This window comes from Curtobacterium sp. AC273 (genome assembly GCF_979253735.1).
Genome location: NZ_CEEDDU010000013.1, coordinates 55,469 through 112,003, shown reverse-complemented (window position 1 = coordinate 112,003; position 56,535 = coordinate 55,469). Strand labels below are relative to the sequence as shown.

Here is a 56,535-nt window from a genome sequence, read left to right as displayed (position 1 = left end):
AACCATCGTCCACCCCGCAGCATGGTGAGGGGACCACGTGCTCAGCTCCACCGATTCCCAGCCCTCCACGACGTCGACGACGTCGACGCCTTCCCGCTCCGAGGGCGTCATCCCGGACAGCTCGCTCCTCGACGCGCTGGCCGCGGTCGCCGAACGGGCTCTCCGACTCCCTCGCGGTCGTCGACGAGCACGCCTCGATGTCCCACCGCGAGCTGCACCGGGTCGCCTCGGCCCTCGGCGCGGTCCTCGACGCGCGGCTCACGCCGGACGACCACAGCGGTCGCGGCGTCGGGGTCCAACCCGGTGGGGCGTCCGTCCCGGTCGGGGTGATGGTCTCGCACAGCGCGGAGTCCGTCGTCGCGATCCTCGGGATCGTCCACGCCGGCCGCACCGTGGTCGCGCTCGACCCGTTCCTCCCCGAGGCCCGGCTCCACCACGTGGTGTCCCTCGCCGGCATCGTCGACGTCCTCGTCGACGATGAGCACGCCGAGCAGGCCGCCGCGCTCGTCGCCGACCCGAGCTCGATCGTCCCGCTCGCCGAGGTCCTCGTCGAGGCCCGGGCGATGGCCGACGGCGACGCCGACATCCCGACCGTGCCCGCCGCCGCGACCCGCGGTGGCCAGGACGCCCTCGACATCATCTTCACGTCCGGCTCGACCGGGGCACCGAAGGGCGTCGTCGTGACGCACCGGCAGACCCTCGTCGACACGATCGCGCAGCGTTCGTCGTTCCGCCTGGAGCCCGCCGATCGGATCGCCTCGGTCCTGCCGCACGGCTTCGCCGCCGGGATCACGCTCGTGTTCCTCCGCCCTGCTCGCCGGCGCGTCCGTGCACGTCGCCGACCCCCGGCGCACCGGCATCGACCGGCTGGCGACGTGGGTCCAGCGATCGGCGCTGACCACCCTGCACACGACCCCGCACCTGGTGCGCTCGCTCGTCGGCGGTCTCGACCGCACCGACGACCGCCTGCGCGGCCTCCGGCTCGTCGCGACCGTGGGCGAGGCCGTGACCGGCACGGACGTCTCCGCCCTCCGCCCGCTGCTCGGCGCGACCACGTCGTTCTGCAACTGGACCGGTTCCAGTGAGACCTGCGTGTACGCCGTCAACGAGATCGCCGCCGGGGACCCGATCCCCGAGCGGAGCATCCCCTCCGGCCACATCGTCGTCGGCAAGCGCATCGAGGTCCGTCGTCCGGACGGGACCCTCGCCGACGTCGGTGAACCCGGCGAGGTCGTCTGCGTCTCGGACGCCATGACGAGCGGATACTGGGGCGCGCCGGAGCAGACCGCGAAGCGCGCCGGCACCGCCCCGGACGGCACCCCGACCTGGGCGATCGGCGACCTCGGACGCTTCGACGAGGACGGCAAGCTGACGCTGCTCGGCCGCGCCGACGACGCCGTGAAGGTCCGCGGCTACCTGGTCGAGCCGAGCGAGGTCGAGGCCGCGCTCCGCACCGTCGACGCCGTGCACGAGGCCGTGGTCGTCGCCGTGAAGGCACCGCCCGCCCCGACCCGACTCGTCGCCTACGTCGTCACCAGCCAGGGTCGGCGTTCACCGTCACCCGCGGCGCTCCGGAAGGCGCTCCGCGACCTGCTGCCGGACTACATGGTGCCGACGAGCATCGTGCCGATGCCCGCCCTGCCCCGCAACGAGCGCGGCAAGGTCGACCGCGCAGCCCTGCCCGAGGCGCCGGCACTCGGCACCACCATCGGCGAGGACGGCCAGGCGCTCGCCGAGGACACCTACGACCAGTGGGAGCTCGCCGTCGGCCAGATCTGGGCCGAGGTGCTCGGGCTGCCGACCGTCGGCCCGCTCCGGCTGCCCGCCGTCGGGCTCGACAACGACTTCTCCGCGCTCGGCGGCGACTCGCTCACCGCCGAGGAACTCCTCGCCGCCGTGAGCGACCGCCTCGGGGTGGACCTGCCGTCGTCCGAACTCCTCGAGCACCCGACGCTCCGGACGTTCACGGCCCGCATCCGTCAGGGGTCCGTGGCCAGCCCGAGGCACCCGGACATCGTGACGCTCGCGCAGCGGTCCGAGGGGGCACCGGTGCGCCGGTGTTCTGCGTCGCCGGCGCGGGGGCACTCGCCCTGACGTACGTTCCGCTCACCCGCCGACTCGGCGACCGGCCGGTGTACGCGTTCCAGCAGCACGGGCTCGAGCGCCGCTCGGTGCCGGACTGGAGCATCCGCGCCATGGCCCGCCGCTACATCGAGCTCATGCGCATCGCACAGCCGAGTGGCCCGTACACGATCGTCGGGCACTCGTTCGGTGGACTCGTCGCGGTCGAGATGGCCGCCCTGCTGACCGCCGCCGGTCAGCAGGTCAGCCGGGTGGTCCTCCTCGACACCTACCTGCCCGAGCAGGCCGCCGACCAGGCCGACGTCGTCGAGTTCGGCGAGCTGGACCTCGGGCGCGCCCGTTCCGGTCGCGGTCGCGGTCTGGGCCTCGGCGCGGGCCGTCGTCGACCGCACGAGCACGTTCCGCAAGCGTGTCGTCGCTCCCTTCGGCGAGGTCGGTCGGCACCGCCCGCGCGTACGGCGCCGGTGTCGTCCAGGTGGCAGGGGCAGCGCCAGTTTCGGGCGTTCTTCGACCACGCGCTCGTCGTCTCCCGCGGGTACCGCCCGCCGGCGTTCGACGGTCCGGTCACCCTCGTGATCGCCGACGGCAACGAGACCGGCAGTGCACGGTGGGCGCCGTTCCTCCGTGGCGAGGTGGACGAGGTGCGCATGCACTGCGAGCACAGCTCGGTCCTGCGCGAGCCGCACGTCGAGGAGCTCGCGGCAGCGCTCGCCGAGCGCTTCGAGGCTGAGCGCCGCGGCGCTCGCGGGCTGAGCACCGGCGCCCGTTCCTTCCCATCACGCGTGCAGTAGGAGCGGAATCGGGCGTAGGGGTCGGAACTTCCGACCTCCTACGCCCGAATCGACCGACCACGCCCGGAACGACCTACTTGATGCCGGTGGACGCGATGCCCTGCACGAACTGCCGCTGGAACGCCAGGAACACCACGAGCAGGGGCAGCACCGTCACGGTCGCCGATCGCCATAACCGCGCCCCACGGCGAACTGAACGCCGGGTTGTTCGTCAGCGTGGACAGGGCCACCGGCACGGTGAGGTTCTCGTTCCCCTGCAGCACGACCAGCGGCCACAGGAAGTCGTTCCACCGGGTCATGAACCCGAGGATCACGAGCACCCCGACGAGCGGTCCGCAGGTGGGGAGCACGACGCGGAAGAACGTCTGGAACTCCCCGGCTCCGTCCAGGCGCGCCGCTTCCATGAGGGCGTCCGGTACGCCGAGCATGAACTGCCGGGCGATGAAGATCCCGACGACGTCGAACACCGTCGGCAGGATGACCGCCCAGGGGGAGTCGACGAGCCCGAGCTTCGCGACGACGAGGAAGCTCGGCACGATCGTCACCTGGATCGGGATCATGATCGTCACGAGGAACGCCGCGTACAGCAAGCCGCGGCCGCGGAACCGGAACTTCGCCAGCGCGTAGCCCGCCATCAGCGACACGACGACGCTCAGGGCGGTGCCGACCGAGGTGATGAGCGCCGAGTTGCCGAGCCACCGCCACACCGGCTGCGTGGCGAACACCTGCGCGTAGTTGTCGAAGGTCGGGTCCGCGGGGAAGAGCGTGAACGTGCTGCTCTGCGACTGGCCGCCCCGGCGCCAGCGCCGAGACGATCATCCAGTAGAGCGGGAACACCATGACGATCGCCAGGGCGGAGAGCCCGGCGACGAGCAGCCACCGGCCGGGTCGGCGCCGGGAGCCAGGACGGACTGCACGGGTTTCGAGGACGGCCATCAGAGCATCTCCTCCGCCTTGCGGTTGGCTCTGCTGCCGGAGCAGCGTGAACACGAGCAGGATCGCGACGAGCACCAGTCCGAGCGCCGCGGCGTAGCCCATCCGGGCGTCGATGAACGCCGTGCGGAACACGTACTGGATGAGCACCGTCGTGGAGAACCCGAAGCTCGCCGCCGGTCATCACGTAGATCACGTCGAACGACTGCAGCGAGAACACGACGTTGAGGATGAGCAGGATCGACGTCGTCGGGCGGAGGAGCGGCCAGGTGATCGTCCGGAACCGGACCCAGCGGGATGCCCCGTCGATCGCGGCGGCCTCCTTCAGCTCGGCGGGGACTGACTGCAGCGCGCCGAGGTAGATGACCATGCAGAAGCCGATCCGCGTCCACACGACGACGAGAACCAGGGTCGCCATCGCCCATCCGGGTGCGGTCAGCCACGGCACCCGACCGAGACCGAGGGCCTCGAGCAGGTTGTTCACGACGCCGTAGTCACCGTTGAAGATCCACGACATGATCACGCCGACGACGACACCCGCGGCCACCATCGGCACGAAGAACAGTGCGCGGAAGACCCCACGGCCGGGGAGCGGCCGGTTGAGTGCCACCGCGAGCGCCAGGCCGATCGCCATCGAGGTCGGCACGGTGCCGACCGTGAACACGAGTGTGTTCTTCAGCGCGGTCGCGATGAGCGGGTCGGACCCCATCGCCGCGAAGTTGCCGGCGCCGATCCAGTCCCCGTCGCTGACGGACGTGCTGCTGTCGCGGAGGCTCAGCAGGATCGCCACGATGATCGGTACGAGCGAGAATCCGAGGAACAACAGGCCGGCGGGCCCGATGAAGACGTACGGGACGAAACGGCCGCCTCGCTTCCGCGTCCGGCCGGCGGCAGGGACGCCACCCGTCGGCGTTCTCGGCGTGGTTCGCACCGGCGCGGTCTCAGTTCGCAGTGACACTGCGCATCGCCTCCATCATCTGGCTCGAAGCCTCCTTCGGGCGGAGCTGCCCGAGGAGACACAGGTCGAGGTAGTCGGCGAAGACGGCGTTGAGGGACGAGAAGTACTGCCCGCTCTCCGCCTTCACCATGGAGAGCGGGATCGTGGCGCCCTGGTCGATGAACTGCTGCATGGTGTCGCTGTGCGCTTCGTAGCCGATGTCGGCTGCGTCCGAGTGACTTCCGGGCGGGGAGCCAGTTGCCGTTGTGGCAGAACTCCTCGATCTTCGCCCGGCTGGTGATCATCACGACGAGCTCGGCGGCGAGCTCCGGGTACTTGCTCGACTTCGTCACCGCGAGAGCGTTCCCCCCGAGGTCGCTGGCCTCGCCGGTGTTCCGCACCATCGGCGCGGTGCCCCAGTTGTCCGGGAGTTCCTGGTCGAGCTGCGTCATCGGTTCCGGATTGTTGAGCATCATGCCGATCTGTCCGGTCATGAAGAGGTTCCGGGCGACGTCCCCACCGCCGGTCTTGCTGAGGTTCCCGGTGGTGGCGAGCCCCTCGGCGTACCACTTCCGGCCGAACTCGAGCGCGCCGATCGCCTCCGGGGTGTCCATCGACGGGGTGGCGCCGTCGTCCCCGAGGAAGGCGCCGCTGTTCTGGTAGACGAACGGCAACCAGCGGTACGCGGTCTCCGGGCCGCTCCAGCCGTAGCCGAAGGCGTACCTGCCGGTGACCTTCTTGACCTCGCGCGCGATCTCGAGGAACTCGTCCCAGCTCCACGCGTCGGCGATCGCCGACGGCGGGGTCACCCCGACCTGCTGCATGACGTCGCGGTTGTAGTAGGTGATGAAGTTGTCGGTGTGCTGGAACACTCCGAAGACACCGTCGTTCCGCGCACCGATCGCCCAGAACGGCTTCGTGTAGTCGGACTGGTAGTCGGCGGGGATGTGCCCGCTGATGTCCACCAGGCTGCCGTTCGCGGCGTACCGGCCGATCTGCTGCGGGGTGATCCGGATGATGTCAGGGGCGAGGTCGGCCGCCAGACGCGTGATGAACCACTGGTGGAACTGACCGGTCGTGACCTCGACGGAGACGCTCGTTCCGGGGTGCTTCGCGACGAACTCGTCGGCGATCGACTGGTAGCTGGTGATGTCGGTCGGGATGTTCCAGGTCGACAGGCGGATGTGCTTCGTTCCGCCGTGGCCGGCGGTTCCTGGCCGGCGCACGCTGCGAGCGCGCCGGCCATCGAGATCCCGGCGAGGGCGAGGAACCCCCGTCTGGCGAGCTGCGGGGATGGTCGGGTCGGCATGGTCCTCTCCTTTGAGGTCGTGGTGCCGTGTCGTTCGGACGGGAGGCGCGGGGTGCGCGTACGGGGCGCCGCGCGTCCGACGTGGGGTCGCGTCCTGGACCCGACCCCACGTCGGGCGCGACGGTTCGGACAAGCGCGGGGCGGGCCTCCCGGTCGGCCACCGGTGGAGCGGTGACCGCGTCCGCCGGACGCAGCGACTCGGGGAGCAGCGCCGCGTGGGCATGCAGGAGCTCGTCGGTCATCTCCGCGATCCGGTCCAGGGTGAGGTGCGCCGCCGTCAGCGGGTCGAGCGCGACGGCGTGGTGCACGTGCTCGACGTTCCCGGTGAGCGCTGCACGAACCGCCAGGGTCTGCACGTTCGTGTTCGTGCGGTTGATCGCGGCGAGCTGCGGCGGGAGTTCGCCGAACGACGTCGGCTGCACGCCCTTGCCGTCGACCAGGCACGCGACCTCGACGCAGGCGTCGGACGGCAGGTTCTGGATGACGCCCGTGGCGTTCGGCACGTTGCCGTAGACCACCGCCGGCACACCGGTGACGATCGCGTTCACGATGCTCGCGCCGTACTCGACGCTCGGCGTCAGGTCGGCCTTGAGCTTCTCGAGTTGCGTGTCCACGTCGCCCTGCTCGTCGTGCGCGAGGCAGATCTCGTAGTAGTCCCAGCGCTCCGGGATGTACTCCAGCACCGTCTCCGGGTCCTTGCGGAAGTACGGCACGTACTCGCTGGCGTGGTGGCTCGACTCGGTCTCGAAGTACCCGAACGAGCGCATCAGTTGGGTGCGGACCTGCTCGTTGCCGCCCTCGTAGTTGCTCGCCGCCGCGGCTGCCTCGCTGTGGTCGCCGTCGTCGTCGTGCAGGTCGGACGCCGCGATGCCCCGCTGGTGCTTCGCCGTCATCACCTCGCGCAGACGCGGGTACAGGTCTTCGCCGTTCCGCCGCGTGAACTCGAGGATCCATGCCTGGTGGTCGATGCCGGCACTGACGAACTCGACCTCCTCGTAGGGCACGCCGAGGGTGCGGGCGAGCATCCGGGTGGTCCCCTGCACGCTGTGGCAGAGGCCGACCGTGCGGAGGCCCTTCGCGTTGAGGAACGCCGTGGCCATCGCCATCGGGTTCGCGTAGTTGATGAACTGCGCGTCCGGGCAGAGATCGAGAGCGTCGCGGGCGATGTCCTCGTAGGCGCGGACCGACCGGAGGAACCGGAACACGCCGCCGGGCCCCACGGTGTCGCCGACGGCCTGGGTCGATCCCGTACTTCCGGGGGATCTCGACGTCCCACTTGTACGACTCGACCCCGCCGACCTGGAAGGTGATGATGACGACGTCCGCGTCGGCGAGGGCTTCGCGGCGGTCGGTGGTCTCGAGGACCTCGACCCCGAGGCCGTGGTGCGCGACGAGCTCCCGTGCGGCCCTCGCAGTGCGGGCGACCCTGCCCGCGTCGAGGTCCATGAGGTGCAGCGTCGCGTCCTGCAGCGCCGGGAAGCTGACGAGGTCGCCGATGAGCCGGAACGGGAAGACGAAGCCGCCGGCGCCGATGATGGTGATCTTGGTCATGTCGTCACGCTACGAACGGCCCGGGGTGCGGTCCTCCGGCTTCCGACGACGGGGTTCCAGGATCCTCCGACGGGTCCGGACGGCACAGGCAACCGCCGGACTGCCTGTCGTAGGCTCGGGCCCGTGCTCGACGTGGAGACGGTGGAAGCGGCGTACTGGAGCCATCGCGGCCCGGCCCCGCTCATGCCGTCATCGCACCGCCACGACGACCTCGAGATCAACCTGGTGCTCGACGGTCGGCTCGACTACCGCTTCGGCGGTGCACCCGTCAGCGTGCACGCCGGGGAGATCGCGCTCTTCTGGGGCTGGACCCCGCACCAGCTCGTCGGCGACGGCACCGGCCGGGGCGAGTTCCGGTGGGTGCACATCCCGCTTGCCGAGGTGCTCGCGTGGGGGCTGCCCGACCACGACCTCGGAGCGATGCTCCTGAACCGGCCGGTCGTCGTGCCGACCCACGCCGCCGGCCGGGACGTCGAGTCGATGCTCGGGTCGTGGCAGCGGGACTTCGCGGACGACGGAACCGAGATCATCGCGAACCTCGAGGCACAGGCGCTCGTCCGGCGACTCCTCCGCCACCACCGGGACGCCGTCGACCTGCGCACCGGTGGCGGGCACGGCACCGCGGACGCCATGCACCGCGTCATCGACATGGTGCGGTTCGTCGTCGACCGCTTCCGTGAGCCGATCGAGGTCGCGGACGTCGCCGAGGCCGCGCATCTCCACCCGCACTACGCGATGACGGTGTTCCGGCAGGACGTCGGCACCACGATCCTGGAGTACCTCACCCGGTGTCGCGTGGCCGAGGCCCAGCGGCTGCTCGCCACGACCTCGATGACCACCTCGGAGATCGCGCACGCCGCGGGCTTCGGTTCGCAGTCGAGCTTCTACGCGCACTTCACGAGGGCCTGCGGCGGGCCGCCCGGCGTGTACCGGGCACGGCTGCGCTGAGCGCGGTGGACCCGCGACGTTCCTTCCCATCACGCGTGCAGTAGGAAGCGGAATCGGGCGTAGGGAGTCGGAACTTCCGACCTCCTACGCCCGAATCGACCGACCACGCCCGCAACGGCCTAACCGCAACCAGCGCGGTCAGTTGATGATCTCGCCGCGCTCGTCGGCGCGGAGCACGGCCAGCCGGTCGCGCCACGCCTGCAGGCCTCGGGCGTCAGCCGGGGCCAGTCGGTGACCTCCCGGACGACGCGGATCGGCTCGGCGCTGCGGTAGGAGCGGGTCGGGTTGCCCGGGAACTTCTTGTCGGTGACGTTGGGGTCGTCCTCGAAGGCACCGGTCGGCTCCACCTCGTACACGTGGGGGAGCCCGTCGCCCGCGGCGAGTTCGGCGGCCAACCCGGCACCGTCCGGCAGCGCCGTGAAGTACACGTGGTTCATCAGGACCTCGGGACGGTAGTTCGAGTTGAACCCCGCGGTCAGCAGGTCGCCGACGTGCAGGTCCGCCTTGGTGCCGTGGAAGAAGGGGCCGCCATCGAGTGCGTCGCTCACAGCATCAGGGTAGCGCCGGGTCCCCCTTCGGTGCAGGCCGTCTCCACCCTTCGGAGGACGCGGCCGACCGCGCCCCGCCCGTAGCGTTGCCGCCGTGATCGAAGTCGAGCACCTCACCAAACAGTACGGTCCCAAGACCGCCGTCGACGACGTCTCGTTCGTCGTCCGGCCGGGCAGTGTGACCGGCTTCCTCGGGCCGAACGGCGCCGGGAAGTCCACCACGATGCGCATGATCATGGGGCTCGACCGCCCCACCGCGGGACGGGCGACGGTGAACGGCCAGCCGTACCGCAGCTTCCGTGACCCGCTGCGGCAGGTCGGCGCCCTGCTCGAGGCGAAGGCGGTGCACTCCGGCCGGAGCGCGTACAACCACCTCCTCTCGCTCGCGGCGACGCACGGCATCCCGAAGTCCCGCGTGCACGAGGTCATCGACATGACCGGCCTGGACTCGGTCGCGAAGAAGCGCGTCGGCGGGTTCTCCCTCGGCATGGGCCAGCGGCTCGGCATCGCCGCGGCGCTCCTCGGCGACCCGAAGACCCTCATCCTCGACGAGCCGGTGAACGGCCTCGACCCCGACGGCGTGGTGTGGGTGCGACAGCTCGCACGCCGGATGGCCGCCGACGGACGGACCGTCTTCCTGTCGAGCCACCTCATGAGCGAGATGGCGCAGACGGCGGACCGCGTCGTCGTCCTCGGCCGCGGCAAGGTGCTGGCGGACGCCCCGATCGCCGAGTTCGTCGCCGGCGGCAGCGGCGGCGGCGGGGCCTCGCGCGTCGTCCTCCGGACGCCCGCCCCCGACCAGCTGTTCCAGGCGATCGGGCTCGAACGCCACGGTGACCCCGCGCGAGGACGGCTCCTTCCTGGTGGTCGGGCCGGACGCCGTGACGGTGGGCAACATCGCCGCGCAGGTCGGCGTCCCGCTGCACGAACTCACCCCGACGGGCGCGAGCCTCGAGGAGGCCTACATGGCCCTCACCCGCGACGACGTCGAGTACCGATCGGAGGGCGACCGATGACCGCCACGAACGCGCCGAGCCGGAACCGGTCGGCCACGGTGCCGGACTCGTCCGGCTCGGCTTCGGCCGCCTGGTCCGCAGCGAGTGGATCAAGCTCCGGAGCATCCGCTCCACCTGGTGGTGCTACGCCATCCTCGTGGCCGTGACCATCGGGATGGCGCTGCTCGTCGGGAGCGCGCTCGACCCGGGCGGCCCGCTCACGCAGGACCAGGCGAACGGCACCCTCGTTACGATCAACACCGCGAGCGTCTCCCTGACGGCCCTCGTCGTCGCGGTGCTCGGCGTGCTCATCATCACGGGCGAGTACGGCACCGGACAGATCCGGTCCACGTTCACCGCCGACCCCGGCCGGATCGGTGTGGTCGTCGCCAAGGCGGCGGTCCTCGCGGTCACGACCTTCGTGGTCAGCGCGGTCGCGCTCTGGATCGGCGTCGCGATCTCGGCTGCGCTGCAGGCCGGCAAGGGCGTGCACGCGGACCTCGCCGACCCGTCCGTCTTCATGCCGCTCCTCGGCGCGTCGGTGTACGTGACGCTCCTCGCGTTGCTCGCCTACGGCTTCGGCCTGCTCGTGCGGGTCGAGTGCCGGCGGGATCGCGATCACCCTCGGCCTCCTGCTCGTCCTGCCCGGCGTGCTCTCGCTGGCGGCGGGCGTGATCAACGCGCAGTGGCCCTCGGACGTCGTCACGTTCCTGCCGGCTCAGGCCGGTGGGCAGCTGTTCGCCTTCCTCGACCGGGGCGGACGCCCCGCAGCAGGCCGGCGTCGTCCTCGACGGGTGGGGTGGGTTCGCCGTCCTCCTGGCCGAGGTCGTCGTGGTGGGCGCCTTCGCGCTGACGGTCGTGCGCCGACGCGACGTCCTGACGCGACCACTCGACGGCCTGGAGGCGCGGTGCCAGCTGGCACCGCGCCTCCAGTCCGTCATCGCCGGCAGGATCTCGTACCCGGCGCATCGTGACGCCGCTGTCGAACGTCCGTTCCTCGAGCAGGTCCAGCAGCAGCGGCTGCTGGACCGCGTCGGCGGGGGAGTCGAAGAGCGGCCGCCCCGCGCCGAGCATCGCGGGGTGCGTGAAGAGCATCAGCTCGTCGAGCAGTCCCGCCGCGAGCAGCTGCGTCGCCAGGTGCGCCCCGCCCACGCCGATGTCGCCCTCGGACTCCTCGCGGAGCGCCCCGAGCCGGGCGATGGCGTCCTCGCCGATGATCGTCGTGTTGTGGTCGGCCGCCGGCGCGAGCGTGACACGAGCACCTTCGGCATGGCCGTCCAGATCGCGCCGTACTCGCGCAGGTAGCCCGGGAGCGACTCGTCGGAGCGCGCCTCCGGCCAGAACGGGTCCATCATGTCGTGGATGATCCGGCCCTCGACGGCCATCGTCATCGCTGCCGCCCGCTCGTTGAAGAACCGGTGCAGCTGCTCGTCGATGCGGAGCCACTCCGGGTCGCCGTCGTTGCCCTCCGTGCCCGGGCGCCCCTCGATGAAGCCGTCGAGCGACACGTTCATCCAGTACACGAATCGTGCGGGCACGTCGGACTCCTTCGTCTCGCGCCGAGGGTACGCCCGCTCCGCACCCGGTGCGAGGGTCGTTCGACACCGGAACCAAGCGTGACATCGTCACAGGGAAGTCATAGGGTGCCCCGTGTCGGCCCTGAACCCGCCGACGTCCACGGAACCCGCGAGCGGCCACGACGTCGTGCCCGCCCACCCGTGGTGCCCGACGCGACGGCACGCAGCGCTCTTCCAGCCGCGGCCGCCTCCAGACCCCCGACTGCCTCTTCCGCGCAGCCGCACGTCTTCGTACCCGGATCCTCCATCCAAGGAGCGCACCATGCACCGAACACTGCTCGTCGGCGCCGTCGCCGCGATCGCACTCGCGACCGTGGCCGTCGGCGCACCCGCCCAGGCCCACAGCCCCGACCACCGGGTCCCCGGCTCCGCGTCGGCCCGGCCACCACCCTCGCGTCCGCGCTCGTCTCGCCGCTCAGCCTCGAGGTCGACCGGCGTGGCCGGGTCGACGTCACGCAGAACTTCGCGGGCCAGCTGAACCGGGTCGGCCCGGGGGCGACGACCACGACCTTCGCGACCGCTCCCGCCGGATAGGAGATTGGGGCGGTGTCCTCGCGCGGCGACTCGGTCTACTACGCCCAGAACGACCAGCCGAACGGCGTCGCGCGCCTGATGGTGCTGCCGCCCCGCGGTGCCGCACGACAGCTCGCCGACCTCGGCGCGTACGAGGCCCGGGTGAACCCGGACCGCGTCAACGGGTACGGCTTCCGTGGCCTGCCGTCGGCGTGCGCGGCGCAGGTGGACCCGACGGGTGAGGCCGGTCCGGCACGCTACCGCGGCATCGTCGACACCCCACCCGTACGCCTCGCTGGCGCAGCGCGAGGGCGTGACCGTCGCCGACGCCGGCGGCAACGACATCGTGCGTGTCGGGTACGACGGCCGCGTGTCGACCGTCGCCGTCCTGCCCCCCGCAGCCCCGGTCCGTGTCGACGCGGCGACGGCCGCGGCGTTCGGCCCCGCGTGCGTGGTCGGCTACGGGCACGCCTTCGAACCCGTCCCCACCGACATCGAGCGCGGTCCCGACGGCTGGCTCTACGTGTCGACGCTGCCGGGTGGGCCGGAGACCGCCGACCTCGGAGCCCGCGGCAGCGTCTACAAGGTCAACCCGTGGAACGGCACCGTGCAACGCGTCGCGACCGGGTTCGTCGGGGCGACGAACCTCGCCGTCGACCAGCGCACCGGCGTGGTGCTCGTCAGCGAGCTGTTCGGCGGAGCGGCCGGTACCGGGCAGATCTCGGTCGTGTCGCCGTGGTCGGGCCGCACCGTCCAGACCCTCCCCCGTCTCGTCGCCCGCGGCGGTCGAGCTCCGGAACGGGGCGCTCTACGCCACGACCGACGCGTTCGTGCCGGACGCCGAGGGCAACCCGCAGCCGATCGGCAAGGTCGTCCGGTGGAGCATCACCAACGGCACGGACCACCGCTGGGGTGACGACGGGGCGCGCGGCTGGCAGTGACGGCCTGTGCTGCGTGGCGACGAGGGGACTGACGCCGTGGACATCGACCCGGACGAGTACCGCCGCACGTTGGACCGCGCCGCGCAGCACGCGCTCGACTGGATCGCCAGCCTGCCCGACCGGACCGTCCGACCCGAGCAGGACGTCGAGGGCGTGCTCGCCGCCCTCGACCGTCCGCTCCCGGACGGTCCGGCGGACCCGGCCGGGGTGGTCGACGAGCTGGCCGCCCTCGCCGGGCTGGGACTCATGGCGATGCCGTCCTGGTCGGTTCTTCGGCTGGGTGATCGGCGGCACGCTGCCCGCGGCGATGGGAGCCGACTGGCTGGTCAGCGCCTGGGACCAGAACGCAGCGATGCGGTACCCGACGCCCGCCACCGCCGCACTCGAACAGGTGGCGGGGACGTGGTTGCTCGACGTGCTCGGGCTGCCGCCGGAGTCCGACGTCGGCTTCCACGACCGGCGCGACGATGGCGAACTGGACCGGGCTCGCCGCCGCCCGCGCCTGGGTGCTGAACCGCGTCGGCTGGGACGTCAACACCGCCGGACTGGCCGGGGCGCCGGCCGTCACCGTGCTCGCCGCGCCGAACGGCACACCTCGCTCGACCTCGCCCTCCGGTACCTCGGGTTCGGGACACCGACCCTGGTCGCCGCGGACGAACAGGGTCGGATCACGGTCGACGACCTCGCGCCCACCTCGACCGCGTCGACGGCCCGGTGATCGTCTGCCTGCAGGCCGGCAACCTGCACTCCGGCGCGTTCGACCCGATGCGCGCCGCGATCGCACTCGCCCACGAGCACGGCGCCTGGGTGCACGTGGACGGGGCGTTCGGGCTGGGGCGGCGGCGAGCCCGTCGCCCGGTCGGCCCTCGGCGCCGGGCTGGACGGCATCGAGACCGCGGACTCGTGGGCGACGGACGCGCACAAGACGCTCAACGTGCCGTACGACTGCGGGGTGGCGATCGTCTCGCGGCCGTCGGTGACCCGCGCGGCGCTGGGGACGCAGACGGCGTACTCATCCGCGACCCGGCGGACGTCTCGGAGCCGTTCGACCTGGTGCCCGAGATGTCCCGGCGGGCCCGCGGTGTGCCGGTGTGGGCGGCGCTCCGGCAGCTCGGCCGGTCCGGTGTCGTCGCGCTCGTCGACCGACTCGTGGCGAACGCCCGGCCCCTGGCCGACGGACTCCGGGCGCTGCCCGACGTGCAGGTCGTCAACGACGTCGTGTTCACGCAGGTGTGCCTGACCTTCGGCTCCGACGAACGCACCCGAGCGGTCACCGCCCGGCTCATCGCGGACGGTGACGTGCGGATGTCCGGCTCCCGGTGGAGAGGGCAGGACGTGCTCCGCATCTCGGTGAGCAACTGGTCGACCGACGCGGACGACGCGCGGTTCTCGGTCGAGGCGGTGCGGCGGGCGATCGTGGAGACCGCGGCGACCGCCGCGACGCTCCAGGCGTGAGTCGCGGTCCGCCCGCAGCCACGCGGACGGATGACGAACGCCCGGTGAACCGGAGCGCCGTCCTGTCCGGACAGGTTCGAGCTGCACGCGGGCGACGTGTTAGCGTCCTCGCGACAGCGCCTAGGGTTCCGGGACTCACCGTCCGCCTGGTCCGAGCGGCGCCACGCCCCGCCACCGAGCGCGGAGCGTCATTCTGAACGGACAAAAGCCTGGAGGACCCTCCCCGTCGCGCCGCGCGTCGGGTGGAAGGTCCTGCCGTGTCTCCGTTCGCCGTCCTCCTCGTCCTCTCCGCCGCCGTGGCGCACGCATCGTGGAACGTGCTCGCGCACGGGGTCAGTCGCATCGGCCTGCCCTTCCTCTGGCTCGGCGCGGTCTCGAGCGTCGTCGTCTGGATCGGCGTCGTCCCGTTCACCGGGGGGCTCGGTTCCGGGAGCGTCGGGGCGTTCCTGCTCGGCATCGTCGTCTCGGGCCTGCTGCACGTGGCCTACATGCTCGTGCTGCAGCGGGGGTACCGGGTCGGCCGGCTGTCGACCGTGTACGCGACCGCGCGGGGGACCGGCCCGACGATCAGCGTCGTGCTCGCGGTGACCCTGCTCGGCGAACGGCCGTCGTGGTGGTCGCTCGCCGGTGGCCTGCTCGTGCTGGTCGGCGTCGTCGCGGTGGGGCTGGCGGATCGCGGCGACGGCGCCCCCGTCGGACGCGTCCTCTCGCCCGGACGGCGCCGGGTCGACCCCGGGCTTCGTCGCCGGTCTGCTGACCGGGGTGGCGATCGCGGCGTACACGATCTGGGACGCCCACATCGTCCGGGGCGGCGCCTCGCCCGTGGCCTTCATGGTCGGGTGCACCGCGGTCGAGGTCGTCCTGTTCGGGGCGGCCCTCGGTCCGCGCCGACGGGAGGTGCTGCCCGTGCTCCGTGCGCACTGGGCCCGGGTGCTGGCCTTCGGAGTGCTCTCACCGTTGTCGTAACATCCTCGTGCTCCTCGCGATCACCATCGCGCCGGTCGCCCTCGTCGCCCCGATGCGCGAGGTCAGCGTCGTGCTGGTGAGCGTCTTCGGGGTCGTGGTCCTCCACGAGGGCCGAGCAGGTACGCGGATCGCGTCGTCGGTCGTGGTGCTCGCCGGCATCGCGCTGCTCGCCGTCTGAGCGGAGACCGGCAGCGCCGGGGCACGACCCCGACTCCGCCTGTCCGGACAGGTGCATGCCGTGTTCACCTCCCGGACAGGTCGGGTGCACCGTCCGGGCACGGCCCTTCACCTGTCGGCTGTCACAGCTGCGGCGTCCTGAGCGGACACCCGACCCCACCGCCCGAAAGGTCACCATGCCCATCCCCGCCCTCAAGCCCCTGGTCGCAATCGCCGGCGCCCTGGTGCTCGCCGCCACGCTCAGCCCCTGCTCCGCCGGGTCGACGGCGGCGGCCGGCAGCGACGAGACCGCGTCCACGAAGTACGCCGCCGACGCCGACACGATCGTCTTCGGCGTCGTGCCCGACTCGGTCGACACCGAGACCAACTACCAGCCGCTGATGGACTACCTCGCGAAGGAGACCGGCAAGAAGGTCGAGTACCACGAGTCGACCGACTACGCCGCCCTCATCGAGGCCTCGGTCGCCGGCAAGATCGACGTCGCCTCGTTTTCCGGCTTCACCTACGTGACGGCGAAGAACAACGGCGCGAAGATCACGCCGATCTGGTCGATCATCACCGCCGAGGGGCAGAAGCCCGGCTACTACAGCGAGGCAATCGTCCCGAAGGACAGCGACATCACCTCGCTGAAGGGCTTCGAGGGCAAGAAGGTCTGCTTCGTGGACCCGTCCTCGACGTCCGGCTACCTCTTCCCGAGCTACAACCTGCTGAAGGCCGGCATCGACCCGACCAAGGACGTCACGCCGGTCTTCGCCGGCAAGCACGACGTCAGCGTGCAGAAGGTCGCCGCAGGCACCGAGTGCGACGCCGGCTTCGCCGAGGACAGCGAGGTCGAGAAGAGCAAGGACGTGAAGGTGGTCGCGAAGACGATGGTGCCCGGCGCGCCGATCGTCGTGTCCGACACCCTGCCGCAGGCCGAGAAGGACACCGTCACGAAGGCGCTGTCCGACGTCACCATCGACGACATCATCGCCGCAGGTGTCACGAGCGCGGACAGCGACGGCTTCCGCAGCGTCTTCTACGGCACGAAGCCGGTCGACGACGGCTACTACGACCTGATCCGCGACATCTGCAAGACGACCAAGTCGAGCACCTGCCAGGCATGACGTCCAAGTCGAGCACCTGCCAGGCATGACGTCCGACCGCCGGAACCCGACAGTCCGAGGAAGCACCATGACGTACCACGACCACCAGCACGACCAGGCGCCGGCAGTGGCGATCACCGCCCTGACGAAGCGCTTCGGTGACACGACCGCCCTCAATGACGTGTCGCTCACCGTCCAGCCGGGCGAGGTCGTCGTCCTCCTCGGACTGTCCGGTCCGGCAAGTCCACGCCGCTCCGGCACGTGGACGCCCTCGAGGTCCCGACCTCCGGCTCCGTCCCGGTCGGCGGGACCGCCGTGCACGACCTGTCCGGACGGCGGCTCCGCGACCTGCGCCGGCAGGTCGGCTTCGTGTTCCAGCAGTTCGAGCTCGTGCCCGCGCTGACGGTGCTGGAGAACGTCCTGACCGGGGCACTCGCCACCCTGCGGGGGCTGCGGCTCGGCCTGTGGTCCTACCCGCGTCGACTGCGGCACCGCGCGCTCGCACACCTGGACCGCGTCGGACTGCTCGACCGCGCCTACCAGCGGGCGGACACCCTGTCGGGCGGGCAGCAGCAGCGCGTCGCGATCGCCCGGGCGCTCATGCAGGACCCTCCTCGTCCTGCTCGCCGACGAGCTGGTCGCGTCGCTCGACCCCGAGTCGAGCGGTCAGGTCATGGCGCTCATCCGCGAGATCGCCGCCGAACGGGGCTGACGGTGCTGTGCAGCCTGCACCAGGTCGACCTCGCGCTGTCCTGGGCCGACCGGATCGCCGGACTCCGGCACGGCGAGGTCGTCCTCGACACCCGCACCGAGGGACTCGGCAAGGCGCAGGTAATGGAGATCTCACGGCCAGGTCGCGACGTCGACCGACGAGTTCGCGGCCGCCGAGGCACTGCGCGACGCACCCGCCCACGCCACGAGCGGGCAGCGGGCATGACCGCCGTCGCCGAGCGGCCCGCCGTCGGCTCCCACCGCCCGCCCGAGCAGGCCGTCGCGGCGGCACCACGCCGACGTCGCCGGAGCGCGTCGCCGCCGGGCTGACCCTCGTCGCCCTGGCCGTGCTGGCGTGCGTCGCCCTGGCCCGGATCGACATCTCGGTGCCGAACATGGTCGCGTCGTGGTCGAACGCGGAGCACTTCTTCCAGCGGGTCGGCACCGTCCGGCTCCCCGACGCGGCGACGCTCGTGCAGCAGACCGCGCTCACCGTGGGGCTCGTGCTGCTCGGCACCCTGCTCGCCGCCGGGCTGAGCGTGCCCGTCGCGTACCTCGCCGCCGGCAACACCAGCCCGGGGCGCGGCTGGATCGCAGCCGCACGGTTCGTGAGCGTCCTGACCCGCGCGGTCCCGGACGTCGTGCTCGCGATGGTGTTCGTGCTGCTGTTCACGATCGGCCCGCTGCCCGGCATCCTCGCCATCGGCATCCACTCGATCGGCATGATCTCGAAGCTCTTCGCCGACGCCATCGAGCAGATCGACGAGGGACCGCGCACCGCGATCCGCGCCACCGGGGCACCCGCCTGCGGCAGTGCACCGCCGGTGTCCTGCCCCAGGCGCTGCCGTCGCGGGTCGCGACGATCCTGCACCGCAACGACATCAACCTGCGCGGGTCCGTCATCCTCGGGTACGTCGGCATCGTCGGGCTGGGCCGCGAGATGTCGTTCGCGTTCAAGTCCCTCGACTACTCGCTCGGCATCGGGTACGCGATCGTCATCTTCGCGCTCTGCGTGCTCATGGAGATGGTGTCGAGCCTGGTCCGCGCCGCCATGCTCGGCATCGCGCTGACCGGCCGCGGGATCGGCGCGAGCGCGATCCGGGCACGCATGCGCCGCCGGCAGGCCGGCAACGCACCGACCACGCCGCGCAGCCGCCACCGCACCGCGCTTCGCCACCCCGAGGACGCCTCCGCCGCTCCGTGGACCGCCGCCCGCGTCCGCACGACAGTGTGGTCCTGGTCGCGATCCTCGTCGTGATCGGCAGCGTCGTCGTGCGCGGACACCGCCTGGGGCGACCTCGGCACCGTGTGGGGGAAGACCCCGCCGGTCGCCGCCGGGTTCTGGCCGCCGTCGTTCGGCAGCTACGGTGCCGGCGTGATGGTCTCGGCGATGTTCGACACCGCCGCCATCGCGCTCGCCGCCACCCTGCTCGCGCTCGTGTTCTGGATGGTCATCGGCTCGTTCGCGGCACGCAACGTCGCACCGACCGGCGGCGTCCTGACCGCGCCCGGTTCCTGCTGGTCGTCGTGCGCGGCATCCCGGAGACGATCCTGGCCGTGGTGCTCATCGTCATCACCGGCCTCGGCGCCCAGGCGGGCACCCTCGCACTGGCGTTCGGCGGCATCGGCCTGCCGGGAGCTCGCCGCCGACTCGCTGGAAGAGGTGCAGCCTGGACCGAGCGTGCCCTCACCGCCACGGCGCGACGCGCTTCCAGCGCTACGCCGGGGCCACGGTGCCGCAGGGCATCCGCGCGATGATCGGTCACACGTTCTACCTCGTCGACACGAACATCCGAGCCGCGACGATCCTCGGCATCGTCGGTGGTGGTGGGATCGGCTACTACCTGCTCAACGCCGCGCAGGGCTCGAACTACGCGTCGGTCACCGGGATCGTGCTCATGATCCTGGCCACGGTGCTCGTCGTCGAGGGCACCGCCATGTGGATGCGGAGGGTCTTCCGATGAGCACGACGAACACGTCGGCGCAGGCGCCGGTGCCGAACACGTCGACGTCCTGGTCGTCGGCGCCGGGATCGTCGGACTCGGCATCGCCTACGAGGCGATGCTCCGCGGCGCACGCGGCGCGGTCGTCGACCGCGCCGCCGGTGTCGTCGGCGCGAGCGTCCGCAACTGGACACGCGTGCATCACCCCGCAGACCGGTGACGCCGCCGAGTACGCCCAGGAGGCGCGGCGCCGGTGGACGACGCTGGCCCCGCTCGCGGGGTTCGTCGCGCGTGAGCGCGGGGCGCACGTCGTGGCGCGACGACCGGAGGAGCTCGCGGTGCTCGAGGAGTACCGGTCGGCGGGCGCCGACCCCCGCCTGCTCGACGCCGCCGGCATCGCCGACGCCGTCCCGGTGGACGCGTCGAGTGCGATCGGGGGAGCACACCCCGCCCAGGACCTGCAGGTCGACCTCGGGAGGCAGCGCCCGCCATCGCCGCGTGGCTCGCCACCCAGGGCGTCCGGTTCCACCCGCGGACCGCTGCGCTCGGCATCGAGACCGGCGCGGTCCGCACGGCACGCGGCGACATCAGCGCCGACCGGATCGTCGTCTGCACCAACCACGACGCCGACCAGCTGTTCCCCGAGCTCGCCGAGCGCGCTGGCGTCGTGCGCTGCCGGCTGCACATGCTCCGCGCCGCCATCCAGCTGACGTTCCCGCTCGCGACGCCGCCTCACCGGGTGGTCGCTGCTGCGGTACTCCGGGTTCGCGGGGACGCCGAGCGCCCCCGCACTGCGGATCGGCGCTCGCCGCGGCCCTGCCCGAGGGCATCCGCTGGGACCTGAACCAGATGTACATCGTCACCCTCGGACGGCAGCGCCATCGTCGGGGACACGCACGAGCGCGACGTCGACGCGCCGCCGTTCCAGTCCGAGGACGGCTTCCGGCTGCTCCTCACGGAGACCGAGCGGTTGTTCGGGGCGCCCGTCCGGGTGCTCGACCGGTGGCAGGGCGTCTACGCGTCGTCGCCCCGGCAGGAGTTCCTGCTGGAGCGGCCGCTGCCCGGCGTGGACGTGGTGACGGTGACCACCGGCATCGGCATGACCACCGGACTCGGCCTGGCGCCCGCCGTGCTCGACGCGCGTGATCGCGCGGTGCTGCCGCGCGCATCAGGCGCGCGACAGCACCGCACGGCCGGCGACCCAGACTCCGACGACCCGCTCACCGCGGACGGCGACGAAGTCCGCCCGGCGCCCGGCGGTGAGCACTCCGCGGTCGTGGAGGCCGGCGCGCTCGGCCGGGGCCGCGGTGACGGTCCGGACCAGGGCACGGAACGGTGCGACCCCCGCCGCCTCGGCCGCGCGGAGTCCGGGCAGCAACGACCCGAGGTGGTAGTCGGAGGTCACGACGTCGGCGTCACCGGTGGCCAGTGCGCTCCGGGCCGACGGACCGGAGCCGTGTGACCCGCCGCGCCAGAGGTTGGGGGCGCCGACGACGACGCCGAGGTCCAGCGCCCGCGCCTCGGCGGCGGCGTCGTCGGTGACGGGGAACTCGGAGATCCCGACCCGAGCCGGTGCGCGGTGCGGACGGCCTCGACGGAGTCGTCGTCGTGCGCGGCGAGGACGACCCCGGCGGAGCGGGCGACCGCTGCGATGCGCTCCCGGCGGTGGGCGACGCCCGGAGCACCCGCGCGGAACCGGGCCAGGCGAGCATCGAGCTCGTCGTCGTCGACACGGTCGAGGGCACGGTACGCCCGACGCCACCGGGCTTCGTCCGGGTACTGGCCGCGACCCGGTGTGTGGTCCATGGACGAGACGAGTCCGACGTGCTCCGGGTACGCCGCGACGAGCTCGTCGAGCGCGGTGACGGTGGCGTCGCTCGTGACGTCGACGCGGAGGTGCACGCGGACGTCGAGCGGCAGGCGGACCTGCGCGAGGGCGTCGAGGACGGCGCGAGCGTGGGCGGCGCCACGGGCCGGGACCGTCTCCGGCTCGATCGAGCAGCAGAGGAACGCGGTCGTCACCCCGGCGAGCAGGGCGTCCGCGGCGAAGGCGTCCAGCGCGTGCGGCAGCGGGACGCCGACACCGGGGCGGGGCTGCTCGAACCGGGCGAGGGAGTCGGCGTGCAGGTCGACGAACCCGGGCAGGACCTCGACGTCGCCGAGGTCGACGACGTCCTCCTCGGCGTCGGCGTCGGGCGCGACGACGACACCGTCCCGGACCTGCAGGACGGTGTCGGTCATCGCGCCGTCGCCGGTGTGGACGCGGGCTGCGCGGTAGGTCGTCACCTGGATCATCATGGCGTCGGCACGACCAGGCGGCGGAGGTTCCCGGCCGAGGGCGGCGTCACCACCGCGCGACCGACGCCGTCCAGACCGACCGGACGCTCGACCAGGTCGGCGAAGGGCAGCGCGGTGTCGGCGAGGAACGCGACCGCCGCGGCGAGGTGTCGCGGCGCGTAGTTGTGCACGCCGACGATCCGGAGGAGTCCGCGGACGATGCGCTCCGGGCCGAGCGACACCGGGCGGCTGGCGGACACCGCCCCCACGAGCACCGCGGTGCCGCCGACGTCGAGGGCGTCCACCGCGGTCTCGACGGCGTCCGGGTAGCCGGAGAGCTCGAGGGCGACGTCGACCACGCCGACCGGGCTCCCCGGGGCGACGGCGGTCTCGGCCCCGAAGCACACCGCCCGGGCGCGCCGTTCGGCGTTCGGGTCGGACACGGTGACCGTGGCACCGGCCGCCGCGGCCATCGCGACCGCGGTGATGCCGAGCATGCCCGCGCCGGTGACGAGCACCCGGGCCCCGGCGAGCGGACGGTCGACGGCGTCGAGGCCGGCGGCGACCGTGGCGGTGGCACAGGCCGCCGGGGCGGCGACCGCTGCGGGCAGGTGCTCCGGCACCACGGCGATCGCGGTACCAGGCAGGAGCACGCAGTGGGTCGCGAAGCCCCCGTTGAGCGTCCAGTCGGCCGTCGATTCCTCGTGCCCGTACTTGCGGAGCGCTCGGCACTTCTGCGGCATGCCCGCGGTGCACCGGTCGCACGTGCCGCACGACGCCGCGACCGACCACACCACGCGGTCCCCGATGCTGACGGGGAGCCCGGTGACGGTCGGGGCGGGTGCGCCCGGGCCGAGCGCGACGACCCGCCCCACCTGCTCGTGGCCGAGGACGCCCGGTGCCGGCCCGGCCCGGTGGCCCAGCGCGGTGTGCAGGTCGCTGCCGCAGACGGTCGCCGCCTCGACCGCGACGAGGACGCCCCCGGACGGCAGCACGACGCCGCCCGCGACTCGTTCGACGGTGACCGTCCGGCCGACGCCGTGCCAGAGGGCGTACTCGGACGTCGAGCGCGGTCACGCGATCGACCGGCTCGGCGGCGCGGACGGCGTCGGCCGCGTCGACGGTGTCGAGCAGCGCCGGGACGTCGGCGACCGAGTCGAGGACGTGGGTGTGCGCCACCGTCGCGAAGTCGGCGTCGCCGTGCGTGCCGGTCCGGACGCCGGCGACGACGGACGCGCCGGCCCGGATCCCGTCAGCAGGTCCGCGACGGTGTCCCCGACGACGGCCACCCGGCGGACGTCGTCCGTCTGCGTGCGGATCACCGCCTGCAGGACCATGTCCGGGAACGGACGCCCGCGGCCCGCGTCCGACGGTGAGAGTGCGAGGTCGACGAGCCCGCGCCAGCCGAGCGCGTCGAGCACGGCGTCGCGCGTCTCCGGGGAGAACCCCGTCGTCAAGGCGACCTTCCGGCCGGAGGTGCGGAGCGCCTCCAGGCTGTCCACCGCACCGTCGACGGGACGCACCCCGCGCTCCACGGTGCGGGCGTAGGCGCGTTCGAAGGCCGCGTTGGCCGCAGCGGCGCGCGTCCGGTCACCCGTCGAACAGCGCGGTGAAGACGGCGATCTTGGACTGCCCCATCGTGTCGAGCGCGTACTGCACGGCGCGGTCGTACCCCGCGGTGCCGGCGTCCAGTCCGACGTCGGTGAGCGCGGTGCGGAAGGCGTCGACGACGACACCGCCGTCGTGGACGGTGGTCCCTGCCATGTCGAGGCAGACGAGCGAGATCATGGGGCTCCTGTGGTCCGGCTCCCGCGGCCGCGGGGCTGCCGACAGCGTCCGGTGGTGCGGTGACGCCGATCCGGTCGGGAGGTGTCCGCCAGGTGAACAGCACCGGCCGGGCCTCGCGAGCCTGTCCGGACAGGTGTGCGCGGTGCCGCTCGCGGTCCGTTACAGTCCGCTGCGTGCCGGAAACGCGTTACCTCGAGATCGCGGCGGTCCTCGAGGAGGAGCTCGCCGATGCCGCCGTCGGCACCCGGATCGCCAGCGAGGCCGAGCTGTCGGCCCGCTTCGGCGTCGGACGGTCAGCGGCCCGGGCAGCGCTCCAGCACCTTGCAGCGGCGGAACCGCATCCGACGGTGAAGGGCGTCGGCAGCTTCGTCGCCCGGCGCATCGACTACCGGATCGGCTCCGGCGCCGCGCCGTCCTGAGCCACACCGTCCGTGCCGCGGGCGGCGAGCCGTCCAGCGTCACCCTGTCCTGCGCGGTCGCTCCCGTCCCGGCGTCGGTCGCCGGACACCTCGGCCTCGACCCGGGCGCCCCGTGCCACCGGCTCACCCGCCGCTCGCTCGTCGACGGGCTGCCCGCGGCGTGGGGCGTCGAGTGGGTGCCGCCGTCCGTCGTCCCGGAACTCGCTCAGGCGCTCCGTGTCCGGAACTCGCTCTACGAAGTGCTCCGACAGACGGCCGGTGCACGGCCGACCCGGCAGTGGGTCCGTGCCGGGGCCGACGTCGTCACCGAGGAGGTCGCACGGCACCTCGACCTCGACGAGGTCACCCTCGGCTGGTTCATCGAGAGCTGCACCGTGGACGGGGGCACCGGCCGGCCCCTGCTCGTCAGCGAGCGGTGGATCCGCGCGGACGCGATGCGGGTGCTGTTCGAAGTCGGGACACCGGCACCGTCGGGTCCTCGACCGCAGCGCCCGCTCGATCCGTCCACGCGTTCGGTGCGGCGGCGCCGGAGCCAGCGTCGAGATCGCACTTCGGCGGCCTCCGCGTCGGCTCCTGGTCGCGGGAGTGCGATCTCGACGGCGCCGACCGCCGGCGACGGGGCGCGGGAGTGCGATCTCGACGGGCGCGCGACGCGCGGTTCAGCCAGAGAACGTGGTCGTGTCGGCGTGCCGCGCTCCGCGATGCGATGGATGCAGCGTTGCGGCTGCTGCCGAGAACGAGGGTGCGATGGGTCCGACCGAAGGACACGAGGAGCGATCTGCGCTCCTCGACGGGCGGTACCGCCTCGAAGCGGCGATCGGGCAGGGCGGGATGTCCGTCGTGTACCGCGGTGTGGACGAGAGCCTGCACCGCCCGGTCGCGGTCAAGGTGTTCCACCCCGGCATCGTCGACATCGCCCGGCAAGAGGCCGAGCTCGGCGTCCTCGCCTCGCTCGAGCACCACAACCTCGTCAGCCTGCTCGACGCCGGCGTCCTCACCGGGCAGGACGGCACGCAGCAGCGCCTCATCGTGATGGCGCTCGTCGTCGGACAGGACCTCGAGGAGCGGCTGGGCGTCGGGCCCCTCGCCTCGCGGCACATCGCCGAGATCGGCTACGACATGGCCGAGGCGCTCGACTACATCCACGCGCACGGCGTCGTGCACCGGGACATCAAGCCGCCGAACATCCTGCTGGTCGACTACGGCAACGACTCCGACCGTGCCCGTGCCCGGCTGACGGACTTCGGCATCGCGCTCGCCGCCGGGGTCGAACGGCTGACGGCCGACGGCGTGACCACGGGGACCGCCGCGTACCTCAGCCCCGAGCAGGCGCGGGGCGGCGACGTCGGCCCGGCGAGCGACGGTACTCGCTCGGCCCTCGTGCTGTTGCAGTGCTTCACCCGTCGCCGGGAGTTCCCGGGTTCCCTCGTCGAGTCCGCGGTCGCGCGGCTGTCCCGCGACCCCGTCGTACCCGAGCCGCTGCCCGAGCACTGGAAGTCGCTCCTCCGCGCGATGACCGCGCAGGACCCGCAGGACCGTCCGGCAGGCGCCGAGCTCGTGACGCTCCTGCGCGACGTCGTCATCGCCGACACCGCGGCCGCCGACCGGGTCATCGACACCACCGCCGGCGCAGCACCTCGAACACGACGGACGCTCCCCAGCACGCCGGCGCAGCCCAGCACGGCGCCGACACCGCCCGCCCGGCGACGCTCGACGAACTGCCCGACGAGGCGCTCCAGCGCACGACGGCCATGGCGGCGCGGCTGTTCGACGCCCTGATCGCCCTGGTCGAGGTCCTCGACGAGGACCGCGAGTGGTCGCAGTCCTACATCGCCGAGGGCGTCGACGAGTCGGCGCGCAGCATCAGCCTCCGGAACCGCTTCGCGCCCGTACCGATGCTGGTCGTGATCCCGGACGGCTCGACGCACCCCGAGATGCAGAACAGCCCGCTCGTGACCGGCCCGCTCGGCATCCGCTTCTACGTCAGCGTGCCGCTGGTGAAGCACGACGGGACGGCGATCGGCACCCTGGCGGTGCTCGACACCCGTCCGCGCCAGGCGACCGAGGCAGACCTCGAGAACCTGCGCGACCTCGCCGCGCTCGCCGTCACGCAGCTCGAGCTCCGGCAGGAGTCGCTCCGCACCACGAACGAGTCCATCCCCGTCACCCGCCGGTGAGACGGCACCCGTCGTGGGCCGTCAGCCTTCGGTGAGCGCCGCCGCGTAGGCGCGGACCGACCGGTTGTAGCGGGGCAGCGCCGGCTCCACGGCCTCGATCGCCACCCGGAGCGCTTCGTCATGCCGCCCCGCGCTGTGCAGGGCGAGCGCGAGGAACACCCGCGGAGCCGCACCCGTCACGGGGTGCCCCGGTGCGTCACGCAGCATCGTGATCGCCTCGTCGACGCGTCCGGAGGTCCCGGAGCGTCGACGCGTGCTGCACCACGAGCTGTGCGGCGCGGACCGGGTCGACCTCGGCCAGCCCGGCAGCGGTCGCGGCCGTGTAGTGCACGTCCGCCTCGGCCTCGTGGCCGGCCGAGTCGAGGGACCCGCCGAGTTCGAACGCCCCGAGCGCCTGGTGCGGCGCCTGCGCCGCGAGCTCGCGCATGCGCGCGACCCGCGTCTGGTCGTCGACGGACTCTTCGGCCCACAGCGCGGCCACCTGACGTTCCCACGTCTCGGCCTGGAGGCCCGCGGCGGCGCCGCCACGCGCCTCCAGTCCGTCGGTGGTCGCGCGATGCGTCTCGGTCATGTGGTCAGGGTAGTGCGGTGGGGACGGGGGACGTCGTTGCGTGTGCACCTTGCGACAGCGTGCTCGTCGTTCGACAGGTGTCGTGTCGCTTCTTGCGTGCGCAACTGTTGCGTGTGCATCGTGCGACAAGGTGCTCGTCGTTCGACTGGTGTCGTGTCGCTTCTTGCGTGCGCAACTGTTGCGTGTGCATCTTGCGACGAGGTGCTTGTCGTTCGACAGGTGCCGTGTCGCTTCTTGCGTGTGCATCTTGCGACAAGGTGCTCGTCGTTCGACTGGTGTCGTGTCGCTTCTTGCGTGTGCATCTTGCGACAAGGTGCTCGTCGTTCGACAAGTGGTTTGTCGCTTGTTGCGTGCGCAACTGTTGCGTGTGCGACTTGCGACAAGGTGCTCGTCGTTCGACTGGTGCCGTGTCGGTCCTTGCGTCCGCAACGGACGACAGCGCGCTACCCGGCGGCGGTGCCGGCGCCGTCGGACACCGTCGCGCGGAACGTCCGGACCAGGGGGACGCCGGGCCGGAGCAGGGCGGGGACCGCCAGGCGAGCGCGGAGCCGACGGCGGGGTACTCGGCGGCGCGGACGAACCACGGGTCGCGGTGGTCGAGCGCCTCGATCCTGATCGTCGCCGGGCCGCCGTCGAACACCGCCGACCACTCGATCCACGGCGCGACCGAGCCGTGCACGGCGTCCTCGCCCTCGGTGTCGGCGGTGCGCACCCGGATGCCCGTGCACTCCGGGAACCGCCAGAAGAAGCCGCCGTAGCCCGCGCTGACCCGGCCGTTGCTGCCGGGGCCGCCCAGCCGGACGACCTCTGCGCCCGGTGTCCGGAACGACGACGACCACGTCAGCTCCCATCCGGCGTCGAGCGGCCGCCACGCGAGCGACCGGTCCTCGTGCAGGACCACTGCGCGGTCGGGGCCGCGCCAGACGACCTCCTGCCGGAGCGTCGGCCCGTGCTGTTCGGCACGCGGGACGGTGCCGGTGCCGTGGTCGTCGCGCCGGACGTAGCCCTCGCCCCGCACGTAGGTCGGGCCACCCCAGCAGTTCACACCGTCGACGTCCGGGATCGCGAACCCGACGCCGCAGTGCCAGTCGTGGTCCGCGGGGTGGTGGGCGCTGACGGTCGTCCCGCCGAGGGTCCGGACGGGGTGCAGGTACGGACGCGGGGACGACGTCGCGATCGTCCCGCCGCCGTCGAGCACCGTCGCGACCCGGGTGCCGTCGACCACGAGTTCGTCCAGCACCTCGTCGCGGGTGGTGTGGACCCAGGGTGCCCCGACCTCGGAGAAGAGCGCGCGGGCGTCCGCCGCCCGGTCGACGAGCGCCTCGACGTCGGCGACGAGGGGGCGCCGCGCGGGGCCGTCGCCCTCCCAGGTCACCCAGGGGTGGTCGATGCGGACCGGTTCGGTGGCGCGGACGGCCTCGAGCACCTCGACGAAGGCGCCGGTCGAGACCAGCGGCACGAGCAGGTCCTCGCCCGAGGCGCGGTGTGCGAGCAGGTTCTCGAGCAGGGCGGTGCGTCCGAGGTGTCGGGTCTCGTCGCCCACGGTGACCTCGTCCTCGGTGTAGTGCAGGACGGCGTCCCCGGTCGTCCCGCGCACCCGTACCGTCGGCAGTACCTCGGTCGGGCCGCACAGGGTGAGCGCCGCGGTGGCCTCGAGTCCGGCGGTCGTGGTCACGCGGACGGCCGAGGTGTCGTCGCCCTCGATGTCGTTCGCCCGGTGGAGCTCCACCTCGACGCGCGCGACGTCGGACGCCCGGCGGCACCCGACGAGTGCGAGGGCGGTCGCGACGGCGTGCGCGAGCGGGTTCGTGACCACGCCGTCGAGCACGTCGACACCGCCGACCCGACGCCGGCCGGCCCACGGCGAACGGTCCCAGTAGGCCTGGTTCCGGGTCCAGGTGCCCACGGCCGCAGCCGACCGGACCGTGCCGACCAGGGAGCCGTCGCGGAACGCCGGCAGCGCGTCCGACCCGAGGCTCTGGAAGCCGACCTGCACGACCCGGCCGGTGCGGCGCTCGGCGTCGAGCAGGGTGGCGAGCGCGGCGCGGGTGGTCACCGGGGGCTTCTCGAGCAGGACGTCGGCGCCGGCGTCGAGCGCGGCGAGGGCGAGCGGGAGGTGCGCGGGGATCGGGGCGGCCACGACCACCACGTCGACGGGGCCGTGCTCCCGCGCGGCGGCGACGTCGCACACCACGGGGACGCCACCGTCGGTCGTCGTCCCGAGCGCCGGGTCGACGACGGCGGTCAGCGTGCAGGTGCCGGCGGCGACGAGGCGGTCGATGTCCTCGCGGTGGTGCAGGCCGTAGCCGCGGGCCCCGACCAGCACGACGCCGGGCAGCGTTCTGGTCGCGGCGTCGGTGCTCACACCCGGAACGCTACCCGGTGCAGGGCCCCGGCTCACTCGCGCCGGGCGAGCCCGCGCCGGCTCACCCGCGCTGGGCGAGCCCGCGCTGGGCGAGCACCACGCTGTCCGCGGTCTCGTGCGCCGTTCCGTCTGCCGCCGTCGCGGTCCGCGGTCGGAGCTCGGCGGCGACGACCTCCCACGTGTCGTCGAGGTCGAGCGCCCCGAGGTCGTCCGCCGGCGTCGGGAAGCGGTACGACCGCATCTCCTCCGGCAGGTCCCCGTGCGGCGGGGCGGCGTGTGCGGTCACGAGCAGGTGTCCGCCCGGCGCCACGAACCCGGCCGCGCGGCGCAGGATCGCGGCTCGTGGGATCTCGACCGGCCACGACTGCAGGAACGACGCTGTCACCAGGTCGAACCGCGCCGCCGTGTCCCACGACCCGAGGTCGGCCGCGACGAACGCCGTCCGGTCCTCCACCCCGGCGGCGACCGCTGCCCGCGATCCCCGCTCGACCGCCGTGACGGACAGGTCGATCCCGGTCGCGTCCCACCCGTTCTCGGCGAGCCAGACGACGTCGCCGCCCTCGCCGCATCCGAGGTCGAGCGCCCGCCCGACCGGCACGGCCTCGGCGACCGACGCGAGCACGGCGTTCACCCGCCCGGACCAGATGCCGTCCCGCTCGGCGTAGCGGGCCTCCCACCAGTCGCGAGCCGAGGAGCCGGGGGAGACATCGTGGGTGTGCATGCCTGCAGTCCACCGCATCCTGCGCGCGACGGACAAGCGACGTTGCCAGAGCGGCAACGACGGGGTTCGCCGTGCGTCGACGGACCCAGCACGAGGGGGACGAGGGGGACAGCGCCCGATCGGCAGCGGTGCACCGATGCGGTCGGCAGCCGGGGTCCAGGAGGGGGACGGCTGTCCCCCGTTCGAGGGGCACACTGCCAGGTCGACGTAACCCTCTGGTCACTCACGATGGCCGAGGAACGATCACCATCGAACCACGCACGCGAACACGCAGCACGCGAACACGGCCCACGCGAACACGCAGCACCACGGCACGCGAACACGCAGCACCCGCACGCGAACACGCACCCGCAGCAGCACCTGCACCCGCACCACTGCAACGCCATCTCGTCACGCCTGATCCAGGGGGAAGGCCCGACATGACGTCCACGGACACAGCGGTCGACGCGCGCCACGACGCATCGACCGCGACCAGCGCCACCGCGACCAGCGCCACCGCGACCAGCTCCGCTCCGGCGCACCAGCCGCCGCGCCCCGGAGCGGACGAGTACCTCCCCGCCCCGCCCACCGACCGCGAGAAGTACTGGTACATGGGCCGGCAGCACCGCTGGATGCTGTTCGCCCAGGCCGCCGCCTTCGCCCTCATCGCCTCGAGCATCTGGCGCTTCTCGACGTCGGCGCCGGGCCTGCTGCTGTTCCTCATCCCGACGACGCTGTACTGCCTGACGCTGCTCATCTCGCTCAGCACGAGCTCGCGCCGCAAGCGGTTCCGGAAGCGCGACCACATCGAACGGGTCAGCTCCTGGCAGCCGGACCGGTACCCGACGGTGGACGTGTTCCTGCCCACCGCGGGGGAGCCGATCACGATCCTCGAGAACACCTACTACTGGGTGTCGAAGCTCCGCTGGCCGACGACCCTGACGGTGTACGTCCTCGACGACGGCGACCGCCCCGAGGTCGCCGAGCTCGCCCGCCGCTACGGCTACCGGTACGAGGTCCGGCCGAACCGCGGCCACCTCAAGAAGGCCGGCAACCTCCGGTACGGCTACGAGCAGTCGGACGGCGACCTCATCGCGGTGTTCGACGCCGACTTCGTGCCGCGCGCCGACTACCTGCACGAGCTGGTGCCGTACTTCGACGACCAGGGCCTCGGCATCGTGCAGTCGCCGCAGTTCTTCGACGCCCGGAAGGGCATGCACTGGCTGCAGCGCACCGCTGGAGCCACGCAGGAGCTCTTCTACCGCTGGATCCAGCCCGCCCGCGACCGGTCGAACGCGGCGATCTGCGTCGGTACGTGCGCGATCTACCGCCGCGCGGCACTCGAGCAGGCCGGCGGCTTCGCCCAGATCGGCCACTCCGAGGACGTCCACACCGGCGTCAACCTGATGCGCGTCGGGTTCCTGGTCCGCTACGTGCCGATCCTGGTGTCGAAGGGCATGTGCCCGGACGACCTGGCGTCGTTCCTCAACCAGCAGTACCGCTGGTGCACCGGGTCGATGTCGCTCCTGGCCGACACCACCTTCCACGAGAACCCGCACATCAGCCTCCGCCAGCGGATGTGCTTCTGGTCCGGCTTCCTCTACTACATCTCCACCGCGGTCAACGTGTTCCTGCTCGCCGCTGCCCGGGCTCGTGATGCTGTTCGGACTGCCGCAGTGGATCCAGCCGCAGAACTCGATCTGGCTGCTCGGCGCGATGGTGATGTGGCTCGTGGTCGTCCCGATCATGTACAAGTCGCGCTGGCGGATCGACGTCCTGCGCATCCAGTCGCTGTACTCGTTCGCCCACGCCGTCGCGATCGTGCACGTGCTCACCGGCAAGACGAAGGAGTGGGTGCCGACCGGCGCCGCGAAGAAGGTCACCACGCCCTCGGCACGCAGATCGCCCGGGTGATGCGGATCACGGTGTCCGTCTCGCTGCTCGTCACGTGGTCGGGACTCGCCTGGGCGACGGTCCGGTACGGCTTCGACATGCTCTGGGCGATGTGGATCCTGGCCGCGATCCACGCCTACGTGCAGGTCCCGATGCTCTTCCTGTCGGTCCCGTCGCCGAAGCGGGCTGCCCGCAAGCAGGTGCGTGCCGACCGCCGGGAGGCGCGACTCACCGCCCACACACCGGCCCACGCCGTGCCGGTGCCGGCTCCCACCCCCGCACTCGCCTCGGTGACGGCGGCGGACGCGACCGCCACCACCCTGCCGGCACCGCCGCTGTCCCCGGCGGTGACCCCGTCGTCACCGGTCGACGTCGTGCCGGAGCCGAGCCGCGCCTCCCGGCCGGACGCACCACCCGCGTTCGGTGAGCGGCTCGACCCGGTCGCGTTGCCGGCGTCCGCCGCCCCGATCGAGGAGCCGGTGCAGGCCGAGCGCCCGCAGGCCGTCGGGCCGCGCGTGTTCCGGCCGGACATCCAGGGGCTCCGGGCGATCGCGGTGCTGCTCGTGGTGATCTACCACACGGGTGCGCCGGTCCTGACCGGCGGGTACGTCGGGGTGGACGTGTTCTTCGCGATCTCCGGGTTCCTCATCACCGGTCAGCTGCTGCGGGAGATCGACCGGAAGGGCCGCATCGACTTCGGCTCGTTCTACGCCGGTCGCATCCGGCGGCTGCTGCCGACCGCGCTGCTCGTCATCGCCGTGACCGTGGTCGCGACGCGGGTGTTCGACTCGATCCTGCGGGCTTCGAACGTGGCGTGGGACGGCGTCGCGGCGACGTTCTTCGCGCTGAACTACCGGCTCGCCGCGCAGGGTGTCGACTACCAAGCGGCCGACGGACCGGCCTCGCCGCTCGAGCACTTCTGGTCGCTCGGCGTCGAGGAGCAGTTCTACCTGCTCTGGCCGCTCGTGCTGACCCTGGCGCTCGTGCTGTGGAAGCGGCACCGCAAGCTGGCGATGACCGCCGTCGTGACCCTCGTCTTCGCCGGCTCGATGTGGGCGTCGGTGACGATCACCGCGCACGACTCGCCCCTGGCGTACTTCTCGATGCAGACCCGCGCGTGGGAGCTGGCGGCCGGTGCGTTCCTGGCGATCGGCGCCCGGTACGTGGCGAAGATCCCCGGGGCCCTGCAGGTCGGCCTGACCTGGCTCGGGCTCGGCGCGGTGCTGGCGAGCGCGTTCGTGTACTCGGACGAGACGCCGTTCCCCGGCACCGCCGCGCTCCTGCCGGTGCTCGGCGCCTGCGCCGTCATCGCCGGTGGTGGGGTCTACCGGCGGGGATCGGTCGAGACCGTCCTGCAGCTCAAGCCGTTCCAGGCGATCGGCAAGGTCTCGTACGGCTGGTACCTGTGGCACTGGCCGATGGTCGTGCTCGTCCCCGTGATGGTGAACCGCGACCTCGGATGGGTCGAGAAGCTCGAGGTCATGGCGGTCGCGCTCTGGGTCGCGACGATCACGTACCACCTCATCGAGTCGCCCTCGGCCCGCGCGCGCTGGAAGCGGATCCGCTGGGCGGCGGTCGGTGCGGCGGCGGCCGCGGTGACGACGGCGACCGCGGTCGTGGTCGTGTTCTCCGTCCCCGCACTCGTCGGCAGCGGCGGCACCGTGCAGGCGGCGACGCTCGACCAGGGCGACTCGAAGGAGATCCAGACGACGATCCAGTCGGCGCTGCGGACCTCGGACGTGCCGACCAACCTGACCCCGGGGCTCACCGAGGCCGCCGACGACCAGCCGGACTCCACCGACAACGGCTGCCACGCGGGCTACCTGCAGATCCAGCAGAAGGCGTGCGTCTACGGCGACCCGGACGGCGCGAAGACGGTGGTGCTGTGGGGTGACTCGCACGCGCAGCAGTGGCTCCCCGCGCTCGACGCCGCCGGCAAGTCCGAGGGGTGGAAGGTCGTCGCGTGGACGAAGGCCGCGTGCCCGGTCGCGCAGGACGTCGAGCTCTTCAACTCCTCGCTGAAGCGGGTCTACTCGGAGTGCCCGACGTGGCGCGACGCCTCGATGAAGCGGATCCAGGCGCTCGACCCCGACCTCGTCGTGATGGCGCAGTCGGACAACGTGCCCGGCAAGCAGGTGTCGAACACGACCTGGGCGGACGGCGCCGCCGAGACCGCGGCGACGATGCAGGCCGCGGGCGTCAAGACCGTGTACATGCTCGACACCCCGGTGCCCGAGGGCGACGCGGTGTCCTGCGTGGCCGAGCACCTCGACACCGTGGGGGAGTGCAACCAGTCGGAGAAGCAGGCGTACGCGGTCTCCGGCCGCCACGAGGACGTCGCCGAGACCGTGCGGGCGGCGGGGGTGTCGACCGTGGAGCCCCGCGACTGGTTCTGCACCGACGACGGGTGCCCGGTGGTGGTGCAGGACAAGCTCGTGTACCGCGACCAGACGCACATGTCGACGGCGTACAGCCGGTGGCTCGAGCCGCTGGTCGCGCCGCTGCTGCGCGCGTCGTAGGCGGGGGGGCCGGGGCCCCGGCCCCGGTTTCGGGCTGAGCGACAGTTCTCGGCGCAGCAGCGCGAGAAGTGTCGCTCAGCCCGAAACTCGCCTGCGCCGGGCCGGGCCGCACCGGGTCGCGGGGCTAGGCCTCGTCGACCGGCACCGGCTCGGCGTTCTCGATGCGGGCGCTCGCCGTGGCCATGTGTTCGTCCATCGCCCGCTGCACCCCGAGCACGTCGCCCGACCGCAGGGCCTCGAAGATCGCCCGGTGCTCGTCGTACGCCGCCTCGGTGGCCTGCCGCGTGCGCACTCGGCGTCCGACCCACACGCTGAGCATCGACCGCAGGCTCTGCAGCAGGTCGGCGAGCACGTCGTTCCCGGCGGCGCGGGCGAGCAGCACGTGGAAGCGGACGTCGGCGTCGATGAAGGCGTCCGGATCGTCGAGCGCCGTCTGCTGCCGGTCGAGGTACGTCCTGCAGTTCGTCGAGCTGCGCCGGGGTGGCCCGCTGGGCGGCGAGGATAGCGGCGGTCCGCTCGAGCGACGACCGGATCTCGAGGAGCTCACGCGTCCGGTTCGAGGCGAGCATGAGTCCCCACGACAGGGTCGTCGGCAGCAGGTCGGACATCCCACCGCGCAGGTAGGTGCCGGACCCGGGGCGGATCTGCACGATGCCGAGGATCTCGAGCGCGGCGAGGGCCTCGCGCACGGCGGACCGGCCGACGCCGAGCCGCTCGGCGAGCACGCGCTCGGACGGCAGCCGCGAACCGGGTGCCAGATCGCCGGCGGTCAGCAGGGAGACCAGCTGCCGGGCGACCTCGGAGGCGGGGGACCCGGCCGGGACGGACTCGAGTTCGAGCCGGATGTTGAGGGGGTCGTTCTCGCTGAACGCGGGCATGCAGTGAGCGTACCGGTCGGTCAACCGGTTCCAGCAGCGCGCCGACTGCCGGCCGACTGGCGACAGCTCGCGCCGAATGGTCAACCGGTTGACAAGTTGAGGACGACCGCGCACACTGGTCTCCGGCGCACCGAGGCGTCCACTCCGTGCCGGGCGCAGCAGCCGGGCCAGGAGCCGAACCACCCCCACCGAGCAGGAGTCATCGTGGACATCCCCGCCACGCGAGGCATCCCCACCTCGGTCGTCGAGAAGACGGCCATCCGCAAGATCGCGATCCGCATCGTGCCGTTCGTGGCACTGATGTTCTTCATCAACTTCCTCGACCGCACCGCGATCTCCTTCGCGGCCCCGAACGGCATGGAGGCGGACCTCGGTCTGACCGCCGCCCAGTTCGGGTTCGCCTCCGGGGTGTTCTTCATCGGCTACCTCGTGCTCGAGGTGCCCTCCAACCTGGCGCTCCACAAGTTCGGCGCCCGGGTGTGGCTCGCCCGCATCATGATCACGTGGGGCATCGTCTCGCTGCTCTTCACGTGGGTGCAGAACTACCCGCAGCTCGTCGGCCTGCGCTTCCTGCTCGGCATCGCCGAGGCCGGGTTCTTCCCCGGCGCGATCCTGTTCCTGTCGACCTGGGTGCCGGCACGCCACCGCGGCAAGATGCTCGCGCTGTTCTACCTGGCGCAGCCCCTCACCAGCGTGATCGGTTCGCCGCTCGCCGGCTGGCTGATGACGCACGAGGGCCTGCTCGGGGGACTGGCCGGCTGGCGCTTCATGTTCCTCTGCGTCTCGATCCCGGCGATCATCGTCGGCGTCCTGTGCCTCTTCGTCCTCAAGGACAAGCCGTCCCAGGCCAAGTGGCTCGACGAGGACGAGAAGCTGTGGCTCGAGGGCGCCCTGGCGAAGGAGAACACCGCGAAGACGGGTGCCGGGCACGCGAAGGGCGGGCTTCGTGCCGCGTTCGGCTCCGGTCGCGTGGCGGATGCTCGCCGCGGTGTACTTCGGCTTCATCTACGGCCTCTACGCGCTGAGCTTCTTCCTGCCGACGATCATCGACGGCTTCCAGGAGCAGTTCGGCACCACGTTCGACCTGTTCCAGAAGGGCCTGATCACGGCCATCCCGTACATCCCGGCCGCGGTCGTCCTGTACCTCTGGTCGCGTGACGCCTTCCGCCGCGGAGTCCGGGTCTGGCACATCGCGGTCCCGGCGCTCGTCGGTGGTCTGAGCATCCCGGTCGCGCTCTACATGAACAGCCCGGCCGCCACCGTCGCCGTCATCGCGATCACGGCCAGCGCCATCTTCGCCGCCCTGCCGAACTTCTGGACCGTGCCGACGCAGTTCCTCACCGGTGCCGCAGCGGCAGCGGGCGTCGCGCTCATCAACACGATCGGCAACCTCGGCGGCTTCGCGGCCCTGTACATCACCGGCGCGGTGAGCGAGTGGACCGGCGGCTACCAGGCCCCGATGTTCATCGTCGGCTTCTTCATGGTGCTGTCGAGCGTCCTGATGTTCGTGCTCGGCCGGAACACCAAGCGGAACGCAGCGACGGCCGCGGCCGAGGCAGCAGCAACGTCCCCGAGCACCCAGGAGACCACCGCATGACCCGCCTGTTCAACGACCCCGCGGACTTCGCGGACGAGATGGTCGACGGCTTCGTCGCCGCCAACCGCGACCGGGTCCGGAAGCGTGCACGGCGGCGTCGCCCGCTCCACCACCAGCCCGGAGGGCACCGTCGCACTCGTCGTGGGCGGCGGCTCCGGCCACTACCCGGCGTTCGGCGGACTCGTCGGCCACGGGCCCGCCGCGGGCGCCGCGATGGGCAACCTGTTCGCCAGCCCGAGCGCCCAGCAGGTGACCGCGGTCGCGACGGCGTCCGAGCACGGCGGCGGCGTCCTCCTCTCCTACGGCAACTACGCCGGCGACGTCCTGAACTTCGACGCCGCCGCGCGGGCACTGACGGCCCAGGGCATCGACGTCCGTACGGTCCGGGTGACCGACGACGTCGCGTCCGCGCCCGCCGACGAAGCGCACAAGCGCCGTGGCATCGCCGGTGACCTCTGCGTGTTCAAGGTCGCCGGTGCGGCGGCGGAACGCGGCGACGACCTCGACGCGGTCACCGCGATCGCGACCCGGGCCAACGACCGCACCCGCAGCTTCGGCGTCGCGTTCTCGGGCTGCTCGCCCCCCGGTGCCGACGAGCCGCTCTTCACCGTCCCCGAGGGGCGCATGGCCATCGGCATGGGCATCCACGGCGAACGCGGCATCGCCGAGGCCGACGTCCCCACTGCGGCCGGTCTGGCCGACCTGCTCGTCGACAAGCTGCTCGCCGAGCGACCCGACGGCGCCGGAACCGACGGCACCACCGCCCCCCGCGTCGTCCCGATCCTGAACGGCCTCGGCTCCGTGAAGTACGAGGAGCTCTTCGTCGCCTTCGGCGCCGTGCAGCGTGGGCTCGCCGACGCGGGCGTCGTGATCGTCGAACCCGAGGTCGGCGAGCTTCGTCACGAGCTTCGACATGGCCGGCGTCTCGCTGACCCTCTTCTGGCTCGACGACGAACTCGAGCAGCTCTGGGCCGCGCCCGCCGACAGCCCCGCGTACCGCAAGGGCGGCGCCGTCCCGCAGCAGCACCTCGCGCCCGAGGCCCTCGCCGCCGACGAACAGGCACCGGTCACCCCCGGCTCCGAGGCGTCGCAGGCGTCCGCCGCCCGGGTCGCCGAGTCGATCACCGCGATCCGCACCACGATCGACGAGCACGCCGACGAACTCGGCCGCATCGACGCCGTCGCCGGGGACGGCGACCACGGCATCGGCATGCAGCGCGGTTCGACGGCCGCCGATGCGGCCGCACAGGACGCCGCCGCCCGCGGCGCCGGCGCCGGCAGCGTCCTCGCGATCGCCGGCGACGCCTGGTCCGACAAAGCCGGTGGCACGTCCGGCGCGATCTGGGGAGCCGCCCTGGAGGCACTGGGTCGCGTCCTCGGCGACGACGAACGCCCGTCGGTCGCCACCGTCCAGGGCGCGGTGCACGCCGCCACCGAGGCGGTCCTCGCCTTCGGTGGGGTCCCCGGCGACAAGACGATGGTCGACGCGCTCGTGCCGTTCGACGAGGTCTTCACCGCACGGGTCGCGGCCGGCGACGAACTCGTCGACGCCTGGTCCGGCTGCGTCCGCGGCAGCGCAGACCGCGGCGGACGCCACGGCCGACCTGCTCCCGCGGATGGGCCGCGCCCGCACCCACGGCGAGGACGCCGTCGGCACCCCGGACGCCGGCGCGATCTCGTTCGCGCTCATCACCGACGCGGTCCTGTCGACCATCGCCGTCTCCGCCTGACCCACCCCACGAAAGGCACACCCGCATGAGTGAGCAGCAGTTCCGTCTCGTCGTCGGCTCGGACGACGCCGGCTTCGACTACAAGGAGATCATCAAGGCCGACATGGCGAAGGACCCCGCGTGGCGTCCGTCGTCGACGTCGGTGTCGACGCGGACGGGCACACCGCGTACCCGCACGTCGCCGTCGACGCCGCCCGTCTGGTGGCGAACGGCGAGGCCGACCGCGCGATCCTGATCTGCGGCACCGGCCTCGGCGTCGCGATCGCCGCGAACAAGGTCCCCGGCATCCGTGCCGTGACCGCGCACGACTCGTTCTCGGTGGAGCGCTCGATCCTGTCGAACGACGCCCAGGTCCTCTGCATGGGCCAGCGCGTCGTCGGCGTCGAGGTCGCCCGCCGGATGGCGAAGGAGTGGCTCGGCTACACCTTCGACCAGACGAGCGCGAGCGCGGAGAAGGTCGCGGCGATCTGTTCCTACGACGGCTCCGCCCCGGTCGGGACCGACGCCTGATGCCCGCGACCACGGCGTCCGCCCCCACGGTGATCGGGGTGTCGCTCAAGATGTACTTCAGCCATGCCCGGACGCTCGAGTGGGCGGCCGCCGTGGCCGACATCGCCCGGACGCACCCCGCGGTGCGGTCCGGCGCGGTGGAGCTCTTCGTCATCCCGACGTTCCCCGCGCTCGTCCCGGTGCGCGAGGCGATCGGGGACGCCCCGGTCACGCTCGGCGCGCAGGACCTGGCGTGGGCGGACAGCGGCGCGTTCACCGGCGAGGTCTCCGGCGCCGAGCTCCGTGAGATCGGGGTCGACCTCGTCGAGATCGCGCACGCTGAGCGCCGTGACCTGTTCCACGAGACGGACGACGAGATCGCCGGGAAGGTGCACGCGGCGTTCCGCAACCACCTACGCCCCCTGATCTGTGTCGGCGAGACGACCCGCGCCTCCAGTCCGGAGGCGGTGGCGGACGTGACCGCGCAGCTCGACCGGTTCCTGGCGACCGCGACCGCGGACGGCCTGGCCGGTCCGATCATCGCGGCCTACGAACCCGTGTGGGCGATCGGCGCCCCGGCGCCCGCGCCCGACGAGCACATCGTCGCCGTCCTCGACGGGATCGAGCAGCACCTCGCCACGCGCCCCGAGCTCGCCGGCTCCGTCGCCATCTACGGCGGCAGCGCCGGACCCGGTCTGCTGACGCGCGGTCAGGGCCGCATCGGTGGGCTGTTCCTCGGGCGCTTCGCGCACGACCCCGAGGCGATCCGCACGATCCTGGACGAAGCACAGGCGCTGGCGGTGGCCTCGTGACCTCCCTGCTCGGCCTCTCCACCTACGCCTACTTCTGGCGGATGTCCGACCGTGCCCCGTCGCCGATGTCCCTCGACGACGCACTGCGCGACGCGGCGTCCCACGACGGCGTCGACCTCTTCCAGATCTGCGACCACCTGCCGCTCGACACCGCGAGCGACGAGCGGCTGTCGGCGATCCGGACCCTCGCGACCGACCTCGGCCTCGTGCTCGAGGTCGGCACCCGCGGCACGCAGCCGGAGCACCTCGCCCGGTACCTGCACGTCGCGCAGCAGCTCGGCGCGACGCTCGTCCGGAGCATGTGGACGAGCGGCGACGACCAGCCCGACGCTGCCGAAACGGAGCAGCGTCTCCGCCTGGCACTGCCCGCGTACGAGGCAGCCGGTGTGACCCTCGCACTCGAGACGTACGAGGTCGTGGCCACCGCCGACCTCGTCGCCGTCGTCGAGGCGATCGGGCCCGAGCACCTCGGCATCTGCCTCGACCCGGCGAACACCGTCGCACGGCTCGAACACCCCGCCGAGGTCGTCGCGGCCGCGGCCCCGCACACCCGGAACTGGCACGTCAAGGACTCCGCGTTCACCCGCTCACCGGGCTGGGTCGGGTTCCAGTACACCGGCGTCCCGATCGGCACCGGGATCCTCGACTACGCCGCCGTCCGAGCGGCGATCGACCCCGACCGCCGCGGCGTCAACCGGGTGATCGAGTTCTGGCTGCCGTGGCAGGACGAGCACGCGGGCGCCGAACCGCGACCGGGCGAGACGCCCGCCGAGACCACCACCCGCATCGAGGCGGAGTGGACCGAACACACCATCGAGTACATCAGGAGCCAGGAATCATGACCGACACCGCCACCACCACCCACACCGTCGCTGCCGGATTCGGCACGGCCGACGTCACCGTCGCCGTGATCGGTGCGGGCGGCAAGATGGGCACCCGCGTCTCGAACAACTTCGCGAAGAGCGAGTACACGACGCTCTACAGCGAGGCCTCGCCCGCCGGCCAGGAGCGCATCCAGGCCCTCGGCCGGTCGCTCACCGACAGCCTCGACGCCGCGAAGGCCGCCGACGTCGTGATCCTCGCCGTGCCGGACGTCCTGCTCGGCAGCATCTCGGAGCAGCTCGTCCCCGTCATGAAGTCGGGCGCCAGCATCCTGACGCTCGACCCGGCCGCCGCCTACGCGGGTCTCCTCGCCAAGCGCGAGGACATCCACTACGCCGTGGCGCACCCGTGCCACCCGTCGGTGTTCCTCGAGCGCACCACCAAGGAGGAGTGGGACGACACCTTCGGTGGCATCGCCGCCCCGCAGGAGGTCATCGCGGCCTTCGACGCGTCCGAGTCCCTCGGCGACGAGGGCGACTCCGCCAAGGCGATCGCCGAGGCCGTCATCACGACCATGTACGCGCCCGTCATCCAGGTGCACTGGGTCACGGTGAAGCAGCTCGCCGTGCTCGAGCCGACGCTCGTCGAGACCATCGCCTGCATGATCGGCGACTTCCTCAACGACGCCCTCGAAGAAACGGTCACCGGCGTCGGCGTGCCCCGCGAGGCCGCCCGCGCCATGCTCTACGGCCACACCTGGATCGCGCTGACGAACGGCCTCCGTGGCTCGAACCCGTTCTCGGACGCCTGCCACATCGCGATGGGCTACGGCCGCGAGAAGCTCATCAAGGAGGACTGGAAGCAGGTCTTCGACGACAGCGAGCTCGACTCGGTCATCGCCAAGATGCTCAAGATCGACGCCGTGCGCCGCTGATCAGGACCAGCCGCTGACCGCACAGAGACCGGAACGCCCCGCCGACCCCCTTCCGGCGGGGCGTTCCCCTGTCCTCGGTCAGTCGGGCCGGCGGAACGCCCGGGCAGCGGGGGAGTGCACACCGTCCGACCTCACGACGCCGCGCGGCCCCCACGCCTCGGCGAGCGTGATCGACGCGACCCCGGGCACCGTGAGCGCCGCCACGGACGCGGCGAACCACTCGCCAGCAGCGCGCGAGTGCTGCCCCGGGTCGGTCGCGTCCGGCACGGACTGCGGCCCGTACCCACGCACCACGGTCGGGTCCGTCACGACGCGCGGGGTGACGTCGCCACCGCGCTGAGCCGCGGCCGCAGCGTCACCGGACCGACGTGGCTAGCTCTGCCGGCGGCCAGCCTGGAGGCACTCATCACCACCCAGCGCTGCATCCGCACCGACTCGGTCACCTGGGCACGGGACCGGTCGTGCATCTGCGGCGTGACGCTGAACGCGAGCGGCCCGTCCCACCCGCGGAACAGCGCGATCGACCGGTTCAGCTCGGTGAAGTGGGCGCGGGTGCCCGCGACGACCTCGAGGCCACCGTGGGCCCTCGCCGCCGCCCGGAGCGCGTCCTGCGCGCGGGCGTCGTCACGTGCGTCGTCGGGTCCACCGCGCCCACCCGGACGACCGGGCCCGCGGCGAGCACCGCGTCGACGGCCGCGCGCAACGCGTCCGGGTCGTCGGTCACGAACCGGACGTCGAGCGGTGCGCCGCCGGCGTCCCGGCGGGCCGAGGCGAGGGCCGCGGCTGCGTCCGGATCGCCGAGCACCGGTTCGACCAGGATCGGGACGCCCGCCAGCAGGGCGACGTCGTCCGGTCGCTCGGCGGCCGGAGCCGACCCGGCGAGGAGCTGGAGGGTCGGCGGCGGGGTGACCGCGGTGGTGGGAGCCGATCCGTCCAGGAGCGCGAGGGCCGGGGCGGGGGAGGGCGTGCCTCCCGGCCGGAGCGAACCCGGCGGCGGGAACGCTCCCGCCGGACCGCACTTGCAGCGCGACGGACTGGTGGATCGCGGTGCCGGAGTCGAGCGGGACGGGGAAGGGATCGGACAGCGGGGTCGAGTACGTCTTGAACGAGGCGTCGGTCCAGTTCCGCTGGTCCTCCATCTCGAAGCCGTCGCCGGACAGGTGCAGCTCAGCGTCGATGCCGTCGACGGTCCACGCGTACTCGACCACGTCGGTCGCGGGCTGGTGCGGCGCGATCCACGTGGGGAAGACCTGCTCGGTCGGCGGACCGAACGCGTGCCGGACCGCGAACGGCGTGCCGGCCAGCGTCGGCGGGTGCAGGACGACGAGTCCGATGCGGTTGCGGCGGAACGGGGCGGTCGTGGTCGCGCTGGCGTCGACCGCCACGGTGCCGCCGTCGATCGCGACGTCGAGGACCCACCGCAGGACCGGTGCGCCGTCGTACCCGCTCGTCGCGTCGATGCGGACGTGGGCGCTCGGGACGTCGTCGCGCACCTCGACCGAACGGTGCAGCACGGTGTCGTCGGCGGTGCGCCAGTCGTGGTCGCGGGTGACGAACCGGATCGCCCGCAGGATCGTGACCCCGCGGTGCGTCACGTCGGCGATTTTCGGTGCCGCGCAGGACGAAGCGCCAGGGCCCGACCGCGACGACCTCCTCGGAGTCGGGTGCCCGGTGCCACGTGTCGCCGTCGCTCACGGTCTCTTGCTACCAGTCGGTCAACCGGTTGCGCAATGATGGGATCGTGGAGCGACGGCGCTCCGAGGACGGAGTGCCCGCATGACCGCACGACTGACCGGCAGGACCGCACTGGTGACCGGGGCCGGATCCGGATCGGCCGCGCCATCGCCGACCGCTTCGTCGAGGAGGGCGCGCGCGTGGTCTACGCCGACCGCGACGCCGCCGCTGCCTCGGGAGCGGCGTCCGCCGCCGGCTCCGACGACCGCGCGGTCGCGTGCACCATGGACATCGCCGACGAGGCCGGCGTCGAGGCCGGGTTCGCCGCCCTCGTCGCGCAGGGATGGACCCCGACGTGGTCGTCGCGAACGCCGGGGTGCAGTTGTTCGGCCACGACGCCGCCGTGGCCGAAGTCTCGCTCGAGACCTGGAACCGGACGGTGGCGGTGAACCTCACCGGGACGTTCCTCACGGTGAAGCACGCGGTCCGGACGATGCTGGCGGCTGGCAGTGGTGGGTCGATCATCGCGACCGGGTCCCCGACCGGCCTGAACGGCGAGGGTGCCGGGTTCGCCGCGTACTCGTCGACGAAGGGCGGCACCCACGCGCTCGTCCGCGCGACGGCGATGGCGTACGCGCCGGACGGCATCCGCGTGAACACGGTCGTGCCGGGCTACACGGAGACGGCCCTCGTGTCGGCGATCTCGGGCGACCCGGCGTCACGCGCGGCCATCGTGTCGCGGACGCCGCTCGGTCGCCTCGGCACGCCGGAGGACGTCACCGGCATCATGGTCTACCTCGCCAGCGAGGAGTCCTCGTACGCCACCGGCGCCGAGTTCCGCGTCGACGGCGGCATGACGAGCCTGTAGCGCGCGGCGCCGCGCCGCGCCCGCGCGCCCCCGCCCGGCCTGGCCCGGCCCGCCCCGGCCCGCCCCCGAGTTTCGGGCTGAGCGACAGTTCTCGCGCTCCGGAGCCCGAGAACTGCCGCTCACGCCGAATCTCGGCCCGCCGAGCCGCCCGCCGAACCGCCCGCCGATCCGCCCGCCGATCCGCCCGCCAACAACGCTCCGAGCGCCGCCGCTCCGCGCTCCGCGTCCGCCACGGTCACCATGCGCGCGCCGCCACCCCGCAGCCGAGCGACGATCCCCGGCCCGGACCGGACCACGTACGCGATGCCCCGCCCGGAGATCCGGTAGCCCCAGCCACCCCACCGCCCCGGCGAGACCTCTTCCCACCCGCAGGACTCGATGCGCGAGAGCGGCACGCGCATGATCGGGATCCGGGTCCACGTCGAGGTGAGCCGGGAGCCCCCGCCGGTCGACGGTGACCTCGACCCGGGCGAGCACGAGCACCGCGATCCCGGCGACGAGCAGCAGCACGCCCGTGACCACGGCGGTGCCGGCACTGACCGAGGCGGTCAGCCACACCGCCCAGACGCCGAGGAGCAGTGCGACGACCCCGACCGCGGCGAGCCACGGGCTGCCGATCCGCGCGCGCCACGCGACCCGGGCGTCCGGCGTGACGTCGAGCGGCTCGACGTCGTGCGCCGGCACCGGCGCAGCGTGCCGGACGAGCGCGATCGTCGGGGGAGCCGCCAGGATCGCGATCACCGGCAGGACGACCAGTGCCCACCACACCGGGAACCGCGGGTCGCCGGACGCGTTCACGGCCGCCACGACGATCCAGGCCGTGCCGAGCGACCCGGCGAGCAGGTTCGCGACCAGGAGCACCATCGCCCAGGTCCGCCGGTCGGCCGACCGCAGTGCCATGCCCGACAGCACGAGCGACCCGACGGCGAGGGCAGCGGCGATCCAGAGCACGGCCACGGCGAACCCCCAGCCGTCGGCCGTCCCGTCGGCGCCGAAGTGCGTCGCCACCCGCGTCGGCAGCCCGGGGCCCAGCGTCAGCGCCGAGACGACCAGGGCCAGCAGCACGGCGACTCCGGGAGCCACCACCGCCACCCGTGCTCCGGCGTTCATCGATCGTGTGGTCGTCATCGTGCCCCTTGATCATCGCGTACAGGTCGTCGAGCGGGACCCCGAGGGTCTCCGCCTGGTCACGGAGCTCCGTCACGAGTGCGCGGAGCCGGTCGAACGAGGCGTTCCCGGACCGCAGCACCGTCGCCCCGCGGCCGCGACGCAACTCGATGAGCCCGTCGTCCTGCAGCTCGGCGTACGCGCGGAGCACCGTGTGCATGTTGACGTCGACGGCGGCGGCGAGGTCGCGCGCGGACGGCAGTCGCTCCCCGCTCCGGAGGTCGCCGCGGGCGATCGCGTACCGGATCTGGGCGGCGACCTGCTCGGCGAGCGAGGCCTTCGCCCCAGGGTCGACGGTGATCAACATGTTCGCATTCTATGCGAACAATCCGGCGCAAACCAGGCCGATGACCACGTCCGGCCCGCGTTCCGTCCATCATGCGCGGTCTGGCAGTCCGGTCCACGCGGGAGCGAAACCGCACGCGTACCGTCCCGGACAACGGAATTCGTTTTGCGTCTCGTCCAGACGCGGATTGTCCTGAGCATGGTGTCCGGTCCGGTACGAGGAGCACCGTGATCAGGGAGCACGAAATGACGAAGTACGAATCGAACGACGACGTCCAGCCGGTCCACGTGACCACGTACCGACACGTCCGGAAGGCCACCAAGCGCGGCTGGCCGCTGCCGACGGACTCCGAGCCATCGCTCGGGGACCTCGTGCGGATCCGGGACGGTCGTGGACGGGGCGCCGATGAGTCCGCAGCATGCGACGACGGACCCTCCGCCGGTGGACACGGACGTCCGCAGGACCCGCGTCAGCGAGTTCGTCCGCCGTGGAGTGACCCGGAAGAGGCCAGGGCGTTCTACCAGCAGGTCTACGACGGGCGGGACTTCGCGTTCGCCCCGGAGCCGAACCGTTCGCGTTCCGCTACCGTGCGACGGGTGACGGCCGGGTCAGCCTCCGCACCTCGTCGGTGTCCGCCTGCCGCTCGGGGATCCTGGCGCCGGACCGGCAGTACGTGCTGGCCTGGTCGGTCGAGGGCGGCATCGTCCTCGACGACGACCGCGACGACGACGCGGTGACCCTCCGACCGGGCGTCCCGGTGATGTACCCGGCCGGTCGTCCCTTCCACGCCTGGGCCCCGCCCGGTACGCAGCACCTGGTGCACTTCGACGCCGACTTCCTCGAAGCCGTCGCCGTCGTCGGCTCCGACGCGTCCCCGACGCCGCTGACCCTCCCGGTCACCGCGCAGCCGGAACGGCTGGGTCCGCTGCTGTCGGTCCTCCGCGAGGTCGCACCGACCATGCTCGACCCGCGCGTGGTGGACGGGGACCGCGCCGTGCTCGACCTCCGACTCGCCGAGGCCGCGATCGAGGCGTTCCACCCCGTCGACGAACGCATCGCCCGCAGCACACCCGCCAGCACCGTCGAGCGGGCGAAGGCCTTCATGTACGCGCACTTCGACCGGCCGCTCGCCGCGACGGACATCGCCGCCGCTGCGGACGTCAGCGTCCGCACGCTGCAGGAGGCGTTCCAGCGGTACGAGGCCACCACCCCGACGGCGTGGTTGCGCGACCTGCGGCTCGAGAAGGCGCGGCTCGGCCTGCAGCTCGCGGACGTCCACGAGACCTCGGTCGCCGCGGTCGCGCACTCCTGCGGGTTCCGGCACATGGGTCGGTTCTCCGGCGCGTACGCGGCGCGGTACGGCGAGTACCCCGCCGACACCCTCCGCGGGCAGCGCCGGCTCATCGCCGTCGCGTCGCGGACGGTCGGGGCGGAACGCGCCGAGACGGTCCTGTTCTGAGGACCGGCCCCGGTCGGTCCTGAACCGACCATCAGGGCGGACGGGAGGCACGGTGCCGTCCCGCCCCGTCCGCCCAGCCCGGCCCGTGGTCACGCGGATATCGTCCGGTGATGCAGTCCGAGACGCGTCCGGCCGCCGACGCGGCGCGGACCGAGGTCGCCGTCCGCGGGGACGGAGCGCCCGTCCTCGTCGTGCACGGCACGCCCGGCGGTATCGACGGCGCCGCGATCATGGCGCGGTTCCTGCCCTCCGACGGGTTCCGCGTCGTCACGCTGTCGCGACCCGGGTACCTCGGGACACCGCTCGACCCCGACCACGCGTCGCTCGACGACGAGGCCGACCGGTACGCCGCCGTGCTCGACGACCTCGGCATCGACCGCGCGGCAGTGCTCGCGTGGTCCGGCGGCGGTCCCGCTGCCTACCGGTTCGCCGCCCGCCACCCGGACCGCGTCCGCTCGCTCGTCGTGGCGGCCGGGCTCTCCGGCGCTGGACCCCGCCGCACCCCGGGCCGCTCGAGTGGGTGGTCACGCACACCCGCGTGGGGGGCGGCCCTCGCGCGGGCAGCGGCCCGGGTGGCACCCGGCGTGGTGGTGCGCTCCGTCGAAGCCGGCGTGAGTTCGCTCCGGGAGCAACACTCACCGAGCACGTGCGGGGTGTCCTCGCCGACCTCGCTGCGCCGCGCGTTCGTGCTCGACCTCGCGACCACGGGCAACACCTCGGGACGGCACCGGCCCGGCTGGGACAACGACGTGCGGACGCTCGGCGCGGTGACGGACCTGGGCCTCCGCGACGTCCACGCGCCCACCCTGCTCGTGCACGGCGACGCGGACACCGACGTCGACCTGTCCCACAAGCGCCCGGGCGGCGGCCGAGGTCCCCGGCGCCGAACTCCTCACGCTGCCCGGCGGGACCCACTTCGCGCTCTGGGCGCACCGCGATGCCGACGCCGTGCAGGACCGGGTCCGGGAGCACCTGCGACTCGGGCTCGCCTGACCCGGCCTCAGCCGACCCCGTCCGCCGACACCCGGAGCGCCCCGAGCAGGACGTCGAGCGCCCGGTCGAGCTGCGGCATCGTCAACGCGCCGTACCCGAGGACCACCCCGGAGGGCGCGCTGCCCGGCGCGACCTCGTACTCGTCGAGCGCGCTCACGAGGACCCCGGCCCCGGCCATCCGGGCCACCACCGCCCGCGCGGTCACCGGAGCCGACCACGTGACCACCGCGTGCAGGCCGCCGTTCAGGGCACGCGCCTCCAGGCCCGCGATCCCGTCGAGCCGAGCCGCGATGCGCTCCCGGCGGTGCGTGTAGTCGCGCCGGACCCGGCCGAGGTGGCGGCGGAGCGCACCCGTCCGGAGCAGGTGCGCGAGCGCCTCCTGGACGGGCTCCGCGACGACCGGGCCACGTGCGGTGCGCGCAGCGGCGACGGCGTCGGCCGCGGCGCCCGGCGGCAGCACCAGCCAGCTGCACCGGAGGCGCGGGTCGAGCGTCTTCGAGAAGCCGCCCACGTGCAGGACGACGCCGGCGGTGTCGAGCGCCGCCAGGGCGGGCACCGGACTGCCGCGGTGCCGGAACTCGGAGTCGTAGTCGTCCTCCACCACGACGGTGCCGGTCTGCGTCGCCCACGCGAGCAGTCGGTGCCGGCGAGCCACGGGCATGACCGAGCCGAGCGGGTACTGGTGCGTGGGGGTGACCACCACCGCGTCGACCGGGCCAGCCGCCTCGAGGGCGTCGAGGTCGAGCCCGTCCTCGTCCACCGGGACCCCGACGAGCACGGCGCCCGCACTCGTCAGTGCCCGACGCCCGGAGCGGTACCCGGGGTCCTCGACGACGACCACCGGCGCCCGGCCGAGGTGCGCGCGGAGCCCTTCGACGACCAGGGACAGCGCCTCCGAGGTCCCGCCCGTCACCACCACCCGGTCGACGTCGGGGGCGAACCCGCGGCTCAGTCCGGCCTGTGCGGCGATCTGCGCGCGGAGCTCCGGCAGCCCGAGCGGGTCCGAGAGCGCGTTCCGCAGCGGGGCTCGGCCGCGGCGCGCCAGGCGGCCCGCCAGTCGCGCTGCGCGATCGCGGTCACCGCGGGGACGCCGGGGCGGCAGTCGAGCACGGACCCGGACCCGGCGTTCGTCGCGCCGGCAGTGTGCGTCGCCATGCCCCGACCCGCCGGCGCTCGCCGCGTGGACCCCGAGACCGGACCGACCGGCACCCCCTCGGCCACCCGAGCCGCCGCACCCTGCCGCGTCCGGATCCACCCTCGCCGTCGAGCTGCTCGTAGGCCGCGACGACCGTGCCGCGCGCCACCCCGAGCTCGGCCGCCATCGCCCGCGTCGAGGGCAGGGCGTCCCCGGCGGCCAGTCGGCCGTCCCGCACCATCGCGCGCACCCGCGCGACCACGCCCGCGGTCTTGCCGGCCGTACTCTCTGACTGGTCCATCCGGAGTCCACCGATCTGGTCCACCGACCGGACCACTCTCGACCCTAGCGTTGCCCGCATGCGCACCACGAGCCTCCCGTCCGACCCCTCGCTCACCGTCCGTCGCCTGCGCGACCGGCAGTCCCACGACCCGGCGGACCTGTCCGCCGTCCTGGCCGAGGCGATCGTGGCGCACGCCGGCTTCGTCCGCGGCGGCCACCCGATCGTCCTGCCGTTCCTCTCGCGGTGTCGGGGACCTCGGTGCCGGACCCGTCCTGCTGCTGCACGGTTCGACCGGGGAGGGCTGTTCCTCGACGCCGGCGAGGCGGGCATCCCGGTCTCGGCGACCGTGACGCACGTCGACGGCCTGGTGTTCGCGCGCTCGACCTTCGACAGCTCCGCGAACTACCGGAGCGCGATGGTGGTCGGGAACGCGACCGTGGTGCCGGACGACCTCCGCACCGAGGCGCTCTGGCAGATCGCCGACCACCTCATGCCGGGCCGACGCGACGAGGTCCGCGAGATGACCGCCAAGGAGGTCCGCGCCACCCAGGTCCTGCAGCTGCCGCTCGACCGGTCCAGCGTGAAGATCCGTGCGGCCGGCGTCGGCGAGGCAGCGGACGACGGTGAGGACCACGGCGTCTGGGCCGGCGTCCTGCCGCTCGCCGTCCGGGCCGGGGCGCCGATCGCGGGAGCGGTCTCGGGGGACGCGCCGGTCGACGGGTCGGTCCGCGCGTTCGCGGCCCGCCTCGACGGGCAGGCGGCCGACCGGGAGGCGCGGATCGCCGCCGTCATGCGGCCGACGACCGCCTGACGGCCGGCTCCAGGGCGGTCGGCGCGCGCGGGCGGTGCTCGCGGGCGGCGCTCGCGGGCGGCGCTCGCGTCGGGCCACCCGAGCGTTGCTCGACGACGGCTCGGTGCCGGGCCGGAGCGGGCTGCGAGGAACGCCCCGTCCCTGTGACGAACCGCAGGAACCCCCCGCCCCTGCCCAGCCGGGATCAGGTTCGTGACCAATACGTTATCTTTTCCGAGTCGCCTGGTCTTCCGCTCGGGTCGGCTCGTCCGACCCGGAAGGAACCATGGGACGCCACGCACTCCCCGCAGCACCCGACACCGTCGTCACTCCCACCGCTCCTGCTCCTGCAGCGGCTGCCGCCCCGGCTGCTGTCCCGGCTCCGGCTCCGGTCGAGCCGCGTCGCCCGCGGGGTCGTCGGTCGGCCTTCGGTCCCGCCGTCGCCCGGTCGACCTTCGTCGAGCACGCGAAGCCCGCGCGGACCGCCTCGCTCGCGCAGCCCCGCCCGGTCGCCTCGACCGCCGTCGCCGGCAACGCCGTGCTGAGCCGGTCGGCCGCACTCCGAGCCGAGCGCGCCGTGGACCCGAAGCACATCCGTCGAGCGGCGAACGCCAAGCGTGCCGCCGTGCTGCTCGCACCGGCCATCGCCGTGACCTCGAGCCTGACGCTGGCCGTCCCCGCGAACGCCGCCACCCCGTCCGCCGAGGCCCACCACGGCACCACGACCTCGCAGCTGGCGCAGACGTACACCGTCGCCCGCGACGTGCAGGTCCCCGTCGTGCAGACCGACGGCATGACCACCACCACGACGATCGTGTCGTACCCGACCATCGTGACGAAGTTCGGCGTGAGCACCCAGCAGGCCGAGGACGCCATCTCGAAGGGGTGCTCTCCGCCGGCGGCGACCGGGCGACGGTCGTGGCGACCGCGCTGCAGTACATGGGCGACCCGTACGTCGAGGGCGGTGCGAGCCACCAGGGCACCGACTGCTCCGGGCTGACGATGGTGGCGTACGCCGCGGCCGGCATCCCGCTCGTCCACTACGTGCCGACCCAGGACGCCGCCGCGACGACCATCCCGGAGTCCGAGGCGCAGGCGGGCGACCTCGCCGTGTACGACAACGAGGACCACGTCGGGATCTTCCTCGGCGACGGCCTCGTGCTGCAGGCCCCGCACCCCGGCGACCCGGTCGACATCGTGCCCATGTACTCGGCCGCGCACCACCCCGCCCGGGTCCTCCTCGCGGGCAGCTGACGGGATCCCGTATCCTGGAGTGATGGCCTCCGAGACCCGCACCCCGTTCGAACAGCAGCAGTCTGCTCGGCCGCAGGTGCGTCCGCGCACCGAGGGCTGGAAGCAGGCGACCGACACCGAGGGTCGTCCGCTCCTGCAGTTCGCCTCCCCGAAGAAGGGGAAGCCGCCGGTCCACCTCGCCGACATGACGGTCGAGGAACGCGTCGCTGAAGGTCAAGGAGCTCGGCCTGCCCGGCTTCCGCGCCAAGCAGCTGTCGACGCACTACTTCACGCACTACTCGTCCGACCCGGCGACGATGACGGACCTGCCGGCCGCCCAGCGCGAGGAACTCGTCGCCGGGATGCTGCCGCCGCTCCTCACCGAGACCCGTCGGCTCGCGACGGACAAGGGCGACACGATCAAGTTCCTCTGGAAGCTGCACGACGGGGCCCTGGTCGAGTCGGTCCTGATGCGGTACCCCGGACGGATCACGCTCTGCGTCTCGTCCCAGGCGGGGTGCGGCATGAACTGCCCCTTCTGCGCCACGGGGCAGGCCGGGCTCACCCGGAACATGTCCACTGCCGAGATCATCGAGCAGATCGTCCGGGCCAACGCGGCGATCGCGGCGGGGGAGCTTCGGCGGTGACCCGCGCAAGGGCGGGAACGACCGCGTCGACGCCGAGCGCGTCACGAACATCGTCTTCATGGGCATGGGGGAGCCGCTCGCGAACTACAAGCGGGTGATGGACGCCGTGCGGATCATGGCGGCGCCGCAGCCGGACGGCCTCGGCATGAGCGCCCGGGGGACCACGATCTCGACCGTCGGGCTGGTCCCCGCGATCAACAAGCTCGCCGACGAGGACATCCCGGTGACCTTCGCGCTGTCCCTGCACGCGCCGGACGACGAGCTCCGCGACGAGCTCATCCCGGTGAACCCGCGGTGGAAGGCCGACGAGGCGATCGACGCCGCGCACAACTACTTCGTCAAGACGGGTCGCCGGGTCTCGATCGAGTACGCGCTCATCAAGGACATGAACGACCACGCCTGGCGTGCCGACCTGCTGGCCGAGAAGCTCAACAAGCGCGGCAAGGGCTGGGTGCACGTGAACCCGATCCCGCTCAACCCGACGCCGGGCTCCGTGTGGACCTCGTCCGAGGTGCACGTGCAGGACGAGTTCGTCCGCCGGCTCAACGCCGCGGGCATCCCGACGACCCTCCGCGACACCCGTGGCAAGGAGATCGACGGGGCGTGCGGGCAGTTGGCCGCTGCCGAGTAGGCGGCGACGCTGGTCCTGACCAGAGGCACGGTGCGGGGTCGCACCGTGCCCCTCGTCGTCCCCGGGGAGTCGCGCTTCCACACGATCCGCGCGGTTCCGGGCATCGAGCGACCGACACGCCCGGGATGTGGCCCAGGCTGGTGCTCCCGTTCACCTCTGCGTAAAGTAATCACTCGTTGCCGCTGAGGCGGAGAACGGAACGGCCAGGACGGTCACCGGGTCACAGACTCGGAGATCTTGTCCGCCACGGTTCTTCCCCGGGCAACGAAAACCAAGAACGAAAGCCTCTCTGGTGGAGCATCCTTCGGGTGCCGAGCGGGGAGTGCGTCTGGTCCTTGAGAACTCAACAGCGTGCACATTGTCAACGCCAATTCTATTGACCCCGTGCACCGTGTTTGCTACCGCTTGGTGGCAGCTTCGGTGTCATGGAGCAATTCCTTTTGGATTGAAGATTGTCAGTAGACAGTCAACAGTCAGAATCAACTCGCTGGCACTTCAGTGTTGGTTGTAATTTTTTACGGAGAGTTTGATCCTGGCTCAGGACGAACGCTGGCGGCGTGCTTAACACATGCAAGTCGAACGATGATGCCCAGCTTGCTGGGTGGATTAGTGGCGAACGGGTGAGTAACACGTGAGTAACCTGCCCCTGACTCTGGGATAAGCGTTGGAAACGACGTCTAATACTGGATATGACTGCCGGCCGCATGGTCTGGTGGTGGAAAGATTTTTTGGTTGGGGATGGACTCGCGGCCTATCAGCTTGTTGGTGAGGTAATGGCTCACCAAGGCGACGACGGGTAGCCGGCCTGAGAGGGTGACCGGCCACACTGGGACTGAGACACGGCCCAGACTCCTCACGGGAGGCAGCAGTGGGGAATATTGCACAATGGGCGAAAGCCTGATGCAGCAACGCCGCGTGAGGGATGACGGCCTTCGGGTTGTAAACCTCTTTTAGTAGGGAAGAAGGGAGCTTGCTCTTGACGGTACCTGCAGAAAAAGCACCGGCTAACTACGTGCCAGCAGCCGCGGTAATACGTAGGGTGCAAGCGTTGTCCGGAATTATTGGGCGTAAAGAGCTCGTAGGCGGTTTGTCGCGGCTGTTGTGAGAACCCCGAGGCTCAACCTCGGGCTTGCAGTGGGTACGGGCAGACTAGAGTGCGGTAGGGGAGATTGGAATTCCTGGTGTAGCGGTGGAATGCGCAGATATCAGGAGGAACACCGATGGCGAAGGCAGATCTCTGGGCCGTAACTGACGCTGAGGAGCGAAAGCATGGGGAGCGAACAGGATTAGATACCCTGGTAGTCCACGCCGTAAACGTTGGGCGCTAGATGTAGGGACCTTTCCAACGGTTTCTGTGTCGTAGCTAACGCATTAAGCGCCCCGCCTGGGGAGTACGGCCGCAAGGCTAAAACTCAAAGGAATTGGACGGGGGCCCGCACAAGCGGCGGAGCATGCGGATTAATTCGATGCAACGCGAAGAACCTTACCAAGGCTTGACATACACCGGAAACGGCCAGAGATGGTCGCCCCCTTGTGGTCGGTGTACAGGTGGTGCATGGTTGTCGTCAGCTCGTGTCGTGAGATGTTGGGTTAAGTCCCGCAACGAGCGCAACCCTCGTTCTATGTTGCCAGCGCGTTATGGCGGGGACTCATAGGAGACTGCCGGGGTCAACTCGGAGGAAGGTGGGGATGACGTCAAATCATCATGCCCCTTATGTCTTGGGCTTCACGCATGCTACAATGGCCGGTACAAAGGGCTGCGATACCGTAAGGTGGAGCGAATCCCAAAAAGCCGGTCTCAGTTCGGATTGAGGTCTGCAACTCGACCTCATGGAAGTCGGAGTCGCTAGTAATCGCAGATCAGCAACGCTGCGGTGAATACGTTCCCGGGCCTTGTACACACCGCCCGTCAAGTCATGAAAGTCGGTAACACCCGAAGCCGGTGGCCTAACCTCTTGTGGAAGGAGCCGTCGAAGGTGGGATCGGTGATTAGGACTAAGTCGTAACAAGGTAGCCGTACCGGAAGGTGCGGCTGGATCACCTCCTTTTCTATGGAGCATCTGGTTCCAGCTTGCTGGGATCCAGGCGCCGAGTAACCCGAACGTGGTTGCCGGTAGCTCATGCGGTGGAACATTGACAGTGCAGTCGGGAGTGAAGCTTCCGGTCGTAGTACATCCTGCTTGCAGGGTCGGAACGGGTCGGGGTGGAGCTGCTGGCTGGTGCACGTTGTTGGGTCCTGAGGGACCAGGCTTCCTGCCGCATGCCCGTGAGGGTGGTGTTGGTGGGGGTTGGGCCGCATGAGTCGTTACTGGCTTGTGGGTGTCCTTCGGTGGGCCACGTGAAGCCGGGCAGGTTTGCCTGGGGGAGTGTGGTGCCGATCGTATGTTGAGAACTACACAGTGGACGCGAGCATCTTTTAGATCACTCGCGATGATGATCACCTTCGGGTGGTTGTTGTTGACGAGTTGGTCGCAATTTTAATCTTTGTGGTCAAGTTTCTAAGAGCAAACGGTGGATGCCTTGGCATCTGGAGCCGAAGAAGGACGGAGAAATCTGCGATAAGCCTCGGGGAGCTGATAATCGAGCTTCGATCCGAGGATTTCCGAATGGGGAAACCCCGCTGGGCGCTTTTGTGACCTGGTGACTCCCGCCTGAATATATAGGGCGGGTAGAGGGAACGTGGGGAAGTGAAAACATCTCAGTACCCACAGGAAGAGAAAACAACATGTGATTCCGTGAGTAGTGGCGAGCGAAAGCGGATGAGGCTAAACCGATCATGTGTGATAGCCGGCGGGCGTTGCATGGTCGGGGTTGTGGGACACGTCGCTCAGTTCTGCCGGACTGGGGCGGTTACAGCGCATCATAGTCGAACTGGCTGGAAAGCCGGGCCGTAGGGGTGATAGCCCCGTAGACGAAATGGTGTTATGGCCGGATGTATATCCCAAGTAGCACGGGGCCCGAGAGAATCCCGTGAATCTGTCAGGACCACCTGATAAGCCTAAATACTCCCAGATGACCGATAGCGGACAAGTACCGTGAGGGAAAGGTGAAAAGTACCCCGGGAGGGGAGTGAAATAGTACCTGAAACCGTTTGCTTACAAACCGTCGGAGCCTCCTTGTAGGGGTGACGGCGTGCCTTTGAAGAATGAGCCTGCGAGTTAGTGATATGTGGCGAGGTTAACCCGTGCGGGGCAGCCGTAGCGAAAGCGAGTCTGAATAGGGCGATTCAGTCGCATGTCCTAGACCCGAAGCGAAGTGATCTATCCATGGCCAGGTTGAAGCGACGGTAAGACGTCGTGGAGGACCGAACCCACTTCAGTTGAAAATGGAGGGGATGAGCTGTGGATAGGGGTGAAAGGCCAATCAAACTTCGGGTGATAGCTGGTTCTCTCCGAAATGCATTTAGGTGCAGCGTTGCGTGTTTCTCGCCGCGAGGTAGAGCTACTGGATGGCCGATGGGCCTCAACAGGTTACTGACGTCAGCCAAACTCCGAATGCCGGTGAGTGAGAGCGCAGCAGTGAGACGGTGGGGGATAAGCTTCATCGTCGAGAGGGAAACAACCCAGACTACCAACTAAGGTCCCTAAGCGTGTGCTAAGTGGGAAAGGATGTGGAGTTGCATAGACAACCAGGAGGTTGGCTTAGAAGCAGCCACCCTTGAAAGAGTGCGTAATAGCTCACTGGTCAAGTGATTCCGCGCCGACAATGTAACGGGGCTCAAGCACACCACCGAAGTTGTAGATTTCGCACACTCGATAAGCCTTCGTGGTTCAGTCGTGCGGAGTGGTAGGAGAGCGTCGTGTGGCGAGTGAAGCGGCGGAGTGATCCAGCCGTGGACGCTACACGAGTGAGAATGCAGGCATGAGTAGCGAAAGACGGGTGAGAAACCCGTCCTCCGAAAGACCAAGGGTTCCAGGGCCAGGTTAATCCGCCCTG

Annotated in this window: 48 protein-coding genes, 2 rRNA genes and 16 pseudogenes (1 of these 66 running past the window's edge); 41 read left to right on the top strand and 25 right to left on the bottom strand. The window is 71.6% G+C overall.

Translation table 11 applies throughout. The annotated features are described in order from the left end of the window. Positions 1–197: 197 nt before the first annotated feature. From ACZ8AI_RS20505 to ACZ8AI_RS20495, 3 genes and pseudogenes are all read left to right on the top strand, one after another. Positions 198–1,209, top strand: a pseudogene (locus tag ACZ8AI_RS20505) (AMP-binding protein); the annotation flags it as partial. Between the two features lie 42 nt (positions 1,210–1,251). Next, on the top strand, positions 1,252–2,094 hold the full coding sequence (locus tag ACZ8AI_RS20500) for a phosphopantetheine-binding protein (RefSeq protein ID WP_464859726.1): 843 nt from the start codon (positions 1,252–1,254) through the stop codon (positions 2,092–2,094). Beyond that, positions 2,058–2,873: a thioesterase domain-containing protein gene (locus ACZ8AI_RS20495; protein WP_464859655.1), complete on the top strand. Its 816-nt coding sequence runs from the start codon at positions 2,058–2,060 to the stop codon at positions 2,871–2,873. Before ACZ8AI_RS20500 ends, ACZ8AI_RS20495 begins: the two co-directional genes overlap by 37 nt. 38 nt (positions 2,874–2,911) lie before the next feature. Here ACZ8AI_RS20495 and ACZ8AI_RS20490 read toward each other — a convergent pair whose 3' ends face one another. The 5 genes and pseudogenes from ACZ8AI_RS20490 to ACZ8AI_RS20470 all read right to left on the bottom strand — a co-directional run. Next, a complete protein-coding gene (locus ACZ8AI_RS20490; protein WP_464859654.1) occupies positions 2,912–3,598 on the bottom strand; it encodes a carbohydrate ABC transporter permease in 687 nt (228 codons plus the stop codon). Beyond that, on the bottom strand, positions 3,526–4,596 hold the full coding sequence (locus tag ACZ8AI_RS20485) for a carbohydrate ABC transporter permease (protein ID WP_464859653.1): 1,071 nt from the start codon (positions 4,594–4,596) through the stop codon (positions 3,526–3,528). Before ACZ8AI_RS20485 ends, ACZ8AI_RS20490 begins: the two co-directional genes overlap by 73 nt. Further along, the gene (locus tag ACZ8AI_RS20480) at positions 4,581–5,876 is read right to left on the bottom strand and encodes an ABC transporter substrate-binding protein (protein ID WP_464859725.1); all 1,296 of its coding nucleotides are present in this window, start codon (positions 5,874–5,876) and stop codon (positions 4,581–4,583) included. Before ACZ8AI_RS20480 ends, ACZ8AI_RS20485 begins: the two co-directional genes overlap by 16 nt. Further along, complete coding sequence (locus ACZ8AI_RS20475; protein WP_464859652.1) at positions 5,764–7,257, bottom strand: family 4 glycosyl hydrolase; 1,494 nt, start codon at positions 7,255–7,257, stop codon at positions 5,764–5,766. Before ACZ8AI_RS20475 ends, ACZ8AI_RS20480 begins: the two co-directional genes overlap by 113 nt. A gap of 121 nt (positions 7,258–7,378) precedes the next feature. Next, positions 7,379–7,603: pseudogene (locus ACZ8AI_RS20470) on the bottom strand (family 4 glycosyl hydrolase); the annotation flags it as partial. 123 nt (positions 7,604–7,726) lie between these two features. On the opposite strand from ACZ8AI_RS20470, the gene ACZ8AI_RS20465 reads away from it, so the two are divergent. Then, positions 7,727–8,551: a helix-turn-helix domain-containing protein gene (locus tag ACZ8AI_RS20465; RefSeq protein ID WP_071293853.1), complete on the top strand. Its 825-nt coding sequence runs from the start codon at positions 7,727–7,729 to the stop codon at positions 8,549–8,551. Positions 8,552–8,670: 119 nt separating this feature from the next. Here ACZ8AI_RS20465 and arr read toward each other — a convergent pair whose 3' ends face one another. Beyond that, positions 8,671–9,099: an NAD(+)--rifampin ADP-ribosyltransferase gene (arr, locus tag ACZ8AI_RS20460; protein WP_464859651.1), complete on the bottom strand. Its 429-nt coding sequence runs from the start codon at positions 9,097–9,099 to the stop codon at positions 8,671–8,673. 94 nt (positions 9,100–9,193) lie between these two features. Between arr and ACZ8AI_RS20455 the strand changes: the two are divergent. Further along, positions 9,194–10,115 (top strand): annotated as a pseudogene (locus ACZ8AI_RS20455) (ABC transporter ATP-binding protein). Between the two features lie 70 nt (positions 10,116–10,185). Further along, positions 10,186–10,599, top strand: a pseudogene (locus ACZ8AI_RS20450) (ABC transporter permease); the annotation flags it as partial. A 197-nt stretch (positions 10,600–10,796) separates the two neighbouring features. On the opposite strand, the gene ACZ8AI_RS20445 reads toward ACZ8AI_RS20450, so the two are convergent. Together ACZ8AI_RS20445 and ACZ8AI_RS20440 are read right to left on the bottom strand one after the other, a co-directional pair. Then, positions 10,797–11,189 carry a hypothetical protein gene (locus ACZ8AI_RS20445; RefSeq protein ID WP_464859724.1) on the bottom strand — a complete coding sequence of 131 codons (393 nt, stop codon included), beginning with the start codon at positions 11,187–11,189 and terminating at the stop codon, positions 10,797–10,799. After that, positions 11,189–11,632 carry a hypothetical protein gene (locus ACZ8AI_RS20440; RefSeq protein ID WP_464859650.1) on the bottom strand — a complete coding sequence of 148 codons (444 nt, stop codon included), beginning with the start codon at positions 11,630–11,632 and terminating at the stop codon, positions 11,189–11,191. The genes ACZ8AI_RS20445 and ACZ8AI_RS20440 overlap by 1 nt, the downstream gene beginning before the upstream one ends. A 301-nt stretch (positions 11,633–11,933) precedes the next feature. Here ACZ8AI_RS20440 and ACZ8AI_RS20435 point away from each other — a divergent pair, with 301 nt between their 5' ends. From ACZ8AI_RS20435 to ACZ8AI_RS20375, 13 genes and pseudogenes are all read left to right on the top strand, one after another. After that, on the top strand, positions 11,934–12,149 hold the full coding sequence (locus ACZ8AI_RS20435) for a hypothetical protein (protein ID WP_464859649.1): 216 nt from the start codon (positions 11,934–11,936) through the stop codon (positions 12,147–12,149). 273 nt (positions 12,150–12,422) lie between these two features. Continuing rightward, entirely contained in the window at positions 12,423–13,100 is a 678-nt protein-coding gene (locus tag ACZ8AI_RS20430; RefSeq protein ID WP_464859648.1) for a ScyD/ScyE family protein, read from the top strand. A gap of 61 nt (positions 13,101–13,161) precedes the next feature. Continuing rightward, positions 13,162–14,580: pseudogene (locus tag ACZ8AI_RS20425) on the top strand (pyridoxal phosphate-dependent decarboxylase family protein). 257 nt (positions 14,581–14,837) lie between these two features. Then, entirely contained in the window at positions 14,838–15,626 is a 789-nt protein-coding gene (locus ACZ8AI_RS20420) for an EamA family transporter (RefSeq protein ID WP_464859647.1), read from the top strand. A 273-nt stretch (positions 15,627–15,899) separates the two neighbouring features. Further along, complete coding sequence (locus ACZ8AI_RS20415; RefSeq protein WP_464859646.1) at positions 15,900–16,829, top strand: phosphate/phosphite/phosphonate ABC transporter substrate-binding protein; 930 nt, start codon at positions 15,900–15,902, stop codon at positions 16,827–16,829. Between the two features lie 240 nt (positions 16,830–17,069). After that, positions 17,070–17,849 (top strand): ATP-binding cassette domain-containing protein, encoded by a 780-nt coding sequence (locus ACZ8AI_RS20410; protein ID WP_464859645.1) that lies wholly within the window; start codon positions 17,070–17,072, stop codon positions 17,847–17,849. A gap of 17 nt (positions 17,850–17,866) precedes the next feature. Next, positions 17,867–18,589 carry an ABC transporter permease subunit gene (locus tag ACZ8AI_RS20405; protein ID WP_464859644.1) on the top strand — a complete coding sequence of 241 codons (723 nt, stop codon included), beginning with the start codon at positions 17,867–17,869 and terminating at the stop codon, positions 18,587–18,589. After that, positions 18,544–18,777 carry a hypothetical protein gene (locus ACZ8AI_RS20400; RefSeq protein ID WP_464859643.1) on the top strand — a complete coding sequence of 78 codons (234 nt, stop codon included), beginning with the start codon at positions 18,544–18,546 and terminating at the stop codon, positions 18,775–18,777. Before ACZ8AI_RS20405 ends, ACZ8AI_RS20400 begins: the two co-directional genes overlap by 46 nt. Beyond that, positions 18,750–19,277, top strand: a complete 528-nt coding sequence (locus ACZ8AI_RS20395; protein WP_464859642.1) for a hypothetical protein — start codon at positions 18,750–18,752, stop codon at positions 19,275–19,277. Before ACZ8AI_RS20400 ends, ACZ8AI_RS20395 begins: the two co-directional genes overlap by 28 nt. Further along, the gene (locus ACZ8AI_RS20390) at positions 19,274–19,483 is read left to right on the top strand and encodes a hypothetical protein (protein ID WP_464859641.1); all 210 of its coding nucleotides are present in this window, start codon (positions 19,274–19,276) and stop codon (positions 19,481–19,483) included. The genes ACZ8AI_RS20395 and ACZ8AI_RS20390 overlap by 4 nt, the downstream gene beginning before the upstream one ends. 97 nt (positions 19,484–19,580) lie before the next feature. Beyond that, positions 19,581–19,682 (top strand): hypothetical protein, encoded by a 102-nt coding sequence (locus ACZ8AI_RS20385; RefSeq protein ID WP_464859640.1) that lies wholly within the window; start codon positions 19,581–19,583, stop codon positions 19,680–19,682. Positions 19,683–19,952: 270 nt separating this feature from the next. Next, positions 19,953–20,306 carry an FAD-dependent oxidoreductase gene (locus ACZ8AI_RS20380; RefSeq protein WP_464859723.1) on the top strand — a complete coding sequence of 118 codons (354 nt, stop codon included), beginning with the start codon at positions 19,953–19,955 and terminating at the stop codon, positions 20,304–20,306. A gap of 126 nt (positions 20,307–20,432) precedes the next feature. Beyond that, a complete protein-coding gene (locus ACZ8AI_RS20375) occupies positions 20,433–20,924 on the top strand; it encodes a hypothetical protein (RefSeq protein WP_464859733.1) in 492 nt (163 codons plus the stop codon). On the opposite strand, the gene ACZ8AI_RS20370 is transcribed toward ACZ8AI_RS20375, so the two are convergent. The 4 genes from ACZ8AI_RS20370 to ACZ8AI_RS20355 form a co-directional block, all read right to left on the bottom strand. Beyond that, positions 20,864–21,748 carry an amidohydrolase family protein gene (locus ACZ8AI_RS20370; protein WP_464859639.1) on the bottom strand — a complete coding sequence of 295 codons (885 nt, stop codon included), beginning with the start codon at positions 21,746–21,748 and terminating at the stop codon, positions 20,864–20,866. The genes ACZ8AI_RS20375 and ACZ8AI_RS20370 overlap by 61 nt on opposite strands. Positions 21,749–21,756: 8 nt before the next feature. After that, positions 21,757–22,734 (bottom strand): alcohol dehydrogenase catalytic domain-containing protein, encoded by a 978-nt coding sequence (locus ACZ8AI_RS20365; protein ID WP_464859638.1) that lies wholly within the window; start codon positions 22,732–22,734, stop codon positions 21,757–21,759. A gap of 78 nt (positions 22,735–22,812) precedes the next feature. Then, a complete protein-coding gene (locus tag ACZ8AI_RS20360) occupies positions 22,813–23,241 on the bottom strand; it encodes an HAD family hydrolase (RefSeq protein WP_464859637.1) in 429 nt (142 codons plus the stop codon). Between the two features lie 88 nt (positions 23,242–23,329). Continuing rightward, complete coding sequence (locus ACZ8AI_RS20355; RefSeq protein ID WP_464859636.1) at positions 23,330–23,527, bottom strand: hypothetical protein; 198 nt, start codon at positions 23,525–23,527, stop codon at positions 23,330–23,332. A gap of 173 nt (positions 23,528–23,700) precedes the next feature. Here ACZ8AI_RS20355 and ACZ8AI_RS20350 point away from each other — a divergent pair, with 173 nt between their 5' ends. From ACZ8AI_RS20350 to ACZ8AI_RS20335, 4 genes and pseudogenes are all read left to right on the top strand, one after another. Next, positions 23,701–23,946, top strand: coding sequence for a GntR family transcriptional regulator (locus ACZ8AI_RS20350; RefSeq protein ID WP_464859635.1), 246 nt, complete (start codon positions 23,701–23,703; stop codon positions 23,944–23,946). Continuing rightward, positions 23,943–24,374: pseudogene (locus ACZ8AI_RS20345) on the top strand (GntR family transcriptional regulator); the annotation flags it as partial. The gene ACZ8AI_RS20350 and the pseudogene ACZ8AI_RS20345, both read left to right, overlap by 4 nt. A gap of 319 nt (positions 24,375–24,693) precedes the next feature. Further along, on the top strand, positions 24,694–25,725 hold the full coding sequence (locus ACZ8AI_RS20340; RefSeq protein ID WP_464859634.1) for a serine/threonine-protein kinase: 1,032 nt from the start codon (positions 24,694–24,696) through the stop codon (positions 25,723–25,725). Continuing rightward, positions 25,698–26,123 (top strand): GAF domain-containing protein, encoded by a 426-nt coding sequence (locus ACZ8AI_RS20335; protein WP_464859722.1) that lies wholly within the window; start codon positions 25,698–25,700, stop codon positions 26,121–26,123. Before ACZ8AI_RS20340 ends, ACZ8AI_RS20335 begins: the two co-directional genes overlap by 28 nt. Before the next feature lie 21 nt (positions 26,124–26,144). Here ACZ8AI_RS20335 and ACZ8AI_RS20330 read toward each other — a convergent pair whose 3' ends face one another. The 4 genes from ACZ8AI_RS20330 to ACZ8AI_RS20315 all read right to left on the bottom strand — a co-directional run bounded on the left by ACZ8AI_RS20330 (position 26,145) and on the right by ACZ8AI_RS20315 (position 29,780). Beyond that, a complete protein-coding gene (locus ACZ8AI_RS20330) occupies positions 26,145–26,330 on the bottom strand; it encodes a tetratricopeptide repeat protein (RefSeq protein WP_464859633.1) in 186 nt (61 codons plus the stop codon). After that, the gene (locus tag ACZ8AI_RS20325; RefSeq protein ID WP_464859632.1) at positions 26,320–26,694 is read right to left on the bottom strand and encodes a tetratricopeptide repeat protein; all 375 of its coding nucleotides are present in this window, start codon (positions 26,692–26,694) and stop codon (positions 26,320–26,322) included. Before ACZ8AI_RS20325 ends, ACZ8AI_RS20330 begins: the two co-directional genes overlap by 11 nt. A gap of 4 nt (positions 26,695–26,698) precedes the next feature. Then, positions 26,699–29,059 (bottom strand): DUF6807 family protein, encoded by a 2,361-nt coding sequence (locus tag ACZ8AI_RS20320; RefSeq protein WP_464859631.1) that lies wholly within the window; start codon positions 29,057–29,059, stop codon positions 26,699–26,701. A 61-nt stretch (positions 29,060–29,120) separates the two neighbouring features. Beyond that, positions 29,121–29,780, bottom strand: a complete 660-nt coding sequence (locus ACZ8AI_RS20315) for a class I SAM-dependent methyltransferase (protein ID WP_464859630.1) — start codon at positions 29,778–29,780, stop codon at positions 29,121–29,123. Positions 29,781–30,199: 419 nt separating this feature from the next. Between ACZ8AI_RS20315 and ACZ8AI_RS20310 the strand changes: the two genes are divergently transcribed. Beyond that, positions 30,200–34,171, top strand: coding sequence for an SGNH hydrolase domain-containing protein (locus tag ACZ8AI_RS20310; RefSeq protein WP_464859629.1), 3,972 nt, complete (start codon positions 30,200–30,202; stop codon positions 34,169–34,171). Positions 34,172–34,295: 124 nt separating this feature from the next. Here ACZ8AI_RS20310 and ACZ8AI_RS20305 read toward each other — a convergent pair whose 3' ends face one another. Both ACZ8AI_RS20305 and ACZ8AI_RS20300 read right to left on the bottom strand, forming a co-directional pair. Further along, on the bottom strand, positions 34,296–34,718 hold the full coding sequence (locus ACZ8AI_RS20305; RefSeq protein WP_464859628.1) for a FadR/GntR family transcriptional regulator: 423 nt from the start codon (positions 34,716–34,718) through the stop codon (positions 34,296–34,298). A gap of 133 nt (positions 34,719–34,851) precedes the next feature. Continuing rightward, positions 34,852–35,049, bottom strand: a pseudogene (locus tag ACZ8AI_RS20300) (FadR/GntR family transcriptional regulator); the annotation flags it as partial. Between the two features lie 300 nt (positions 35,050–35,349). Between ACZ8AI_RS20300 and ACZ8AI_RS20295 the strand changes: the two are divergent. From ACZ8AI_RS20295 to ACZ8AI_RS20265, 7 genes and pseudogenes are all read left to right on the top strand, one after another. Next, positions 35,350–35,862 (top strand): annotated as a pseudogene (locus ACZ8AI_RS20295) (MFS transporter); the annotation flags it as partial. A 175-nt stretch (positions 35,863–36,037) separates the two neighbouring features. Beyond that, on the top strand, positions 36,038–36,646 hold the full coding sequence (locus tag ACZ8AI_RS20290) for an MFS transporter (protein WP_464859627.1): 609 nt from the start codon (positions 36,038–36,040) through the stop codon (positions 36,644–36,646). Next, a pseudogene (locus ACZ8AI_RS20285) lies at positions 36,643–38,376 on the top strand (dihydroxyacetone kinase family protein). The gene ACZ8AI_RS20290 and the pseudogene ACZ8AI_RS20285 overlap by 4 nt, the downstream one beginning before the upstream one ends. 25 nt (positions 38,377–38,401) lie before the next feature. Beyond that, positions 38,402–38,886, top strand: a pseudogene (locus ACZ8AI_RS20280) (ribose-5-phosphate isomerase). Beyond that, complete coding sequence (locus ACZ8AI_RS20275) at positions 38,886–39,677, top strand: triose-phosphate isomerase family protein (protein ID WP_464859626.1); 792 nt, start codon at positions 38,886–38,888, stop codon at positions 39,675–39,677. The pseudogene ACZ8AI_RS20280 and the gene ACZ8AI_RS20275 overlap by 1 nt, the downstream one beginning before the upstream one ends. Continuing rightward, complete coding sequence (locus ACZ8AI_RS20270) at positions 39,674–40,519, top strand: sugar phosphate isomerase/epimerase family protein (protein WP_464859625.1); 846 nt, start codon at positions 39,674–39,676, stop codon at positions 40,517–40,519. The genes ACZ8AI_RS20275 and ACZ8AI_RS20270 overlap by 4 nt, the downstream gene beginning before the upstream one ends. Beyond that, on the top strand, positions 40,516–41,433 hold the full coding sequence (locus ACZ8AI_RS20265) for a phosphogluconate dehydrogenase C-terminal domain-containing protein (protein WP_464859624.1): 918 nt from the start codon (positions 40,516–40,518) through the stop codon (positions 41,431–41,433). Before ACZ8AI_RS20270 ends, ACZ8AI_RS20265 begins: the two co-directional genes overlap by 4 nt. 78 nt (positions 41,434–41,511) lie before the next feature. Here ACZ8AI_RS20265 and ACZ8AI_RS20260 read toward each other — a convergent pair whose 3' ends face one another. From ACZ8AI_RS20260 to ACZ8AI_RS20250, 3 genes and pseudogenes are all read right to left on the bottom strand, one after another. Continuing rightward, positions 41,512–41,727, bottom strand: coding sequence for a hypothetical protein (locus ACZ8AI_RS20260; RefSeq protein ID WP_464859623.1), 216 nt, complete (start codon positions 41,725–41,727; stop codon positions 41,512–41,514). An 11-nt stretch (positions 41,728–41,738) separates the two neighbouring features. After that, positions 41,739–42,452 (bottom strand): hypothetical protein, encoded by a 714-nt coding sequence (locus tag ACZ8AI_RS20255; RefSeq protein WP_464859721.1) that lies wholly within the window; start codon positions 42,450–42,452, stop codon positions 41,739–41,741. Between the two features lie 6 nt (positions 42,453–42,458). Continuing rightward, positions 42,459–43,085 (bottom strand): annotated as a pseudogene (locus ACZ8AI_RS20250) (hypothetical protein); the annotation flags it as partial. Positions 43,086–43,163: 78 nt separating this feature from the next. On the opposite strand from ACZ8AI_RS20250, the gene ACZ8AI_RS20245 reads away from it, so the two are divergent. Both ACZ8AI_RS20245 and ACZ8AI_RS20240 read left to right on the top strand, forming a co-directional pair. Next, positions 43,164–43,556, top strand: coding sequence for an SDR family NAD(P)-dependent oxidoreductase (locus ACZ8AI_RS20245; RefSeq protein ID WP_464859622.1), 393 nt, complete (start codon positions 43,164–43,166; stop codon positions 43,554–43,556). Next, positions 43,463–43,975 carry an SDR family NAD(P)-dependent oxidoreductase gene (locus tag ACZ8AI_RS20240; protein WP_464859621.1) on the top strand — a complete coding sequence of 171 codons (513 nt, stop codon included), beginning with the start codon at positions 43,463–43,465 and terminating at the stop codon, positions 43,973–43,975. Before ACZ8AI_RS20245 ends, ACZ8AI_RS20240 begins: the two co-directional genes overlap by 94 nt. 993 nt (positions 43,976–44,968) lie before the next feature. On the opposite strand, the pseudogene ACZ8AI_RS20235 reads toward ACZ8AI_RS20240, so the two are convergent. Next, positions 44,969–45,085: pseudogene (locus ACZ8AI_RS20235) on the bottom strand (DUF1648 domain-containing protein); the annotation flags it as partial. Positions 45,086–45,281: 196 nt separating this feature from the next. After that, positions 45,282–45,449 (bottom strand): annotated as a pseudogene (locus ACZ8AI_RS20230) (GntR family transcriptional regulator); the annotation flags it as partial. 607 nt (positions 45,450–46,056) lie between these two features. On the opposite strand from ACZ8AI_RS20230, the gene ACZ8AI_RS20225 reads away from it, so the two are divergent. Further along, a complete protein-coding gene (locus ACZ8AI_RS20225) occupies positions 46,057–46,887 on the top strand; it encodes a helix-turn-helix domain-containing protein (RefSeq protein WP_464859620.1) in 831 nt (276 codons plus the stop codon). Between the two features lie 110 nt (positions 46,888–46,997). Continuing rightward, positions 46,998–47,669, top strand: a pseudogene (locus tag ACZ8AI_RS20220) (alpha/beta fold hydrolase); the annotation flags it as partial. Positions 47,670–47,887: 218 nt separating this feature from the next. Here the strand turns inward: ACZ8AI_RS20220 and ACZ8AI_RS20215 are convergent. Both ACZ8AI_RS20215 and ACZ8AI_RS20210 read right to left on the bottom strand, forming a co-directional pair. Continuing rightward, positions 47,888–49,135, bottom strand: coding sequence for an aminotransferase-like domain-containing protein (locus tag ACZ8AI_RS20215; protein WP_464859619.1), 1,248 nt, complete (start codon positions 49,133–49,135; stop codon positions 47,888–47,890). Positions 49,136–49,193: 58 nt separating this feature from the next. Further along, positions 49,194–49,256 (bottom strand): annotated as a pseudogene (locus ACZ8AI_RS20210) (hypothetical protein); the annotation flags it as partial. A gap of 118 nt (positions 49,257–49,374) precedes the next feature. On the opposite strand from ACZ8AI_RS20210, the gene ACZ8AI_RS20205 reads away from it, so the two are divergent. The 6 genes and pseudogenes from ACZ8AI_RS20205 to ACZ8AI_RS20180 all read left to right on the top strand — a co-directional run. Beyond that, entirely contained in the window at positions 49,375–50,109 is a 735-nt protein-coding gene (locus ACZ8AI_RS20205) for a pyridoxamine 5'-phosphate oxidase family protein (RefSeq protein WP_464859618.1), read from the top strand. Positions 50,110–50,374: 265 nt separating this feature from the next. After that, complete coding sequence (locus tag ACZ8AI_RS20200) at positions 50,375–51,088, top strand: hypothetical protein (protein ID WP_464859617.1); 714 nt, start codon at positions 50,375–50,377, stop codon at positions 51,086–51,088. Beyond that, entirely contained in the window at positions 51,007–51,342 is a 336-nt protein-coding gene (locus ACZ8AI_RS20195) for a C40 family peptidase (RefSeq protein WP_464859616.1), read from the top strand. The genes ACZ8AI_RS20200 and ACZ8AI_RS20195 overlap by 82 nt, the downstream gene beginning before the upstream one ends. A 22-nt stretch (positions 51,343–51,364) precedes the next feature. After that, positions 51,365–52,599, top strand: a pseudogene (gene rlmN / locus ACZ8AI_RS20190) (dual-specificity RNA methyltransferase RlmN). 514 nt (positions 52,600–53,113) lie between these two features. Beyond that, a 16S ribosomal RNA gene (locus ACZ8AI_RS20185) occupies positions 53,114–54,647 on the top strand. A gap of 440 nt (positions 54,648–55,087) precedes the next feature. Further along, a 23S ribosomal RNA gene (locus ACZ8AI_RS20180) occupies positions 55,088–56,535 on the top strand (it continues 1,687 nt past the right edge of the window). Together the 16S and 23S rRNA genes form the textbook arrangement of a ribosomal RNA operon.

Excerpts from the sequence above, each read along its gene's own strand:
- ACZ8AI_RS20500 (WP_464859726.1), top strand. The coding sequence starts at position 1,252 with ATGACGAGCGGATACTGGGGCGCGCCGGAGCAGACCGCGAAGCGCGCC.
- ACZ8AI_RS20445 (WP_464859724.1), bottom strand. The coding sequence starts at position 11,189 with ATGCTCTTCACGCACCCCGCGATGCTCGGCGCGGGGCGGCCGCTCTTC.
- ACZ8AI_RS20435 (WP_464859649.1), top strand. The coding sequence starts at position 11,934 with ATGCACCGAACACTGCTCGTCGGCGCCGTCGCCGCGATCGCACTCGCG.
- ACZ8AI_RS20415 (WP_464859646.1), top strand. The coding sequence starts at position 15,900 with ATGCCCATCCCCGCCCTCAAGCCCCTGGTCGCAATCGCCGGCGCCCTG.
- ACZ8AI_RS20400 (WP_464859643.1), top strand. The coding sequence starts at position 18,544 with ATGGTGTCGAGCCTGGTCCGCGCCGCCATGCTCGGCATCGCGCTGACC.
- ACZ8AI_RS20390 (WP_464859641.1), top strand. The coding sequence starts at position 19,274 with ATGATCGGTCACACGTTCTACCTCGTCGACACGAACATCCGAGCCGCG.
- ACZ8AI_RS20385 (WP_464859640.1), top strand. The coding sequence starts at position 19,581 with ATGCTCCGCGGCGCACGCGGCGCGGTCGTCGACCGCGCCGCCGGTGTC.
- ACZ8AI_RS20355 (WP_464859636.1), bottom strand. The coding sequence starts at position 23,527 with ATGATCTCGCTCGTCTGCCTCGACATGGCAGGGACCACCGTCCACGAC.
- ACZ8AI_RS20340 (WP_464859634.1), top strand. The coding sequence starts at position 24,694 with ATGGGTCCGACCGAAGGACACGAGGAGCGATCTGCGCTCCTCGACGGG.
- ACZ8AI_RS20335 (WP_464859722.1), top strand. The coding sequence starts at position 25,698 with ATGGCGGCGCGGCTGTTCGACGCCCTGATCGCCCTGGTCGAGGTCCTC.
- ACZ8AI_RS20330 (WP_464859633.1), bottom strand. The coding sequence starts at position 26,330 with ATGCTGCGTGACGCACCGGGGCACCCCGTGACGGGTGCGGCTCCGCGG.
- ACZ8AI_RS20325 (WP_464859632.1), bottom strand. The coding sequence starts at position 26,694 with ATGACCGAGACGCATCGCGCGACCACCGACGGACTGGAGGCGCGTGGC.
- ACZ8AI_RS20315 (WP_464859630.1), bottom strand. The coding sequence starts at position 29,780 with ATGCACACCCACGATGTCTCCCCCGGCTCCTCGGCTCGCGACTGGTGG.
- ACZ8AI_RS20310 (WP_464859629.1), top strand. The coding sequence starts at position 30,200 with ATGACGTCCACGGACACAGCGGTCGACGCGCGCCACGACGCATCGACC.
- ACZ8AI_RS20275 (WP_464859626.1), top strand. The coding sequence starts at position 38,886 with ATGCCCGCGACCACGGCGTCCGCCCCCACGGTGATCGGGGTGTCGCTC.
- ACZ8AI_RS20265 (WP_464859624.1), top strand. The coding sequence starts at position 40,516 with ATGACCGACACCGCCACCACCACCCACACCGTCGCTGCCGGATTCGGC.
- ACZ8AI_RS20245 (WP_464859622.1), top strand. The coding sequence starts at position 43,164 with ATGATGGGATCGTGGAGCGACGGCGCTCCGAGGACGGAGTGCCCGCAT.
- ACZ8AI_RS20205 (WP_464859618.1), top strand. The coding sequence starts at position 49,375 with ATGCGCACCACGAGCCTCCCGTCCGACCCCTCGCTCACCGTCCGTCGC.
- ACZ8AI_RS20200 (WP_464859617.1), top strand. The coding sequence starts at position 50,375 with ATGGGACGCCACGCACTCCCCGCAGCACCCGACACCGTCGTCACTCCC.